The organism is Mycobacterium sp. E3247, from assembly GCF_001667785.1.
In the GTDB taxonomy this organism is placed as follows: Bacteria; Actinomycetota; Actinomycetes; order Mycobacteriales; family Mycobacteriaceae; genus Mycobacterium.
Genome location: NZ_LZJG01000052.1, coordinates 1 through 54,470, shown reverse-complemented (window position 1 = coordinate 54,470; position 54,470 = coordinate 1). Strand labels below are relative to the sequence as shown.

At 67.3% G+C, this 54,470-nt stretch carries 59 protein-coding genes and 3 tRNA genes (1 of these 62 running past the window's edge); 29 read left to right on the top strand and 33 right to left on the bottom strand.

Annotated features, from left to right (window positions below; translation table 11 throughout):
• The 4 genes from A9X04_RS02825 to A9X04_RS02810 all read left to right on the top strand — a co-directional run.
• Nucleotides 1-183, top strand: the final stretch of a protein-coding gene (locus tag A9X04_RS02825; protein WP_067917523.1) for an LLM class F420-dependent oxidoreductase. Its footprint begins 690 nt before the window's first position; the window shows 183 of its 873 coding nt (coding positions 691-873); its start codon lies off the left edge, out of view; its stop codon occupies nt 181-183.
• Nucleotides 183-914, top strand: coding sequence for a hypothetical protein (locus A9X04_RS02820; RefSeq protein WP_067917588.1), 732 nt, complete (start codon nt 183-185; stop codon nt 912-914). Before A9X04_RS02825 ends, A9X04_RS02820 begins: the two co-directional genes overlap by 1 nt.
• A gap of 84 nt (nt 915-998) precedes the next feature.
• On the top strand, nt 999-1,493 hold the full coding sequence (locus tag A9X04_RS02815) for a lipoprotein LpqH (RefSeq protein WP_067917521.1): 495 nt from the start codon (nt 999-1,001) through the stop codon (nt 1,491-1,493).
• Nucleotides 1,494-1,567: 74 nt separating this feature from the next.
• Nucleotides 1,568-2,557 carry an alpha/beta fold hydrolase gene (locus A9X04_RS02810; RefSeq protein WP_067917518.1) on the top strand — a complete coding sequence of 330 codons (990 nt, stop codon included), beginning with the start codon at nt 1,568-1,570 and terminating at the stop codon, nt 2,555-2,557.
• Between the two features lie 256 nt (nt 2,558-2,813).
• Here the strand turns inward: A9X04_RS02810 and A9X04_RS02805 are convergent, their stop codons facing one another.
• Entirely contained in the window at nt 2,814-3,788 is a 975-nt protein-coding gene (locus A9X04_RS02805; RefSeq protein WP_067917516.1) for an LLM class flavin-dependent oxidoreductase, read from the bottom strand.
• Between the two features lie 203 nt (nt 3,789-3,991).
• On the opposite strand from A9X04_RS02805, the gene A9X04_RS02800 reads away from it, so the two are divergent.
• Nucleotides 3,992-5,134, top strand: a complete 1,143-nt coding sequence (locus A9X04_RS02800; RefSeq protein ID WP_369828911.1) for a MalY/PatB family protein — start codon at nt 3,992-3,994, stop codon at nt 5,132-5,134.
• Here A9X04_RS02800 and A9X04_RS02795 read toward each other — a convergent pair.
• Nucleotides 5,131-5,859 (bottom strand): DUF2652 domain-containing protein, encoded by a 729-nt coding sequence (locus A9X04_RS02795; protein WP_067917513.1) that lies wholly within the window; start codon nt 5,857-5,859, stop codon nt 5,131-5,133. The genes A9X04_RS02800 and A9X04_RS02795 overlap by 4 nt on opposite strands.
• Before the next feature lie 123 nt (nt 5,860-5,982).
• Here A9X04_RS02795 and A9X04_RS02790 point away from each other — a divergent pair, with 123 nt between their 5' ends.
• Complete coding sequence (locus tag A9X04_RS02790) at nt 5,983-6,888, top strand: haloalkane dehalogenase (protein WP_067917511.1); 906 nt, start codon at nt 5,983-5,985, stop codon at nt 6,886-6,888.
• A gap of 231 nt (nt 6,889-7,119) precedes the next feature.
• A complete protein-coding gene (locus A9X04_RS02785; RefSeq protein WP_067917586.1) occupies nt 7,120-7,560 on the top strand; it encodes a hypothetical protein in 441 nt (146 codons plus the stop codon).
• 45 nt (nt 7,561-7,605) lie between these two features.
• Here the strand turns inward: A9X04_RS02785 and A9X04_RS02780 are convergent, their stop codons facing one another.
• Both A9X04_RS02780 and A9X04_RS02775 read right to left on the bottom strand, forming a co-directional pair.
• Nucleotides 7,606-8,475, bottom strand: a complete 870-nt coding sequence (locus tag A9X04_RS02780) for an alpha/beta fold hydrolase (RefSeq protein WP_067917509.1) — start codon at nt 8,473-8,475, stop codon at nt 7,606-7,608.
• A 72-nt stretch (nt 8,476-8,547) separates the two neighbouring features.
• Nucleotides 8,548-9,306, bottom strand: a complete 759-nt coding sequence (locus A9X04_RS02775) for a 3'(2'),5'-bisphosphate nucleotidase CysQ (protein ID WP_067917506.1) — start codon at nt 9,304-9,306, stop codon at nt 8,548-8,550.
• Between the two features lie 164 nt (nt 9,307-9,470).
• On the opposite strand from A9X04_RS02775, the gene A9X04_RS02770 reads away from it, so the two are divergent.
• The gene (locus A9X04_RS02770) at nt 9,471-10,025 is read left to right on the top strand and encodes a hypothetical protein (RefSeq protein ID WP_369807512.1); all 555 of its coding nucleotides are present in this window, start codon (nt 9,471-9,473) and stop codon (nt 10,023-10,025) included.
• Between the two features lie 177 nt (nt 10,026-10,202).
• Here A9X04_RS02770 and A9X04_RS02765 read toward each other — a convergent pair whose 3' ends face one another.
• Entirely contained in the window at nt 10,203-11,378 is a 1,176-nt protein-coding gene (locus A9X04_RS02765) for a thiolase family protein (protein WP_067917583.1), read from the bottom strand.
• 157 nt (nt 11,379-11,535) lie between these two features.
• Between A9X04_RS02765 and A9X04_RS02760 the strand changes: the two genes are divergently transcribed.
• The 4 genes from A9X04_RS02760 to A9X04_RS02745 are packed head-to-tail and all read left to right on the top strand — an operon-like array spanning nt 11,536 to nt 14,152.
• The gene (locus A9X04_RS02760) at nt 11,536-12,048 is read left to right on the top strand and encodes a helix-turn-helix domain-containing protein (protein WP_067917504.1); all 513 of its coding nucleotides are present in this window, start codon (nt 11,536-11,538) and stop codon (nt 12,046-12,048) included.
• A gap of 44 nt (nt 12,049-12,092) precedes the next feature.
• Nucleotides 12,093-12,965 (top strand): alpha/beta fold hydrolase, encoded by an 873-nt coding sequence (locus tag A9X04_RS02755; RefSeq protein WP_067917502.1) that lies wholly within the window; start codon nt 12,093-12,095, stop codon nt 12,963-12,965.
• Between the two features lie 3 nt (nt 12,966-12,968).
• Nucleotides 12,969-13,766 carry an HD domain-containing protein gene (locus tag A9X04_RS02750; RefSeq protein ID WP_067917500.1) on the top strand — a complete coding sequence of 266 codons (798 nt, stop codon included), beginning with the start codon at nt 12,969-12,971 and terminating at the stop codon, nt 13,764-13,766.
• Nucleotides 13,763-14,152: a MauE/DoxX family redox-associated membrane protein gene (locus A9X04_RS02745; protein ID WP_067917498.1), complete on the top strand. Its 390-nt coding sequence runs from the start codon at nt 13,763-13,765 to the stop codon at nt 14,150-14,152. Before A9X04_RS02750 ends, A9X04_RS02745 begins: the two co-directional genes overlap by 4 nt.
• Nucleotides 14,153-14,247: 95 nt before the next feature.
• On the opposite strand, the gene A9X04_RS02740 is transcribed toward A9X04_RS02745, so the two are convergent.
• A complete protein-coding gene (locus A9X04_RS02740) occupies nt 14,248-14,820 on the bottom strand; it encodes a TIGR03086 family metal-binding protein (protein ID WP_231985644.1) in 573 nt (190 codons plus the stop codon).
• Between the two features lie 14 nt (nt 14,821-14,834).
• Nucleotides 14,835-15,407: a hypothetical protein gene (locus A9X04_RS02735; protein WP_156764191.1), complete on the bottom strand. Its 573-nt coding sequence runs from the start codon at nt 15,405-15,407 to the stop codon at nt 14,835-14,837.
• Nucleotides 15,408-15,534: 127 nt separating this feature from the next.
• On the opposite strand from A9X04_RS02735, the gene A9X04_RS02730 reads away from it, so the two are divergent.
• Complete coding sequence (locus A9X04_RS02730) at nt 15,535-16,419, top strand: DMT family transporter (protein ID WP_067917581.1); 885 nt, start codon at nt 15,535-15,537, stop codon at nt 16,417-16,419.
• Here A9X04_RS02730 and A9X04_RS02725 read toward each other — a convergent pair.
• Nucleotides 16,411-16,776 carry a VOC family protein gene (locus A9X04_RS02725; RefSeq protein ID WP_082974763.1) on the bottom strand — a complete coding sequence of 122 codons (366 nt, stop codon included), beginning with the start codon at nt 16,774-16,776 and terminating at the stop codon, nt 16,411-16,413. The two genes, A9X04_RS02730 and A9X04_RS02725, sit on opposite strands and share 9 nt — an antisense overlap.
• 155 nt (nt 16,777-16,931) lie before the next feature.
• Here A9X04_RS02725 and A9X04_RS02720 point away from each other — a divergent pair, with 155 nt between their 5' ends.
• The 3 genes from A9X04_RS02720 (at nt 16,932) to A9X04_RS02710 (ending at nt 20,892) form a co-directional block, all read left to right on the top strand.
• Nucleotides 16,932-17,684: a sensor domain-containing protein gene (locus tag A9X04_RS02720; protein ID WP_067917490.1), complete on the top strand. Its 753-nt coding sequence runs from the start codon at nt 16,932-16,934 to the stop codon at nt 17,682-17,684.
• Between the two features lie 257 nt (nt 17,685-17,941).
• Entirely contained in the window at nt 17,942-19,264 is a 1,323-nt protein-coding gene (locus A9X04_RS02715) for a magnesium transporter MgtE N-terminal domain-containing protein (protein WP_102417752.1), read from the top strand.
• A complete protein-coding gene (locus tag A9X04_RS02710; protein WP_067917486.1) occupies nt 19,261-20,892 on the top strand; it encodes an Nramp family divalent metal transporter in 1,632 nt (543 codons plus the stop codon). The genes A9X04_RS02715 and A9X04_RS02710 overlap by 4 nt, the downstream gene beginning before the upstream one ends.
• On the opposite strand, the gene A9X04_RS02705 is transcribed toward A9X04_RS02710, so the two are convergent.
• Nucleotides 20,882-21,907 carry a TIGR03617 family F420-dependent LLM class oxidoreductase gene (locus A9X04_RS02705; protein WP_067917484.1) on the bottom strand — a complete coding sequence of 342 codons (1,026 nt, stop codon included), beginning with the start codon at nt 21,905-21,907 and terminating at the stop codon, nt 20,882-20,884. The genes A9X04_RS02710 and A9X04_RS02705 overlap by 11 nt on opposite strands.
• A 246-nt stretch (nt 21,908-22,153) precedes the next feature.
• On the opposite strand from A9X04_RS02705, the gene A9X04_RS02700 reads away from it, so the two are divergent.
• A complete protein-coding gene (locus tag A9X04_RS02700; protein WP_067917482.1) occupies nt 22,154-22,666 on the top strand; it encodes a hypothetical protein in 513 nt (170 codons plus the stop codon).
• A 20-nt stretch (nt 22,667-22,686) separates the two neighbouring features.
• Here A9X04_RS02700 and A9X04_RS02695 read toward each other — a convergent pair whose 3' ends face one another.
• Complete coding sequence (locus A9X04_RS02695; RefSeq protein WP_067917480.1) at nt 22,687-22,902, bottom strand: hypothetical protein; 216 nt, start codon at nt 22,900-22,902, stop codon at nt 22,687-22,689.
• 103 nt (nt 22,903-23,005) lie between these two features.
• Nucleotides 23,006-24,952 (bottom strand): molecular chaperone HtpG, encoded by a 1,947-nt coding sequence (gene htpG / locus A9X04_RS02690; protein WP_067917478.1) that lies wholly within the window; start codon nt 24,950-24,952, stop codon nt 23,006-23,008.
• Between the two features lie 121 nt (nt 24,953-25,073).
• On the opposite strand from htpG, the gene A9X04_RS02685 reads away from it, so the two are divergent.
• Nucleotides 25,074-25,691, top strand: a complete 618-nt coding sequence (locus A9X04_RS02685; protein WP_067917476.1) for a TIGR03085 family metal-binding protein — start codon at nt 25,074-25,076, stop codon at nt 25,689-25,691.
• A gap of 11 nt (nt 25,692-25,702) precedes the next feature.
• Here the strand turns inward: A9X04_RS02685 and A9X04_RS02680 are convergent, their stop codons facing one another.
• The 3 genes from A9X04_RS02680 to A9X04_RS02670 all read right to left on the bottom strand — a co-directional run bounded on the left by A9X04_RS02680 (nt 25,703) and on the right by A9X04_RS02670 (nt 28,946).
• Complete coding sequence (locus A9X04_RS02680; RefSeq protein WP_067917474.1) at nt 25,703-27,250, bottom strand: class I adenylate-forming enzyme family protein; 1,548 nt, start codon at nt 27,248-27,250, stop codon at nt 25,703-25,705.
• Complete coding sequence (locus A9X04_RS02675) at nt 27,247-28,092, bottom strand: acyl-CoA thioesterase domain-containing protein (RefSeq protein ID WP_067917472.1); 846 nt, start codon at nt 28,090-28,092, stop codon at nt 27,247-27,249. The genes A9X04_RS02680 and A9X04_RS02675 overlap by 4 nt, the downstream gene beginning before the upstream one ends.
• Before the next feature lie 134 nt (nt 28,093-28,226).
• The gene (locus A9X04_RS02670; protein ID WP_067917579.1) at nt 28,227-28,946 is read right to left on the bottom strand and encodes a VIT family protein; all 720 of its coding nucleotides are present in this window, start codon (nt 28,944-28,946) and stop codon (nt 28,227-28,229) included.
• Between the two features lie 348 nt (nt 28,947-29,294).
• Here A9X04_RS02670 and A9X04_RS30775 point away from each other — a divergent pair, with 348 nt between their 5' ends.
• Both A9X04_RS30775 and A9X04_RS02665 read left to right on the top strand, forming a co-directional pair.
• Nucleotides 29,295-29,942, top strand: coding sequence for a chitin-binding protein (locus A9X04_RS30775; RefSeq protein WP_082974762.1), 648 nt, complete (start codon nt 29,295-29,297; stop codon nt 29,940-29,942).
• 247 nt (nt 29,943-30,189) lie between these two features.
• Nucleotides 30,190-30,513 (top strand): hypothetical protein, encoded by a 324-nt coding sequence (locus A9X04_RS02665; protein ID WP_067917470.1) that lies wholly within the window; start codon nt 30,190-30,192, stop codon nt 30,511-30,513.
• A 7-nt stretch (nt 30,514-30,520) separates the two neighbouring features.
• Here the strand turns inward: A9X04_RS02665 and A9X04_RS02660 are convergent, their stop codons facing one another.
• From A9X04_RS02660 to A9X04_RS02650, 3 genes are all read right to left on the bottom strand, one after another.
• Complete coding sequence (locus tag A9X04_RS02660) at nt 30,521-31,156, bottom strand: class I SAM-dependent methyltransferase (RefSeq protein WP_067917468.1); 636 nt, start codon at nt 31,154-31,156, stop codon at nt 30,521-30,523.
• Nucleotides 31,153-32,085, bottom strand: coding sequence for an SAM-dependent methyltransferase (locus tag A9X04_RS02655; protein WP_067917466.1), 933 nt, complete (start codon nt 32,083-32,085; stop codon nt 31,153-31,155). Before A9X04_RS02655 ends, A9X04_RS02660 begins: the two co-directional genes overlap by 4 nt.
• Before the next feature lie 445 nt (nt 32,086-32,530).
• Entirely contained in the window at nt 32,531-32,962 is a 432-nt protein-coding gene (locus A9X04_RS02650; RefSeq protein ID WP_067917464.1) for a nitroreductase family deazaflavin-dependent oxidoreductase, read from the bottom strand.
• A gap of 123 nt (nt 32,963-33,085) precedes the next feature.
• Here A9X04_RS02650 and A9X04_RS02645 point away from each other — a divergent pair, with 123 nt between their 5' ends.
• Nucleotides 33,086-34,102, top strand: coding sequence for a YihY/virulence factor BrkB family protein (locus A9X04_RS02645; protein WP_067917462.1), 1,017 nt, complete (start codon nt 33,086-33,088; stop codon nt 34,100-34,102).
• On the opposite strand, the gene A9X04_RS02640 is transcribed toward A9X04_RS02645, so the two are convergent.
• A complete protein-coding gene (locus A9X04_RS02640) occupies nt 34,103-34,315 on the bottom strand; it encodes a DUF3072 domain-containing protein (RefSeq protein ID WP_067917577.1) in 213 nt (70 codons plus the stop codon).
• 110 nt (nt 34,316-34,425) lie between these two features.
• On the opposite strand from A9X04_RS02640, the gene A9X04_RS02635 reads away from it, so the two are divergent.
• Nucleotides 34,426-34,929: a DUF2505 domain-containing protein gene (locus A9X04_RS02635; RefSeq protein ID WP_067917460.1), complete on the top strand. Its 504-nt coding sequence runs from the start codon at nt 34,426-34,428 to the stop codon at nt 34,927-34,929.
• Between the two features lie 15 nt (nt 34,930-34,944).
• Here A9X04_RS02635 and A9X04_RS02630 read toward each other — a convergent pair whose 3' ends face one another.
• Both A9X04_RS02630 and A9X04_RS02625 read right to left on the bottom strand, forming a co-directional pair.
• Nucleotides 34,945-35,268, bottom strand: coding sequence for an STAS domain-containing protein (locus A9X04_RS02630; protein WP_067917575.1), 324 nt, complete (start codon nt 35,266-35,268; stop codon nt 34,945-34,947).
• Nucleotides 35,268-37,838 carry a SpoIIE family protein phosphatase gene (locus A9X04_RS02625; RefSeq protein WP_067917458.1) on the bottom strand — a complete coding sequence of 857 codons (2,571 nt, stop codon included), beginning with the start codon at nt 37,836-37,838 and terminating at the stop codon, nt 35,268-35,270. Before A9X04_RS02625 ends, A9X04_RS02630 begins: the two co-directional genes overlap by 1 nt.
• A 122-nt stretch (nt 37,839-37,960) precedes the next feature.
• Here A9X04_RS02625 and A9X04_RS02620 point away from each other — a divergent pair, with 122 nt between their 5' ends.
• From A9X04_RS02620 to A9X04_RS29385, 3 genes are all read left to right on the top strand, one after another.
• On the top strand, nt 37,961-38,656 hold the full coding sequence (locus A9X04_RS02620) for a Type 1 glutamine amidotransferase-like domain-containing protein (RefSeq protein WP_067917456.1): 696 nt from the start codon (nt 37,961-37,963) through the stop codon (nt 38,654-38,656).
• A gap of 168 nt (nt 38,657-38,824) precedes the next feature.
• Entirely contained in the window at nt 38,825-39,217 is a 393-nt protein-coding gene (locus A9X04_RS02615) for a heme-binding protein (RefSeq protein ID WP_067917454.1), read from the top strand.
• Nucleotides 39,218-39,304: 87 nt separating this feature from the next.
• A complete protein-coding gene (locus tag A9X04_RS29385; protein ID WP_082974769.1) occupies nt 39,305-39,604 on the top strand; it encodes a hypothetical protein in 300 nt (99 codons plus the stop codon).
• A gap of 20 nt (nt 39,605-39,624) precedes the next feature.
• On the opposite strand, the gene A9X04_RS02610 is transcribed toward A9X04_RS29385, so the two are convergent.
• Nucleotides 39,625-40,530: a YgcG family protein gene (locus tag A9X04_RS02610; RefSeq protein WP_067917452.1), complete on the bottom strand. Its 906-nt coding sequence runs from the start codon at nt 40,528-40,530 to the stop codon at nt 39,625-39,627.
• Nucleotides 40,531-40,645: 115 nt separating this feature from the next.
• Between A9X04_RS02610 and A9X04_RS02605 the strand changes: the two genes are divergently transcribed.
• Nucleotides 40,646-40,719, top strand: a tRNA-Cys gene (locus tag A9X04_RS02605).
• Between the two features lie 33 nt (nt 40,720-40,752).
• On the opposite strand, the gene A9X04_RS02600 is transcribed toward A9X04_RS02605, so the two are convergent.
• The 5 genes from A9X04_RS02600 to A9X04_RS02580 form a co-directional block, all read right to left on the bottom strand.
• Complete coding sequence (locus A9X04_RS02600) at nt 40,753-41,136, bottom strand: YchJ family protein (protein ID WP_067917450.1); 384 nt, start codon at nt 41,134-41,136, stop codon at nt 40,753-40,755.
• Nucleotides 41,137-41,166: 30 nt separating this feature from the next.
• Complete coding sequence (locus A9X04_RS02595) at nt 41,167-41,706, bottom strand: hypothetical protein (RefSeq protein ID WP_067917573.1); 540 nt, start codon at nt 41,704-41,706, stop codon at nt 41,167-41,169.
• A 78-nt stretch (nt 41,707-41,784) separates the two neighbouring features.
• Entirely contained in the window at nt 41,785-42,888 is a 1,104-nt protein-coding gene (locus A9X04_RS02590) for a cytochrome P450 (RefSeq protein WP_156764188.1), read from the bottom strand.
• 167 nt (nt 42,889-43,055) lie between these two features.
• Nucleotides 43,056-43,664: an LGFP repeat-containing protein gene (locus A9X04_RS02585; RefSeq protein WP_067917446.1), complete on the bottom strand. Its 609-nt coding sequence runs from the start codon at nt 43,662-43,664 to the stop codon at nt 43,056-43,058.
• 157 nt (nt 43,665-43,821) lie between these two features.
• Nucleotides 43,822-44,472 (bottom strand): HAD-IA family hydrolase, encoded by a 651-nt coding sequence (locus tag A9X04_RS02580; protein WP_067917444.1) that lies wholly within the window; start codon nt 44,470-44,472, stop codon nt 43,822-43,824.
• A gap of 167 nt (nt 44,473-44,639) precedes the next feature.
• Here A9X04_RS02580 and A9X04_RS02575 point away from each other — a divergent pair, with 167 nt between their 5' ends.
• Nucleotides 44,640-45,887, top strand: coding sequence for a bifunctional 2-polyprenyl-6-hydroxyphenol methylase/3-demethylubiquinol 3-O-methyltransferase UbiG (locus A9X04_RS02575; RefSeq protein WP_197508996.1), 1,248 nt, complete (start codon nt 44,640-44,642; stop codon nt 45,885-45,887).
• A 226-nt stretch (nt 45,888-46,113) separates the two neighbouring features.
• Here the strand turns inward: A9X04_RS02575 and A9X04_RS02570 are convergent, their stop codons facing one another.
• Nucleotides 46,114-47,211 (bottom strand): cytochrome P450, encoded by a 1,098-nt coding sequence (locus tag A9X04_RS02570; RefSeq protein WP_067917440.1) that lies wholly within the window; start codon nt 47,209-47,211, stop codon nt 46,114-46,116.
• A 579-nt stretch (nt 47,212-47,790) separates the two neighbouring features.
• Nucleotides 47,791-48,759 carry a hypothetical protein gene (locus A9X04_RS02565; protein WP_067917438.1) on the bottom strand — a complete coding sequence of 323 codons (969 nt, stop codon included), beginning with the start codon at nt 48,757-48,759 and terminating at the stop codon, nt 47,791-47,793.
• Nucleotides 48,760-48,829: 70 nt separating this feature from the next.
• Between A9X04_RS02565 and A9X04_RS02560 the strand changes: the two genes are divergently transcribed.
• Nucleotides 48,830-48,900 (top strand) — tRNA-OTHER (locus A9X04_RS02560).
• Nucleotides 48,901-49,076: 176 nt separating this feature from the next.
• Here A9X04_RS02560 and A9X04_RS02555 read toward each other — a convergent pair.
• Nucleotides 49,077-49,150 (bottom strand) — tRNA-Ile (locus A9X04_RS02555).
• A gap of 203 nt (nt 49,151-49,353) precedes the next feature.
• Here A9X04_RS02555 and A9X04_RS02550 point away from each other — a divergent pair.
• Complete coding sequence (locus A9X04_RS02550; protein ID WP_067917571.1) at nt 49,354-50,610, top strand: DUF4010 domain-containing protein; 1,257 nt, start codon at nt 49,354-49,356, stop codon at nt 50,608-50,610.
• Between the two features lie 12 nt (nt 50,611-50,622).
• Here the strand turns inward: A9X04_RS02550 and A9X04_RS02545 are convergent, their stop codons facing one another.
• The 4 genes from A9X04_RS02545 to A9X04_RS02530 all read right to left on the bottom strand — a co-directional run bounded on the left by A9X04_RS02545 (nt 50,623) and on the right by A9X04_RS02530 (nt 54,400).
• Nucleotides 50,623-51,012, bottom strand: coding sequence for a DUF732 domain-containing protein (locus A9X04_RS02545; protein ID WP_067917569.1), 390 nt, complete (start codon nt 51,010-51,012; stop codon nt 50,623-50,625).
• 361 nt (nt 51,013-51,373) lie between these two features.
• Entirely contained in the window at nt 51,374-51,796 is a 423-nt protein-coding gene (locus tag A9X04_RS02540) for a DUF732 domain-containing protein (protein ID WP_067917436.1), read from the bottom strand.
• Nucleotides 51,797-52,194: 398 nt separating this feature from the next.
• The gene (locus A9X04_RS02535; RefSeq protein WP_067917432.1) at nt 52,195-53,058 is read right to left on the bottom strand and encodes a carboxymuconolactone decarboxylase family protein; all 864 of its coding nucleotides are present in this window, start codon (nt 53,056-53,058) and stop codon (nt 52,195-52,197) included.
• Nucleotides 53,059-53,098: 40 nt separating this feature from the next.
• Nucleotides 53,099-54,400, bottom strand: coding sequence for a metallopeptidase TldD-related protein (locus tag A9X04_RS02530; protein WP_082974768.1), 1,302 nt, complete (start codon nt 54,398-54,400; stop codon nt 53,099-53,101).
• Nucleotides 54,401-54,470: the final 70 nt, after the last annotated feature.

The following is a 54,470-nucleotide window of genomic DNA, read 5'->3' as shown; positions in this document are numbered from 1 at the left end:
TTGCCACCCCCGGCGCTGCTGGACCCGATCGACGAGCCGGAGCAAACCCGCGATGCCATCGGCCGGGCCGCCGCACACGGAGCCACCATCGTGCCCGCCGTCTTCCGCCACACATCGCTGCAGCACTACCTGGACCAGCTGCAGGCGCTCGCCGAGCTGCAGCCCCCGGGGGGCGCCGCGTGATACGCGTCAGGGCGGGCATATTCAGCCTCACCGCCGCCGCGCCGGCCGACGACGACGGCAGTTACCTGCGCTGGCACCTGCTGGATCACATGCCCGAGCAGTACCAGCTGCCGGGCATTGTGCACGGGCTGCGCTGGATCGCCGACGGCGACTATCCCGCGCACCGCTTGGCGGCCCACGGTGACCTGGGTGAGATCGGCAACGCGGTGCACTACCTCGTCGGCGACCCCGTCGAGGAAACCTTCGACGACTTCGTCACACTGGGTCGCGCGCTGCGCGAGAACGGCCGGTTCCCCGTCGTCCGGCCCTCCTTACAGGTGGCCGGCCTGCGCCTGCTGCAGTGGCAGTCCTCGCCGCGCGCACTCGTTTCCGCCGAGGTGGTGCCGTTTCGGCCGCACCGCGGCGTCGTGCTCATCGTCGAGGAACCCGTCGCCGGGCGCCGCCCGGACGAGTGGCTGCAATGGCTGCACGCCGAGCACCACCCGGCGCTGCTCGCCGCGCCGGGCACCGCCGGCGCGTGGACCTTCGGGTCCAGCGCGCGCTGGAGCCACCTGCCGCGGGGATGGCGCACCGACCACCAGTACATCACCGTCATCTACCTCGACGAAGACCCGCTGACGACCACCGACGCCTTGGCCCCCGTCATCGAACAGCGGTGGCGGTCATCGGCCGTACGGCCGCTGTTTGCCGGGCCGCTACGCAGCATGGTCAGTTGGGAAGCCTGGCGGTAAACCCTGCGGTTGACTGGTCGCCAGAGAAATGAGACCTTCCCGAAACGAAGGGGATCTATAGTCCTCGCTGGCAAAGGAGGTGAGATGAAGATTCCGTACATCTTCGTGGTGGCCGGGCTCGTGCTGGCCGCCGGCCTGTCCGGCTGCTCCGGTAAAGGAAGTCAACCGGCGTCGGCCCCGAGTTCGAGTCCGGATCCCGTGAGCACCACGGTCATGATCGACGGGAACAAGCACACGATGACCGCGGGGGTGGACTGCACCAGTTCGGCGGCCCAACCGGATGCGTCACCACCGGAATCCGGGGACCTCACCACCCACATCAGCGTGCACGACGATACGGCGTCGGTCTCGCTGGCCCTTTCGGACGAGAAACCGCCCATGGTGGACGCATTCGCGATCTCGCTCGCGCTAGGCACCGGCCAGTATCAACTGCCGTACCAGGCGACCAAGTCGGCAACCCAGGTCCAAGCGACCAAGCAGGGCAAGAGCTACACGGTGACCGGAACGGGCCAGGCGACCACACCCGGCCAAAACGGCACGCGCCCGGTGACTTTCGGGGTCCACATCACCTGCCCGTGAACGCGGCGCCCGTGCGGCCGGCTTGCGGTAACGGCATGGTTGTCTATCGCCCTTAGCTCTGCGATGCTGGCAGCTTGGACATCTTCGCGGAGTGGCAAACCGGCGGTACGGAACTACGGTGGCGGTCGACGACCGCCGCCAACGATGCACAGGAAGTCGCGGTCTTCAGTCGCCGCTGCGGAATGCCGGGCGCGCCCGCCTTGGTGCTCGTGCACGGCTTTCCGACGTCGAGCATCGATTATTTCGCCCTGGCCAATGAATTGGGCTCGGAGTTCGACATCTACGCGCTGGACTTTCCAGGGTACGGCCTGTCGGACAAACCGGCTGAACCCTATGTGTATTCGCTCTACGACGACGCGCGGCTGCTGGTCTACGCGATGACCCAGGTGTGGACTCTGACCGAATTCCGCATGCTCACCCACGATCGCGGGAGCAGCGTCGGCATGATCGCGCTGGAGATGCTGGCGGCGCTGGATCCGCCCGTCGCGCCCGTAGACCTGATCGTGACCAACGCCAACATCTACCTGCCGCTGTCCAACCTCACCGCCTTCCAGACCGCACTGCTCGACCCCGACACCGGGCGGCCCACCGCCGCGGCGACCACGCCGGAGATGCTGGCCGCCGGCCTGGGCGCCAGCACCTTCATGCCGCGACGCACACTCGACGACCCCGAGATCGCCGCGTTGGCGAAGTGCTTCGCCCACAACGACGGGATCCGCGTGTTGCCGGACACCATCCAGTACCTCCACGAGCGCGCCGCCGACGAAACGGGTTGGCTGGAAGCGCTTTCCACCAGCCCGGTCAACACCACGGTGGTGTGGGGATTGCACGACAGCGTCGCGCCGCTGCGCGTCCCCAACCACGTCTGGCAGACGTATCTGAAGACCAAGCCCGGCCGCAACCGCTACTGGGTGGTGCCCGGCGCCGACCACTACTTGCAGTGCGACGCCCCCGCGCAACTGGCCCAGATCGTTCGGCTGACGGCCCAGGGAGGGGACATAGCGCTGCAGACGCTGGGCAATCAGCCCGACGGCGCGGTGTTGGTGGACGCAACAGCCAGCTAGCGCTGCCTCTCTTGGACGAGCGTGAAGCTAACTTCACGCTCGGCGGCCAGCGTGAAGCTAACTTCACACTCGGCGGAACGACGCCCACTCACCCCGTCACGACGGGCAGGCGCGCCCACGCGCGCACGCTCGCGGTGTGCGCCCGTTGCGCGTTGGCATAGTCGCCCCCAATAACATTTGCGCCCAACGTCGAGTTGTTGGGCGAAAATAGCCGACTTCCCCGTAACAACTCCACGTTGGGCGGGTGCGTCAGCAGTCACCCGAGCGCCTGAGGAAGCACGAGTTCGCCCACGCGCTTGAGATACGGCCACGCGACGTCCGGTGGCAGCCCGCCACACAGCGGTGACAGGTTGAGCACCTGGCCGGCGCGGACCCGCGAAACCGCCTCGGGCACAGAGATAATCACGTGTGATTTCCCGGTCGCGCGCAGCTCGTCGACGGTGTTCACGTGCGAGAAGCCGGCCGTGGTCTCGTCGCCGGGGTTCCAGGCGGCATAGGTGCGGACGTCGTGCAGCAGATGGTCGCCGATCTCTTTCCAGGCCTGATCCACGTCGTCGGCGACGAACACGACCGAGGGCGTGTCGCGGTCGGGAAAGAAGGTCGGCCCGGGCTCGTGGCCGTGCTCGCGACAGGCGGCTTCGTAGGCCTCCTGAATACCCGGAGCATTCGCGTTGCCCAGCATGCCCAGGCCGTACCTGCCCGCCCGGCGGGCCGCCGCCAATGTTCCGCCGCCCCACATCAATCCCGGACCGCCGGCGGTCAGCGGGCGTGGTGTCACGGCGATCCGCCGACCGTCTTCGACGACGGTTTCACCGGCAAGCAGCCGCTGCAACAGCGCGAGTCTCTCGTCGCAGAGGCGGCCACGGGTCTTGATCGGAACGCCGAAATGCTCGAACTCCTCGGGCCGATAGCCCAGCGCGAGGATGTACGACGCCCGCCCCTTGCTGATGATGTCGAGCACCGCCATGTCCTCGGCGAGGCGCACGGTTTCGTAGAACGGGAGAATCAGGATCAGGCTGAGGGCCAGACGCTGCGTGCGTGCCGCCACGGCCGACGCCAACAAGAACGGGGACGGTAGGTAGCCGTCCTCGGAACCGTGGTGTTCGCAGAAGACGGCGGCCAGGCCGCCGTGATCCTCGGCCCATGCCGACATTTCGGGCGCCGCGGCGTACAGATCGGCTGGAGACGCGGCCCACTCGGGGTCGCGCATGTCGAAGCGCAGTGTGTACACGGCAAACTCCTAGGTGGCCAAACTCTGTGGGGCACGTTACACGTTCGGCCGAAGACGTAAAGCGGCAGAGTCGTCGGGACTAGGATCTCCCGTTGACGATTCCCAAGCACGCGTTCGCCACCTGGTCTGCCCTACAATCTGGCCGGGTGACGTTTAACCCGCTCGAGGAACTCACCCTCCCCCAATTGCGGCTGCGCACCAGCATGAAGTGGCGCGCGTACGCGGACGACGTGTTGCCGCTCTGGGTTGCCGAGATGGACGTCAACCTGGCGCCGACGGTGGCCGCGGCCCTGCGCCGGGCCATCGACATCGGTGACACCGGATACCCTTGCGGCACTGCATTTGCCGAAGCGGTGAGTGAGTTCGCCTCGCGGCGTTGGCAATGGCACGACCTGGAGGTCGGCCGCACGGCGATCGTCCCCGACGTCATGCTCGGCGCCGTGGAGCTGTTGCGTCTGGTCACCGACCGCGGTGACGCCGTCGTCGTCAACCCGCCCGTGTACGCGCCGTTCTACGCGTTCATCTCGCACGACGGCCGCCGCGTGATCGAGGCCCCACTGGACGCCGACGGACGAATCGATTTGAGCAACTTGGAGGGCGCGTTCGCGCGTGCCGGCACTTCGGACGGCAAGGTCGCGTACTTGCTGTGCAACCCGCACAACCCGACCGGCTCGGTGCACACCAGCGAGGAATTGCGCCAGGTCGCCGAGCTCGCCCACCGGTTCGCCGTCCGGGTGGTCTCCGACGAGATCCATGCACCCGTCATCCTGTCCGGGTCGCGGTTCACCCCGTACCTGACCGTCCCCGGTGCGGAGAACGCCTTCGCCCTGACGTCCGCCTCCAAGGCGTGGAACCTGTCCGGCCTGAAGGCGGCTCTGGCCATCGCGGGCCCGGAGGCGGCCGCGGATCTGCGCCGGATGCCGGAGGAGGTCAGTCACGGGCCGAGCCACCTGGGCGTCATCGCGCACGCCGAAGCCTTCCGGACCGGCGGCGAATGGCTTGACGAGCTGCTGCGCGGCCTCGACCGGAACCGCCAGCTACTCGGCGACCTGGTGGCCGAACACCTGCCGAGTGTGAAATATCAATGGCCGCAAGGGACTTACCTCGCATGGCTCGACTGCCGGGAGCTCGGGTTCGTCGAGGACGCCGCCGACGGCCCTGCGGTGGTCGCCGACCTGTCCGGGCCTGCCCGGTGGTTCCGCGACCACGCCCGGGTGGCGCTCAGTTCCGGCCACGTTTTCGGAACCGGCGGGGCGGGGCACGTCCGGCTGAACTTCGCGACCTCGGCGGCCATTCTCACCGAGGCCGTGTCCCGGATGGGCCGGGCGCTCGCCGACAGGGGTTAGGCGGGGATCTCCTCGGCCCCGCGACCCAGGTTGCGGAACCCCTCGGCGGGCTCCTTGAACCCGAGCACGAAGGGCAACGAGCTCAATTCCAGCTTCATCGTCGCCCCGAACCGGCGAAAGAAGCTGGACTGGACCGGAGCGAGGGAAACCTGCGCCGTCGCAAGGTCGATGTAGTGCGTCGACGTCTCCCCGATGTCGTCGAACACGTGCATCAGCGGTTTGCACTGCGAGCGCACGGATTCGTCCAGGCACGCGGCGACGGGATCGGTCATCAACACGTATTCGACCACGGGCACCAGGTTTTTCAGCATTCGATGCACCAGGATCACGTCGAAGCCCGCGAATTCCACGTGGCGCTTCACCCGTTGCTCGGCCACCTCACCCTGGTGGACGACGAACTTCAACGACAGGTTGTCCAGCTGCGCGCAACACGCGCACTCGCAGGCCAGATCCTTCTTGAAGCGCTCGCGCCGCGCGATGAACGCCTCCCGCATCCGGGACAGCCGGTCACACACCAGCACTTTGGCGTCGCCGTCGGGCGCCCAGAAGAAGGCGGCGTCGCCCTCCAGCTTGGCCAGCTTCATGCCTCTGCCGGCGTCGATCACCGACTCCAGCAGCCCTGCCACCGTCAACTGGGCGTGCGCCAGGTGGGTGCGGTTCCACTGCATGTAGTGGGTATAGCCGCTGATGTCGGCAATGAGCAGGACCGCACGCCGAATCGCCATGAACAAGCCAGTTTAATGTCCTGTCAACGCCGGGCCCAATGAAATCTCCCAATCTCCCACTAGACGAACTGGCGTCGCCGCGAGAGGCTAACTCAAGGCGCCCACCCACCGGAGGAGCTGAATATGCATGTGCTACGAACCCCGGATTCCCGATTCGAAAACCTGGAAGGGTATCCGTTCGTAGCGAACTACCTCGACGTGGCGGCGAGCGACACGCAGCCGCTGCGCATGCACTTCCTCGACGAGGGCCCGGCGGATGGGCCGCCGATCGTGCTGCTGCACGGCGAGCCCACCTGGAGCTACCTGTACCGGACGATGATCCAGCCCCTCGCCGACGCCGGGAACCGCGTGCTCGCGCCCGACCTGATCGGCTTTGGTCGCTCCGACAAGCCCGGCCGGATCGGCGATTACACCTATCAGCGGCACGTCGAATGGGTGACCTCCTGGTTCGAGCGGCTCAACCTCAAGGACGCGACGTTGTTCGTGCAGGACTGGGGATCGCTGATCGGGCTGCGCATCGCCGCCGAGCAGGGTGACCGCATCGCGCGACTGGTGGTCGCGAATGGTTTCCTGCCCACCGCGCAGCGGCCCACCCCGCCCGCCTTCTACGCCTGGCGGGCGTTCGCACGCTACTCCCCCGTATTGCCCGCCGGCCGCATCGTCTCGGTTGGGACCGTGCGGCGGGTTCCGGCCCGGGTGCGGGCCGGGTACGACGCACCGTTCCCCGACAAGTCGTATCAGGCCGGGGCCCGGGCCTTCCCTCAGTTGGTGCCGACCTCACCGGACGATCCCGCGATCCCCGCCAACAGAGCCGCATGGAAAGTCCTGGGGCAGTGGGAGAAACCCTGCCTTGCCATCTTCGGCGCCCGCGACCCCATCCTCGGGCGGGCCGACCGTCCCCTGATCCAGCACATCCCCGGCGCCGCGGGCCAACCGCACGCCCGCATCAATGCCGGTCACTTCATCCAGGAAGACTCCGGACCCGAACTGGCCGAACGCATTCTGTCCTGGCAGCAGGCCCTGCGCTGACCGCGCATCAGGGCTCCACTCCGGTAGCGCCCGCCCGCCTCGCCAATCCCGGCTTTTAGCAACGACTCCCGGTAGAACGCCGGCATCGCGTGGTGGTGGGTGTCGATCCGCGACATCGCTGCGCTCCGCTGGGCCGTCGGACACTGGGCCGGCACGATCGTAGGTCCCCGCCGACGGCTCGTCCGCCGGGCTCCGCGTCGGGCGGCCGGTGTCGAATGGAACGATCAGCGCATGGACGGTGCGTTGATGGGTCTCATGGGGATGGTGGTGGGCGCGTCGGCCGCGGGGGCGGCGGGCGTCGCGAGGTCGGTCTCCGACACCGTGCTGCCCAGGATGATGGGCAGTGCCGACCACAAGCACCAGATGATCTTGCAGTTGCACGGGCAACGCTGCGAGACGATTCAGCGATGGCGGGCCGGCTTGGCCGACGCCCGGGATGCCTACCGGCAATGGGCTTGCGGACCCAGGAACGGCGATCCGCCCAATGTCGTGGGCGACGAGTGGTTCGAGGGGTTACGGCCACACCTGCCCGCCACCGGTGAAACGGCGAAGTACCGCACCGGACACGAAATCCACTGCGACAACCCGACCCTCACGCTGCTCTCGCTCGAGATCGGGCGGATCGAGAAGGAGTGGACCGAGGAGGCCAAGGGGCGCAGGCGCCGGCTGTGAACGCGGCTGGACCCACGGTTGCGGCGGCACTCGGGGATCGGGCTGTTAGGCGGCAATCGCCCCGCGGCGTATGAGGTCGGCGAACTCGTCTGGGGATTCGAGCGGTGCGAAGTGGCCGGCGCCATCGACGGTGGTCAGCTGAACGTCCGTGAAGAACTCGTCGAGGCGATCCGACCACACGGGGGGAAACAGCGGATCGCGTAGTGGCCAAAGCACGGACGCGGGCGTACTGATGCGTTGGTCCCGCCGCGGTGGCCGTTCGCCCGGTGCGGTCGCCACCGTTCCGGAACCCGCCCGATACCAGGCAATCGAGGCGCGGAAAGCGCCGGGCGGCGAATAGGCGGCGACGAGATGCTCCAAGTCGGCATCCGCGAGCCCGAACGTCGGGCCGGACCATGCCCCCCAGAAGTGAGACAGGTACCTGCGGACGGCGCGGGGATTTCCGTCGATCAGCTCGTGCGCCAGTGACAGCTGGTGAAACGCTTGGTACCAGAACTGCTCTTGGGCGTCCGGATCGAGCCCGCGGGTTCCGACGCCGGGCAGCGGAGGCGACAGGACCAGGTGCTTGACGAGCCCCGGCCGATCCGTGGCCAGGGTTTGAGCTATGCGGCTTCCGATGTCGTAGCCGGCGACGACAGGTCGCCGCAAGCCGAGTTCATCGATCAGGCCGACGATGCTGGACGCCTGGGCCGCGGCGCCGTATCCGTGGGCTGGGTCGACGGGCTGCTTGTCCGACCGCCCGAACCCGCGCAAGTCAGGAACCACAACGTCGAAATCCTTGTCCAGCAGGGGTACAACGTGGCGGTAATCCGTGTGGTCGCCGGGCCATCCGTGCAGCAGTATCACCGATTGCCCGCCGGTCCCGTGACGTTGGTAGGCCAGCCGAAAGCCATCGCACGGAGAACTCGTCAGCATTCCTCAAACGTAGTCGCGCGCCCTGCCGAGAAAATGAGGCCGCACGTCGGGATTTGGGCGTGCTCGGCGCAACTAGCCGACGTTCGGCCCCGACGTGACCGCGAGCACCGCCTCGGCCAGCTCAGGCCGGCAGACCACCAGATCGGGCAACTTCGGGTCCGACTGGTTGTAAACCAGGGGGGACCCGTCAATGCGCGACGTATGCAGCCCGGCGGCGCGGGCCACGGCCACCGGGGCGGCCGAGTCCCACTCGAACTGGCCGCCGGCGTGCACGTAGACGTCGGACAATCCCTGGACCAGCGACGCGACCTTGGCTCCGGCGGAGCCCATCTCCACCAGCACGCCGTCCAGCGCGTCGCGGACGGTCAGGGCGATGGCGGGCGGCCGGGTGCGTGACACCACGATGCGCGGCTTGCCCGGGGCCGCGGGTGGCGAATCGACCTCGGGGGTGGCCAGGGTGATGCCCTGCGCCGGCAGCGCCACCGCACCGGCAACCAACTCGCCCGCCTCCCACAGCGCGACGTGCACCGCCCAGTCGTCGCGCCCGAGTTCGGAGAATTCCCGCGTGCCGTCCAGGGGATCCACGATCCACACGCGTTCCGAGCGCAGCCGAACCGGGTAGTCGGCCCCCTCCTCGGACAGCACCGCGTCGTCGGGCCGCTCGTCGGCGAGAGCCGCCATCAAGAAATCGTGGGATCGCTTGTCGCCCGCGGCTTTCCGCTCGCTTGCGTCGGCCTCGGCGAACTCTTCGCGCACCGTGAGCAGGAGCCGCCCGGCCTCGGTCGCCAACCGCGCCGCCAGTTCGTGGTCATCCGTCAGTCGCAGGGCCATCACAATCCTTAAGTTGGTAGCGTTGACCAACTTTACCCTGCCTAGGCGAAGGCTGACGGGCACCACCCCGGGCGGAACGGTTCGGTCGTAATCTGTTGAACGTGAGCGGGGGCAACGTTCCTTTGTTGAGCCGACTGGGACGCGTTCCACGGGGGCGCCTGATCGTGATCGGCATCGTCTCGGCGCTCGCGTTGGGCGGCCTACTCGCCTTTGTCGGGTTCAAGGTGACCCAGGGCAGTCAAGCCGCGGCCCCGGCCACATCGCTGCCGCCACCGCCGCAGAGCTTCGCCATCCCTGGTTGCTACAACCTGTCCGCTCCGCCGGTCGAGCGCCCGAAGCGGCTCAACGTGCTGGGCTGCGCGAGCGTCGCCGTTGCGCTGCAAGGCATGTCGTGGAGCGCGTGGGGGCCGCAGGGCGCCGACGGGACCGGCACGGCCGTCTTCAAGGTCTGCGACCCGAATTGTGCGGCGGGCTATCAGCTGACGGAGCCGGTTGTCGTACACGCGTGGAATCCGCAACCGCCACGGCGCGAAGCCATCTGCCAGGCCGGCCTGAACATCTTCGCCGACATGATCCTGGCCTTCCCCAAAGACGTCCCCCCACCAAACGTGCAGAAGATGAACGCCCAGTACAACGGACAGCCGGCCGTGCACTTCGCCAACTACTCGAGCGGCGATACGCGCGGCACCCAGTTCATCGGCTACACGTTCTGCAACTAGGCAGAACCGATGGCGGCGACCCGCTGCTGAACCGGATGGCGGCGATCCGCCGCCAGACCTCGCGATCGCCGCGCCCAATGGCGGCGACCCGCCTCGCCCGGCTTCGCCGCGCTCGCGATCGCCGCGCCCAATGGCGGCGACCCGCCTCGCCCGGCTTCGCCGCGCTCGCGATCGCCGCTAGACCTCGATGACGACGGCACCGCCCTGGCCGCCGCCCGCGCACATGGCCGCGACGCCGATGCCGCCGCCCCTGCGGGCCAGCTCATAGGCCAGCGTGGTCACCATGCGCGCGCCCGACGCCGCGATGGGGTGGCCGAGGCTGCACCCGCTACCGGAGAAGTTCACCTTCTCCTCGTCGAGGCCGTACTCGCGGCACGCGGCGATCGGTACCGAGGCGAACGCCTCGTTGATCTCCCACAGCGCCACGTCGCCGACCGACAGACCGGCCCGCTGCAGCACCTTGCCGATGACCTTGACAGCCCCCAGCCCGGTGTCCCTGGGAGCGACACCCGCGGCGGCCCACGCCCGCACCGTGCCCATCACGTTGAGGTTCTCCGCGGTGGCGTACTCGCGATCGACGAGGGCGACCGCCGCGGCGGCGTCATTGGTGCCACTGCTGTTGCCCGCGGTGATCGAGAACCCCTCGATCTCGGGGTGCAGCACCTTGAGTGCGGCCAGCTTCTCGACGGTGGTGTCCCGGCGGGGATGCTCGTCGACGGAGAAGTCGATCACCGAACCGTCGAGCTGGGTGACCTTCAGCGGGACGATCTCGTCGACGAACTTGCCCGCATCCATGGCAGCGATGGCGCGCTGATGCGAGCGCGCGGCCCAAGCGTCCATTTCCTCGCGGGTGATGCCGACCGCCTGCGCCGTATTCCAGCCGACGGTGATCGACATGTCCCGGGTGGGCGCATCGGGCGTCTCCACGTGCGTCGGCGGCATCCACTGCTCCTGGAACTTCAGCTCAGGACCGGGAATTCGCCAGTTGGTCAGCGGCGTCATCGACAACGACTGCACGCCGCCGGCGATGAGGACGCGTTCCATCCCGGAGCCGATCTGGGCCGCGGCGTTTCCGATGGCGGTCAGGCTGCCCGCGCAGTGCCGGTTCACCGATTGGCCGGGAATGTCCTCCATGCCGGTCGCGGTCGCCGCATAACGCGCCAAATCGCCACCCCCGTAATGGGATTCGGCGAAGATGATGTCGTCGATCGCGGATGGGTCGACGCCGGACCTGCGCACCACCTCCGGAAGCACCGTGGTGATCAGCGTCTCGGGGGGTGTGTTGACGAGGGTGCCCTTGAAGGAACGGCCGATCGCCGTCCGAACCGCTCCGACAATGACGGGTGCGGCCATGTGCTCAACCTCGAAGTGTCTGGCTGCGGTCGGCAGCAACGGGTGGATGGAATCGTATTCAATACCGTATGCGCAATAGTAACGGGCTAGGTTGCGGACCCCGCGGTCTGTGACGGCGCTAACAATCAAGCAACCGCCGGCGGCCTAAACTTGCACCATGCCACTTGGGCGCGACTACACGGGCCAGAGCTGTGCGCTCGCCCGTGCGCTGACGATCCTCGGCGAGCGCTGGACGCTGCTGATCGTCCGCGATGCCTTCCACGGGTTGACCCGCTACGACGAATTCCTTCGCAGCCTCGGGCTGGCGACGAATGTGTTAAGCGCTCGGCTGCAGAAGCTGGTCGATCACGGCGTGCTGGAGCGCAGCGGGTCGCGCGGCTCGTACCACCTGACCCCAAAGGGCCGCGACCTGTTCCCGGTGGTGTTGACGCTGATGGCCTGGGCCGACCGACACGAACCGGGTCCGGACGGCCCCGAGGTCCTGATCCTCCACACCGGCTGCGATCACGAGGCCGGTGGCGCGCTGCGATGCGAGCACTGCGACGAACCCATCGGGCTGCGCGACCTGCGCGTCGTGCCCGCGCCCGGTGCCGTCGGAGCGGATGGCGAGCCGACCACCCTGACACCGCCTCAACTGGCTGCGTGGGAAGGCCGTCCGGCGCGACATTGAGTCGCGCCATTGCCGACCTACTTGCACCATGCAAGTATGCTCTCATGTCGATCAGTGCCGATCTTGGCCAGGAGCGTCGCGTCGTCATCCCGCAAGGCGCGATCAACTACCGCGACCGCGGCGATGGCCCGCCGATCGTGTTCGTGCATGGCGTCGGCGTCAACGGCGATCTGTGGCGAAACATCGTGCCGCGCTTGGCCCGCAGCCATCGATGCATCACGCCAGACCTGCCGTGGGGCTCGCATTCGCTGCCGCTGAAAGCCGATGCAGATCTGTCGCTGCCCGGCATGGCCCGGATCACCGCGGACTTCATCGCCGCCTTGGGCCTCGACGACGTCACGATCGTCGCCAACGACACGGGTGGCGCCGTCGCGCAGGCGCTGGTGGGACGCCACCCCGAACGGATCGCCCGCCTGGTGCTCACCTCGTGCGACGCGTTCGAGAAGTTCCCGCCGACGCCACAGAAGTACCTGGAGGTGATGGCACGCTCGCGGCTACTCACCTGGATCGTCGCCTACACGGCGCAGTTCAAGGCGATCCAGCGCCTGCCCACTGCCTACGGGTTTGTGACCTCACGGCCCATGCCCCCAGACATCATGCGCTCCTTCACCGACCCCGTGCGCCTCAACCCGGGAGTCAGGCGCGACTTCCGGCGCATGCTACGAGCGGTCGACACGAAATACACGTTCGAGGCCGCGGACCGGCTCACCGGCTTCGACAAACCCGCGCTCGTGCTCTGGGCCGACAACGACAAGATCTTTCCCCGCGACCACGGACGGCGGCTGGCAAAGCTATTGCCGCAAGGCCAATTTCAACTCATCGCCGGCAGCCGCACCTTCATCCCCGAAGAGCAGCCCGATCGCCTTGTCACCGCGATCGAGGGCTTCCTTGACGCACACCCGACGAGAGCGGAGTGACCGATGGTCCACACGCCCCCGGTTGGCTCGCTGGAATGGGAAAGACGGGGCGGCCCGCCGCTGTCGGTGCCCCAGCGCCTGGCTCTGCTCGCCGGCACCGGCGCGGTGCTACTCGGTGGCGCCGCTCCCCGACTTCGCTGGGCGCTCCGCCGCTTTCCTATTGCCGCACCCGAGGTTCCCCGAAAAATCGACCTGGCGCAGTGGGCACCGCCGCGCACGGACGCAGTCCGCGCGGCCGCGGAGCGCCTGCGCGCCGTCGCCAGCCCGCAGATCGTCAACCACAGTTACCGCACCTATTACTTCACGGCCATCCGCTACGAGTTGAGCGGTCACCCCGACCCAATCGACCGCGAAGCGCTTTGTGTCGCAGCGCTACTCCACGACGTCGGGCTCTTCGACCCCGGTCGGCGAGGGTGCTTCACCGTCGCCGGCGCCAGACAGGCTCGCGAGATCGCGGCGGCCGCCGGGTGGACGGGCTCACGTCAGGACAGCGTGGCCCTGGCCATCACGACCAACCTCAACCCGTTCGTCCCGGCGCACCGATACGGAGCGATAGCTCACTGGCTCCGTGTGGGCGGATTGGTCGACGTCCTGGCCCAGCAATGGGCGCTGCACCCCGACAACCTCGACGAGATCCTCAACCGCTACTCCCGAGACGGATTCGCCGAAGACACCGCCCGACTCGTCAAGCAGGAAGCACGCCGAAACCCCGGCTGTCGATTCGCGTGCTTTGGACCGATCTTTCCCACGGCGGTCCGCTGGAGCACATTCACCACGGAACAAGACACAATAGGTCGATGACCACCCCCCTCGCTGGATCCGACGCGACCCAGAACACGGCCTACCGCATCGCGGCAATGCTCGTGGGCGTCGGCACCCTGCACTTCCTGGCGCCCAAGCCGTTCGACGACATCGTCCCCGCCGAGCTGCCCGGCGACGCGCGGCTCTACACCTACGCATCGGGAGTCGCCGAGATAGTCATCGGCGCGCTCCTGGTGCCACCGCGCACCCGACGGCAGGCCGCGCTGGCGGCCGCCGCACTCTTCGTCGGCGTGTTCCCGGCCAACGTCAACATGTGCCGGTTGTGGTGGGGCAAGCCCTGGCCGATGCGCATCGCCGCGCTGGCCCGGCTGCCGCTGCAAATCCCGATGATCACCACCGCGCTCAAAATCAGACGCAACAGCTGACGCCCCGGGGGGTCACCCACGGCGCATCCGTCCCTGCCGGCGGCAATGACTCGTGGTGGATTTGTGACTGATGCGGCGCAGGGGCTGAATGCAAATCAGTTGTGCCGCACGGCGCCGGCGTCGACTGAGCGCCCGAGAAAAGCCATGAGTCGAGCAGTCGGTGTCGCATCATCCGGCGCGGCCTGGGCCGGTCCGAAGCCGCCCGGTCGCCGCAACATAGGCTCCGGCAGCGACTCCACCAAACCGCGGCACAGCCCGAGCAGGTCCGCGGGCAGCTCGACCAGCCGCCCTTGCGAGCGGTGGATGTCCCAGGCGTGCATGGCCAGGTCCGAAACCGGAAAAGTCAGCGCCCGGCGCAAAGGGACCTGGCCTTCCGGCGATTTCCGCATCCCGTCGAGGTCGGCACCCGGCAGCGCGTCGTCCAGCCGCGTTGCCAGTCCACGAAGCCGCGCGGCCGGGTCGTCGCAAACCCAGTCCGACGGTTCAGAGGGACGATCCCAGATTTCGCCGTCTTCGACGAGCGTCACCACCTTCGCTGCGCTGCCGGTCACGTGACCCACCAGATCGCGCAGGCTCCAGCCCTCGAGGTTGGACGGGCGGTCCCAGTTCTCCGGCGGAATCCGGTCCACGGCGTCGATGAGCAGGCCGATCGCCTCGGTCGCCAGCACACCGATGTCACTCATCAGCCGCGCTCCCCTGCTGCAACCGCCGGATTGACTTGCGCGCGTTCGCCTTCGGCCGTGCGATGGAGCCAGACGAACTTGTTCTGTCCTGCGGCGCCTGCCAGGAATGGCCGCACGAGCAAGGGATAAGCCTCCATCGCCGCTGCCCGCGGGATTAGCTCGGGGTTTTCCAGCGCATACTGTGCGCCGTTCCAGGTGAGCCTGCAGGTGCGGGCGGCCAGCACGTTGTCCAGCCAGTCAACGTGGGGGTACGCCGCCGCGAGCACGAAACCGTCACCGAGCGGATAAGCGCTGAGCGGCGTCACATAGGTTCGGCCACTTCGCCGCCCGACGTGCTCCAGCGCGCTGAGGTTGAAGTAGAGCATTCCCAGTCGGGTCCCGGCGATCTTGCGCAGGTAAGGATTTCCCCGCTTGGTGAGCTGCCGCGTCCAGTCGCTGATGCGTCGTACCCGCATCAGCGTTCCCCAACCGAGCAAGAGCAGATACAACGCCGCCAGAATGCCGGCGACGGCGGCGGGTGGCCACACCAGCACACGCAACAACCGTCGGTTTGTCATGGTGGCGACCTCCACTGTCTGCTTTCTGCGCGCAACGTGACCCGAGATTCCGCCAGATGCCACCCAACCGTCTAGGGTCGCAAGTCCTTGGATCGGTTGGCAAGGTGAGACGTGCGTTGGGCTGATGGGACAGGAGATCTCGGTGGGCAGAGCAGACATCGCGGCGGTCCTTGCGGTCGCGGCCGCCCTGATGGTGGGCATCGGCGACGTCATCCAGCAGCGATCCGCCCAACAGGTCACCGACGAACCGGTGGGCACCCTCGCCCTGTTTCGCCGGCTGCTGCGCGACCGTCAGTGGTGGACCGGCAGCCTGGTGGCCGGCGCCGGGTTCGGGTTTCAGGCCGCCGCGCTGGGCTTCGGCTCGGTGGTGCTCGTGCAAGCGCTGTTGGTGACGTCGTTGCTGTTCGCGTTGCTCATCAGCGCCCGGGTGAACCACCGCAGAATTACTGCCTGGCAAGCGCTTTGGGCGGTGTTGCTGGCGGCCGCGGTGGCGATCGTGGTGACGGTCGGCGACCCCCAGGAGGGGACCCCCCGCGGGTCGGTGCACATATGGACGATCGTGGCGCTGGTGATGGGTCCGGCGCTCATCCTGTGCGTGATCGGCGCACGCATGTTCCCGGGCGCGGTCGCGGCGCTGTTGCTTGGGCTGATGTCCGGCTCGCTGTGGGGACTGTTCTCGGTCTTGACCAAAGGCGTGGTCGACCAGCTCGACCACGGCATCCCCGCCCTGCTCCGCACACCCGAGTTGTACGTGTGGGTGGTGGTGGCGATCGCGGCCACCGCCTGGGAGCAGTCGGCGTTTCGGGCGGGCCCGCTCACCGCGTCGCTGCCCGCGGTGACCGTCGCCGAGCCCGTCGTCGGATCGGTGCTCGGTGTCACCGTGCTGGGCGAGACGCTCCGGACCAACGATGTCGGCCTGGTGGCGCTGGGCGTCTCGGTCGCGGTCATGGCCGCGGCGACGGTGGCGCTGGCCCACAGCCAGGCCGCCGCCCCGCCGGCCGGCGAAACGCCCGCGGTATCAACTTGATTGGATGCGCGAGCCGACGCGGTGCGCGGTGCCGTCCGGATCGACGTAGGCGAATTCGCGCAGACCATAGTCCGTGTCCTGCGGTGGGATCAGGCGGCCATCGAGGCCTTCCAGCGCCGCCCACTCCGCGTAGAGAGCGTCGGCGTCGCTGACGTAGAGATACACGCCGGCGGCCGTCCGCAGCGGGTCGTGCTCGTCCCATTCGGTGAGGTGGATCGACACCGGTCCGCGGTCGGCGAACCCGTAACGCTCGGGGCCGTCGTATTTGCGTGCGTCGAACCCAAGTCGTCGATAGCGGTCGATCGCGGCATCGAGGTCTCGGACCGGCACGATCGGCGCCACCGAGGTGAAGTTCACTGCGGACACCCGGCGAACATATCGCTTGGTGCGGATTTTCCTCGCGGGAGAAGGCTGCTGTCGTAGGCTTCGTTGGCGAACAACTCGTGAACACCCGACGCGCTGGGGGCGCGCGAAGATGCTCGAGAGGGGACTCGAGCAGGAAGGGCCTCGACATGCGCCAGCTGAAAACCGCAGTCGCCGTTGCCGCCTCCGTCGGAATCCTGCTCTGCGGTTGCGCCCACAAAGAAGGGGGCGGCGCCGCCTCGCCGTCCACCACGACCACCACGGCGGGGCCGAAGGGGCCCCTGACGAAGGACCAGCTGGCCAACCTCATGCTCAGCCCGACCGAGCTGGACACCGCGCTCGGCGTCACGGGTACTTACAGCGACCCGCCGAAAACCGCTCTGGTACTAGACCCGGTCAAGCGCAGTGACTACACGGTTCCCCCCGAATGCGCCTATGCCATCCGCGCGGCCCTGGAAGGCGTTTACGCCGACAGCGGGAACAGCGCGGTCTACGGCTACCACGACGTCGCACCCGCTCCCCCGGGTGCGACCGACATGGAAAGGCCGGACGTCGATCAGTTCGTGGTGTTGTTTCCTTCGCCGGATCAGGCGACCGCATTCTTCACCGCCTCGTCCCAGCGGTGGCCGGCCTGCGCCAACCGCCAGGACACCGTTCCCGCCGAGGGCGGTCAACCGGAACTGCAGTGGAAGGTCGGCGACGTTGCCACCACCAATGGGGTTGTGCGCGCCGCCGTGACGGTGACCGTCACCGCTAGCGCCGGGAACGTCACCATGCCGTGTCAGCGGGCGCTGACCGTCCGCAACAACGTCGTCATCGACGTCGACGCGTGCCGCAAGGACGTCGGAGACCTCGGCGTCAACATCGCCAACCAGATCGCCGCAAAGGTCGACAAGCAATAGGCGGGCAACAGGGTGGCGTACCGGCGTGCGTCCCCCGAAGCCCTCTGGCCGCCCGGCGTTCACCTACCTGCAGTAGCTGCTCGCCGGGACCCCGGCGTACGATCTTGCGGCCGAACCCGGTCAAGCCACAACACTTGCGCCACCACCGATACTGGCGGTAAGCCGTAGCTGCACACGTTGTCGCGGAATCGTTTCGGGCGGTCGCTCGAAGGGTCGGTCGTGGGGTGTCGAAAGGGAACTGAATGAGCGCATCGGAGATGGCGGCCGAAACTGGCGGGGGGCGGCCGGTGATTCACCTCTCACAGTTGCTGCGCGCCCCGGTGCTGGCCCGCGCCGGGGAGACCGTGGGGCGGGTCGAGGACGTGATCGTGCGACTGCGCGGCACCGACGAGTATCCACTGGTGACCGGCATCGTCGCCGGGGTCGGCGGGCGGCGGGTCTTCATCGGCGACAAATCCATCGATGAGTACAACGCCGAGCGAGTTCTGTTGACCAAGAACAAGGTTGACCTCCGCGGCTTCGAGCGCCGCGACGGTGAGGTGCTGTTGCGCGCCGATGTGTTGGGCCACCGGCTGATCGACGTCGCCAACGTGGAGCTGATCCGGGCGTACGACGTGGAGCTGGAAGATACCGGCGCCGGGTGGATGCTGACGCGCGTGGACACCCGACGGCCGCCACGGTTGTTCGGGCTGATCAAGCAGTCCGGTGGGCACGCCGCTCGCGATTGGAAGGCATTCGAACCGCTGATCGGCGACGCTCGCTCGGACGCCGTGCGGCGCTTGTCGGATCGCTTCGGCGAGTTCAAAGCCGCCGAGATCGCCGATCTTCTCGAGGAGGCGGACAAGGCCGAGGGCGGCGAGATCCTCGACCGCGTGCGCAGCGACCCCGAACTCGAAGCGGACGTGTTCGAAGAGCTGGAGCCGGAAAAGGCAAGCCGCCTTCTCGATGGCATGCCCGACAACGAGGTCGCCGGGCTGCTCGGCCGGATGCGCGCAGACGACGCCGCCGACGCGATCGCCGATCTGCGCCAGTCGCGGCGGCGACGGGTACTAGAACTGATGCCCGGCCCCCAGCGCACCAAGGTCATCACCTTGATGGGGTTCAACCCCGAGAGTGCCGGCGGGCTGATGAACGTCGACTTCGTCTCCTGCGCCGCGACCAGCACGGCGGCGGAAGCGTTGAGGTTGCTCGCCACCGCCCACACCATCCAGCCGGAGGCGCTCATCAAAGTGCACGTCCTCGGCGAGGACGGGCGGCTCGACGGTGTGGTCTCGGTGATCACGCTGCTGCAGGCTGCCGCCGGTGAAACCCTTGAGGGACTGATGGATTCGGATCCCGTGCGGGTCACCGCCGACGCCGACCTGACCGACGTCGCGCTGTTGATGGCCGACTTCAATCTCTATTCCATCCCGGTCGTCGACGACCAGGACCGCGTGCTCGGGGTGGTCACCGTCGACGACGTGCTGGAGGCCACCATCCCCGAGGACTGGCGGCGGCGCGAACCCGCGCCGCGTCCCGTCCGCGAGCCCACCCAACCCGGCGACCAGCACACGCGCGCGCCGGGAGGTAACGGGCTGTGACCACGGGTAGCGAGGAGACGGCCCGTAGCGCGGTGCTCGACACCGCGCACCTGGGTGACATCGAGGGCGCGTTCGGACGGATCAGCGTCGGCGAGACCGAGCACCCCCGCACCTGGAAGACGCGGCTGCTGACCCTGCTCGCGATCGTCGGCCCGGGAATCATCGTCATGGTCGGCGACAACGACGCCGGCGGCGTGGCGACCTACGCCCAGGCGGGTCAGAACTACGGCTACTCCCTGCTGTGGGTGCTGCTGCTGCTGGTGCCGGTGCTCATCGTCAATCAGGAAATGGTGGTCCGGCTCGGCGCGGTCACCGGCGTCGGACACGCCCGGCTGATCAACGAACGGTTCGGCCGTGGCTGGGGCTGGTTCTCGGTCGGGGACCTTTTCCTGCTCAACTTCCTCACGATCGTCACCGAGTTCATCGGCATCTCGCTGGCCGCCGAATACATCGGCGTCTCCAAATACGTCGTGGTGCCGATCTCGGCGGTGGCGCTGGTGGCGATCATGGCAAGCGGCAGCTTCCGTCGTTGGGAGCGCGCGATGTTCATCTTCATCGCGATCACCCTGCTGCAGATCCCGATGCTGCTGATGTCCCATCCGCAGTGGGGTCAGGCCGCCAAGTCCTTTGTGATGCCCAGCATCTCGGGCGGGGTGAGTTCGGACGCGGTGCTGCTCATCATCGCCATCGTCGGCACCACCGTGGCCCCCTGGCAGTTGTTCTTCCAGCAGTCCAACGTCGTCGACAAACGCATCACGCCGCGATTCATCGGCTACGAGCGCGCCGACACCGTGCTGGGCGCCTTCGTCGTCGTCATCGGCGCGGCGGCCCTGGTGATGACTGGCGAATGGGCGGCGCGCTCCACCAACACCGTCGGCGGTTTCACCGACGCCGGCGCGACGGCGCACCTGCTCGGCCAACAGCGCGGCGCGCTCGGCTCGATCTTCGCGATCGTCTTGATGGACGCCTCGATCATCGGCGCCGCGGCGGTGACGCTGGCCACCAGCTACGCCTTCGGCGACGTGTTCGGCCTGAAGCACTCGCTGCACCGCGGATTCGCCGACGCCAAACAGTTCTACCTGTCCTACACCGCGATGGTGGCGTTGGCCGCGGCCATCGTGCTCATCCCCGGCGCGCCACTCGGGTTGATCACCACCGCGGTTCAGGCCCTGGCCGGCCTGCTGCTACCGAGCGCCAGCGTCTTCTTGCTGCTGCTGTGCAACGACCCACAAGTGTTGGGGCCGTGGGTCAATCGACCCTGGCTCAACTGGGTCGCCGGGCTGATCGTCGGCACGCTGTTGCTGCTGTCGGGAATCCTGATGGCCACCACGCTGTTTCCCAAACTCGACGTCGTCGCGGTGGCCGGCTACCTGGCTCTGTCCCTGGTCCTTCTCGCCGTTGCCGCCATACCGGTGCTGCGCTTGATGGCCCGACGCCAACCGGCGCTCCCCACCCCCCAGCTGCCAGCGCGCGGCGTGGACCGCAACGCCTGGCGCATGCCACCGTTGACCCTGCTGGAGCCGGTCGTCTGGTCCCCGGGCACCCGGCTCGGGATGATCGCGCTGCGCGGCTACCTGGTGATCGGCGCACTGCTGTTGGTGGTCAAGGCAATCCAGCTCAGCCACTGACCGCGTCGCGTATCCGGCGGGCCACCTCGCCGTACCGCTCGAAGCGCTCCGGGTCGCCCACGGCGTTGTAAAGGACCAGGCGCGTGGCCTTTCCGGCATATTTGTCCGTCAGCGCGCCCGCCAACCCGTCCCACGTCGACTCGGTGGCGAAGGCGGCGATGTGATCGTCGCTGACCTGGGCCGCCATCCCGGCAAAGTCCCCGGCCTTCTGCTTTTCCCGGATCCGGGCCGTCGTGCCCTCGAACCCCGCCTGGTCCCAGATGAACGCGTAGTTGGGTGTGCTGCCGTAGAAGGCCATGCTGGCGCGCACCGCTTCTCGTTGTTTGTCGCGCTCTTCGTCGGTGTCGCCGACGATGGTCATCACCGGCACGATCACTGCGAGGTCCGACGGCGAGCGGCCGGCTTTCGCCGCCCCTTCGGCGATGCTGGGCAGGACGTGGCGGTCGATGTAGCCCGGCTCGCCGATCGGATGCACGTGCACCCCGTCGGCCACTTCGCCGGCCATCCGCAGCATCCACGGGTTGACCGCTGCGATATCGACTTTCGGATCGGGCGTCGCGATCGGGCCCGGGCTCCATTGCGGGGTGATGAAGTCGAGGTCGTAGAAGTCGCCGTGGTGCTCAAGCGTCCCGCTACGAAACGCCGCAAAGCACGCCTTGACGGCGAACAAGTAGTCGCGCAGCCGCGGGCCCGGCCGCTCGAACGCCACTCCGTAGCGCCGGACGACGTGGGTGCGTACCTGGGTGCCCAGGCCCAGCCGGAAGTTCCCGCCGGTCGCTTCCTGAAGCTCCCAGGCCGTGGCGGCAGTGATGAAGGGACTGCGCGGAAAGGCCACGGCCACCCCCGTGGACAGCTCGAGACCCGGCGCGGCCTGGGACGCGACGGCGGCGTTGAGGTAGGCCGTCCGGCCCGTCTCGGTGAACAACAGGCCCGAGAACCCCGCGGATTGCGTTCGCCGGGCCAGGTCGCCGATCTGCTGCAGCGGCTGGGGGACCGTCATCGCGTCGACGTGCATTCCTCGAAGCCTACGTGGGGCCCAGCGGTGCGTTGGCCGCGGCACGACGGCCGCCCCTTGCTGGGCGGCCACTTCACGGTGTTAGCTCGGTAGTCAGCAGCAACCACCGCCGTTTCGTTAACAGGAGGCTCGCGAACATGCTTCGTGGATTGATCATGGCTGGAGCAATCGCAATGGGGATTGCCCTCCCTCCCCTGGTTCAGGCCGCACCGTCGACCACGACGACCCAATAACGTTGGCGCCTCGATGTCTGTGCCAGCCGCGCGATTGATCGCCGTCGTCTCGATGGGATGTGCCGGCCTCCTGGCGTGCGGGGCCCAGCACGCCGCGCCGCCCAGCCCCTCGAGCTCGAGCGTGACCAAACCGGTAGCGTCCAGCAGTTCGAGCGCGCCGCACGGCCCGGCGGAATCCCCCACGGCCACGACCACGCCGACCTGCGTCGGGTTGTCCATCTGTCCGCCACCGCCACCCGACGCCGAGGGGAATCCGGCGTGCTACTACGCCGACGGCTGGCGCGCCGACGACACCGGGTCCGGCATCGAGGTCTGGTATTTCCGCGACCCGAAGAACCCGTCCGGCCCGGAAAAGATCACGGCGCTCGTGCGCAAGAAGGACGGCACCACCGAGTCACAGGACGCCGACATCGACCCCGGCCAACAGGTGCACCGCTTCGGGTTCCCCAACGCCGCGCCGTCCACAGTGCAAGAAGTCCTGTTCAGCAGCGCCACCGGCCGCTGCTTCGTGATCGGGCCCGGCTGAAGCGCGGGCCCGGTAAACGATTAGCGCTTTGGGGGACGGTGGCTCACCGGTGCGGTGAAGCCCTGAGTGTCGTCAAACTGAGCCCACTGGCCGTCGTCGTTGACTTCCATGCGCCAACCCAGCTCGGTACTGCCGCCGATCGAATGGATGAACCATGCGTGCGCGGACTCTGCGCTGGCAAAATCCCTCGTCGCGACGACCCGGCCACGTGGGTCGATAACGCGAAACTCAACCATGGGATGTGATTATCCCTGCCAGCGACTTTTCAATCGGCTAATCGCCGATTTGCGGGCAAAGCCGAACGCGAACGCTCCTACGGCAACTCTGGCAAATCCCGGGCTAGACGGTGCGGGCCAACCGGTCGGCGAGCAGCTCGGCGAACCGCGCCGGGTCCTCGAGCGCGCCACCTTCAGCGAGAAGTGCTGTGCCATAGAGCAATTCGGCCGTCTCGGCGACTTGGGCAAGTTCCGCCTCGCCGGCCGCCTGCTGTTGCGCCGCGCGGAGCCCTGTCACCAGCGGATGGTTCGGATTGAGCTCGAGAATCCGCTTGCCCACCGGGATGTCCTGCCCGGAGGCACGGTACATCCGGGCGAGGGCAGGGGTGATGCCGAAGACGTCGGTGATCAGGCAGGCCGGCGAGTCGGTCAGGCGACTGGAAAGTCGTACCTCCTTGACATGTTCGCTTAACGTCTCCTTCATCCAGTTCAGGAGGTCGGCGAACTCCTTCTGCTGCTCCTCGCGCTCCGCTTCGCTCTCGTCGCCCTCGGAACTGAGGTCCACCTCACCCTTGGCGACCGACTGCAGCGGTTTGCCCTCGAACTCGGTCACCGTTCCCACCCAGACCTCGTCGACCGGGTCGGTGAGCAACAAGACCTCGTAGCCCTTGGCTTTGAACGCCTCCAGGTGGGGCGATTTCAGGATCTGTTGGCGCGTCTCCCCCGTCGCGAAGAAGATCTGCTCCTGACCCTCCTTCATGCGCTGCACGTACTCGGCGAGGGTGGTCGGCTCCTCCTCGCTGTGCGTCGAGGCGAACGACGAGATCTGCAGCAAGGTCTCGCGGTTGTCGAAGTCCGACAGCAACCCCTCTTTGACGACCCGCCCGAACTGGGTCCACAAAGTGCGGTAGTCGTCGGGCCGCTCGGCCTGCAGCTCCTTGATGGTGGAGAGGACCTTCTTGGTGAGCCGCCGGCGGATGGCCTTGATCTGCCGATCCTGCTGCAGGATTTCGCGGGACACGTTGAGCGACATGTCCTGTGCGTCCACGACGCCCTTGACGAAGCGCAGGTATTCGGGCATGAGCTGGTCGCAGTCGCCCATGATGAACACCCGCTTGACGTAGAGCTGGATCCCGGTCTGAGCGTCGCGGTTGAACAGGTCGAACGGGGCGTGGGACGGGATGAACAGCAACGCCTGGTATTCGAAGGTGCCCTCGGCCTTCATCGCGATGATCTCGAGCGGGTCGTCCCAGGCATGCGCGATGTGCTTGTAGAACTCCTTGTACTCCTCCTCGGAGACCTCTTCCTTGGGCCGGGCCCACAGCGCCTTCATCGAGTTGAGGGTCTCGGTTTCGAGCGTGACGGTCTCCTCGCCGCTCTCCCCCTCTTCGTCCGAGGTCGCCGGCGTCCGCCGCTCGACCTCCATCCGGATCGGCCACGCGATGAAGTCGGAGTACTTCTTGACCAGGCCCCGGATCTTCCATTCCGAGGTGTAGTCGTGCAGCTCGTCCTCGGTGTCTTCGGGCTTGAGGTGCAAGGTGACCGACGTCCCCTGCGGAGCGCCGTCGACGGCTTCGATGGTGTAGGTGCCCTCGCCGCTCGATTCCCACCGGGTGGCTTCGCTCTCGCCGGCCTTGCGGGTGAGCAGCTCGACCTTGTCGGCGACCATGAAGCTGGAGTAGAAGCCGATGCCGAACTGGCCGATCAGTTCCTCGGAGGCGGCCTCGTTCTTGGCCTCCCTCAGCTGCTGACGCAGCTCGGCGGTGCCCGACTTGGCCAGCGTGCCGATCAGGTTGATCACCTCGTCACGCGTCATCCCGATGCCGTTGTCGCGGATGGTGAGCGTCCTTGCATCTTTGTCGACCTCGATGTCGATGTGCAGGTCGGAGGTGTCGACGTTGAGGTCCTTGTTTCGGAATGCTTCCAGCCGCAGCTTGTCCAGTGCGTCGGAAGCGTTCGAGATCAGCTCCCGCAGAAACGAATCCTTGTTGGAGTAGACGGAGTGGACCATCAGGTCCAGCAGTTGCCGTGCTTCCGCCTGAAACTCCAGCTGCTCGACACGCGCGTTCATGACATTCCCTACGTCTCTTCCCAGGTCCCCTGCGGGGACGTTGACGAGTCAAATTTACCGAGTTGCGAAGCGCAGGCGCTTGGGGGTTCGCCCTCGTCCTCCCGGCCTCTAGGCTGAGGACATGTCTGTTGCTCAACGCGAACGAGCCGCCCTCGTGCAGACCATGCGCGCCGTGGGACCGAAGGCGCCGACGCTGTGCGAAGGGTGGAAGACGCGCGACCTGGCCGCCCACCTCGTGATCCGGGAGTATCGGCCCGACGCCGCTCCGGGCATCTTGATCCCGTTCTTCGCGTCGCACACCGAGAAGGTGCAGAACCAAGTGGCCGAGCAGGGGTGGGACGAGCTGGTCGACAAGGTGGCGTCCGGTCCGCCGGTCTACTCGCCGTTCAAGCTGCTCGATCCGGTCGCCAATGTTGCCGAGATGTTCATCCACCACGAGGACGTGCGGCGGGCACAGCCGGGCTGGCAGCCGCGCGCCCTCGAACCCGAGCTGAGCGCCAGGCTGCGCCGCACCCTGCCCCTGATGGCGCGGCTCACGCTGGCCAAGCTGCCGGGCCGGGTGGCGTTGCGCACCCCAGAGGGCAAGACCCTACTCACGGCGGGACGCGGCCCCGCCGTCACGGTGACCGGTGCACCCGAGGAGCTGTTGCTGTTCTCGGTGGGGCGAGCCGCGCAAGTGGAATTCGACGGCGACGCTGCGGCGGTCCAGGCCGTCCGCGAAGCGCCAAAGGGGCTATAGCGCCCCTGGCTTCACCCGAAAGCTTGGCGAAGGTCCTTCTTGATGACCTTGCCGAACTGGTTGCGCGGCAGCGCATCGACGATCACCAGGCGCTCGGGATGCTTGTAGCGGCTCAACCCGCTCGAATGACAGTGCCGCACCAGCGATTCCAGTGACACCTCTTCGGTCGCGGGTACCACCACCGCGCATACGCGTTCGCCGGTACGCGGGTCCGGGACGCCGATGACCGCGACGTCGGCGACCGAGGGATGGGTGGCCAGCACATTCTCGACTTCGAGGGCCGAGACGTTCTCCGCGTTGCGAATGATCGCATCCTTGATGCGCCCCGTCACGCGCACATTTCCCTCCTCGTCGACCAGGCCGAGATCGCCTGTGCGAAGCCAGCCGTCGTGGTCGAACGCGTCGACGTCGAGAGCGGGGTCGGCGTAGCCCAGGAAGCACTGGGGTCCCTTGAGCCGCAACTCACCTTCCTGCCCGGTGGTCAGTTCGGTTTCGTCGGCGCCGACCACCCGGACCTTGACCCCGGCCGTCGGCGTGCCGACGGTGTGGTCGAGCGAGTCGGGTGAGGCGGTGAGCGACGGGGAAGCCGCCACGGGGAACTCGGTGAGGCCCCACGCGTTGGCGATGCCGGGCAGGTCGAAGGCTTCTCGGACCTGGCGGCCCAGTTCGGCGGTGATGGGCGCACCGCCGGCCAGGCAGCCGCGGAGGAAGGGGAACAGCGGCCGGTCGCCGTGGGCTCGCTGGGCCGCGAGGAAGCCGACGAAGAACGGCGTGGCCGTGCCCAGAAACGTCGGGTTGTGCGCCGCGATGGAAAACGGTGTGGTCGCGGGGTCGAATACCTCGAACAGTGCCAACCGCATGCCGGTTTGCAGCGCTGCTGCCAGCATCACCGCCCCGCCGATGTGCGCGACCGGAAACGCGATGGGATCAACGTCGCTGTCGGTGATGCCGACCGCGCCGACCAGAGCCATCGCACCGGCGATCACCGATGCGTCGGTATGCCGGATCCCTTTGGGCGCCGCGGTGGTTCCCGACGAGTAGTAGATCCATCGCGGGTCGCCGGCCGAAGCGGGCGGGGACGCGAGCGCATCGGTTCCTGCGCGCGGCAGCCGGAGCTCGGCGCCCACCGGCGGCGTCGCCAAGTCGAGCGTGATCACCTGGAAGCCGCGGGCCGCGGCCAGGTCGCGCGCCAGCGCGCCGTGCCCGAAGCCGCGCCAAACCTCGGGCACCACAAGGTATTCCGACGAAAGCTGCTCGGTGATGAAGCCGACCTCGCGTTCCCGCAATATCGGGATGATCGGGTTTTGCACCGCGCCGAGCCGGGCCAGCGCGGCCATCACGACCATGGTTTCGAGCGTGGTGGGCAGCTGCCACGAGACGACCGTTCCCGCGCCGATCCCGCGTTCGGCGAACGCGGCGGCCGTCGCACAGGCGGCGTCGTGGAACTGACGTGCGGTCAGGCGGCGCCCCTGGTCGTCGGCGAGCAACGGCCGCGGCGATGCCGTCTTCGCCGCGTCGGCGATCAACGTCCAGTAGGTGACGCCGCTTCCGATGCTCATTCGTTCGTCGGATTGACCTGCGTCGGGCGGAATCCGGAGTGCGCTATCGCGACCGACACGCCACTGCCGATGGGACCTGTGCGGTCGACGAGGACGGCCGACCCGGTGGCCACCCCGTCGTGGCTGTTATGGGTCAGGGAGGCCATGCCGATGTGCGGGCCTTCCGGCAGCCGGCTCAGCGTGAGCGTGTAGTCGACGTTGATGAACTGCAAGCCGTTCGTGCCCCAATTGGCAAGGGACGCCGTGATATCGGCCGCCATGGCGGCGCGGGTGAAGGGGGTGAGCGGTTCGCCGTCGATGAGCGAACGTGTCTCGTACAGCCAGGTATATTTCGGGCCCGAGGTGTCGTCCCAGTCGGGGTCGCGATTCTGCAGTTCGGTGCCCCAGCCGTAGGTGCGCATGAAGAGCGTGGGTTGGGCGCCGTCCTCGAGGGGCAGCGGCGGCATCTGCGGTTGCGGCGACCACACCTGCCCCTCCGGCTGGGGGCCGCGGCGCAGGAACAGCGCACTCCCCCGCGCGACCGGGGCGTCACGCTGGGTGACGACGGCCTCGACGAGCCGCAGGCGCCGACGGTCGTGGTGCACGGTGGTGTGCACCTTCATGGGTTCCAGCGCGACCGGTGCGGGAAGGTCGACGGTCAGCCGGGCGGGTTGCAGTTCCGGGTCATCGACCGCGCGTTCGAGCGCCCAGCCCAGCAGGCCACCAACCACATGCCCGCTGAGCGATGGACCCCACCCACCGCGGGCGATCTGATTTGGCACGAAACGGCTTTCGTCGCGCGAGAAGTACGGCGCCTGCGCCGCTGCAGCAACGTCATCCGGCACGACATTGGTCTCGGTCAATGCACGACGCTCCGCCCAGAGATGGATCCCTCGTGTGAGGATGGCAACAGTAGATATTACAGTTTGCTCGCCAGTCTCAACGGGCCGACCTGTTGCGGGTCAATTGTGTAGCCGAGCAACGGCGTTGGCGCGCGTCAGGCGATCGCGGCGCCCACCAGGTGGCCGATCGCGTAGGTGATCGACAGCGCGAGGCCGCCCCCGATGACGTTGCGCAGCACGGCCGGGCCCCTGGGCGCCCCACCCAAACGGGCCGACACCGCCCCGGTCATCACCAGCGCGGCGAGTACGGCCGCGACGGTGACCGGGATTCGCCACGCCGCCGGCGGCGCCAGGATGGCGATCAGCGGCAGCAGGGCGCCGACCGCGAACGACAGCGCCGACGACGACGCCGCCTGCCACGGGTTGGTGAGCTCATCGGGATTGATACCGAGTTCGACTTCGGCGTGGGCGAGCAGCGGATTGTGGTCGGTCAGCTCCTCGGCGACGGTGCGGGCGGTGGCCGCACTCAGGCCTTTCGCCTCGTAGAGGGCGGCGAGCTCGTCCAACTCGGCGGCAGGATCGTCGCGCAGTTCTTGGCGCTCCTTGTGCAACAGCGCCTTCTCGGTGTCACGCTGGGTGCTGACCGACACGTATTCGCCCAGCGCCATCGACACCGCCCCGGCGACCAGTCCGGCGCTGCCGGCGGTCAATACCGGGGCGCGTTCTATCGTCGCGGCGGCAACGCCCACCACGATGCCCGCCGTGGAGACGATTCCGTCATTGGCGCCCAGCACTCCGGCGCGCAACCAGTTCAACTTCGATGAGACCGAGCCCTGATGCGGTTCGGCGGGATGCGGATGCGACGGACTCGACACGGCCGCAACGATATACGCCGCCACGCCGGCGGACTAGCATACGTAGCCTTGCCAAAGCAGTGACGACGTCTCGGCCGCGGCGTTTTGCCCGAAGGTGGCCGCGGCGGGCCGGCGTCGATTCGCGACACATAAACGTCTGCGACGACTCGCCGTCACAAGTCGCCGTGGTTTATCTCTCGCGGTTCCCGGCGCCGTCCGCCCCCCTTTCGCCACGTCAACACGCAGGTCGGCGCGCCCCAGAGGTTCTGCATGGACCACTCACAGCCGTTGCATAGGGAAGCTATCTAGGGTCGGTCGGGTAAGGGGGGATTCTGAGGAGTTCACCAGCCGATAGACAGGTGAAGGACTATGAAACTTAAGCAAATACTCGGGGGGATCACCGTCGCCGGCGCTCTGGGAGCCGCCGCGCTGGGTATGGGTGCCGGTGCGGCCAACGCCGCTCCGGGTGCGCCGCCCGGCCCGGCCGGCAGTCACGGCGGGCCGGCACCCGGAGGTATCCATCCACCGAACGCACCGGGTGATCCGGGCGGCCCCGGCGGTCCCGGTGGTCCGGGCGGACCCGGTGGTCCGGGCGGACCGGGTGGCCCCGGTCACCCCGGCGGCCCCCAGGGCGGACCCGGCGGACCCGGCGGTCCCGATCATCCGGGCGGACCGGGCGGACCCGGTGGACCCGATCACCCGGGCGGGCCTGGGGGTCCCGGTGGACCCGATCACCCGGGCGGGCCTGGGGGTCCCGGCGGACCCGGTGGGCCGGGCGGCCCGTGGCACGGAGACCCGCAGCGTGGCTACTTCCGCGGCGCACCTTGGGGTGACGGGCCGGCACCCTGGGGGCCCGGCGAGCCGCCGCGACCCGATTGGGACAGGCCACTCCCGCCGCCTGGCGGGCAATGGGGATACGGCCCGATCAACTACTGGGGTTACCAGGAGACGCCCATGTGGGATGACGGATTCCACCAGTGGGGGTTCTGGTTCTTCGGAGTCTGGATTCCGCTGTAAACAGCAGTGACCACAGCGCCCGCTTCGCCACTTGGCGAGGCGGGCGCTGTGCTGCCGTCCGATGAACGTGCCAGGCCGCCGGGGCGACGCGTGCGGTGGTTGCTCAGGTGGGACCTTTGGCCTTTGGGCGGGGGCCCTACGCCATGCCATAGATGCCGTATGACCCTCGTTTGACGTGTCTCGATAGCGAAACATCGAGGTCACGGATTGGGCTCAAAGCTGAGCAATTGACCGGACAGGAGGCGCGATGACCTCGCCAGAACTTCGCGTGAGCCCGCTCTACGCGGGCACGGTTGTTGTCGCCGTGGTATCGGGAATCTGCGCATTGGCCGCGCTTGCCGCCGGATCGCCGCTTCAGTTCGGTGTCGCGTTGGCGATATTCGCCGCGGGGTGGATCGCCGCCGACTTCATCGAACGAGCGGCTGCGCCCGGGCAGCAGCGTTTGGCTCGATGTGAAGTCACCGTCGCCCGCCCGCTGCCCGCTTACCGGCCCTCGCGCGTCGTGCACGCCGGTCAGTGCGAGCATTTCTCGCGGCCGGCTCCGCGGGTCGTGAGCAAGTTCGCCGCCTGACGATCGATCAGCTCTTGGTGCCGACCGTAATCAGGTCGGGAATGACCTGCGTCCACATCGGTCGCCGAACGCGATGCTGATCGCTGATTGCAAACCCGGCACCCTCGAACAACGCGCGCATCTCCCCCGGCGACGCATTGTGCTGCGGCTTCCATCTGTTGGCCGAGGGTGCTTGCAGCAGCGGTTGCCGGGCGCTCAAGGCCGCGACGGCCACCAACCCGCCCGGCGCCAGGACGCGGTGGAATTCGCGCAACGCCGCCGGCTGATCGAAGAAGTGGAACGCCGAGGTGGTCACCACCGCGTCGAGCGCGCCGTCGTCGAACGGCAACTGTTCAGCCGGACCGCGCAGCCACCGCACCCGGTCCGTCCTCGCGCGGGCGCGGGCGAGCATGCCGTCGGACATGTCGACACCGAAGATCTCGTCGGGCACGAGCTCTCGGGCGATCCGGTCACTGAGAATGCCGGTGCCGCAGGCGATGTCGGCGATCTTGCGGGCCCGATGAGCGCGCAGCTGCGCAATCACCTCATCGTGAGGCGGGCGGTAAACCCACCGCTGGAGGAACGGCAGATCGTACGCCGGGGCCAGAAAGCTCCACAGCCGCGTGACGGTGTCGTTGAGCCCCCGCCTACTCGGTGCCGTCATTTGCCCAGCACGGAGCTGTAGTAGATGGTGTCGGCGACCGACACCGAGTCGTTGGTTTGCGGAATCGCGGCGAGCCCGCTGCCGGCCAACAGCTCGCTCATCTTGGTGCCGACCGTCCGCCACCCCAGGTTCTTCAGATATTCGGCAACGTCGTTGCGCTCGCCCTCGAAACCCAGCTCCTCCCAATCCAACTCGAAGCCGTGGTCGCGCCACTTGGCGGTGGCCCTGCGCATCATCTCCCGTGCCTTCTCGACGTCCTGTTGTGGCCGGTCCGGGATGGCTTCCACGGCCAGCCTGCTACCCTCGGCGCTCAGCGCGGAGATGTTGTCGAGCAAGCGATCCTGCGCGTCCGGCGGCAAGTACCCGAAAAGGCCTTCCGCGATCCAGGCCGTCGGGCGGCTCTTGTCGAAACCCGCTTCCACCAACGCTTTCGGCCAATCGCGTCGCAGGTCAATCGCGACCGTGCGCAGGTCGGCCTGCGGGGCGGCGCCCAGCTTCGCCAGTGTGGTGGTCTTGAATTCGATCACCTCCGGCTGGTCGATCTCGAACACCGTCATGTCGGCCGGCCACGACAACCGGTAAGCGCGCGCGTCCAGGCCGGACGCCAGGATGACGGCCTGACGGATGCCCGCCTGCGCCGCCTCGCGAAAGAACGCGTCGAAGAACCGGGTACGAGCGGCCATGGCCGCGGGCATGTGCTCGAGTTTCCACCCGGAGTCGTGGTCGTCGACGTCGGCGGCGTCGAGGTCACCGTCGACCCATCGTGTGAAGAAGTCCACGCCGACGGCGCGAACCAGCGGCTCGGCGAACCGGTCCTCGATCAGCGGAGTGTCGGCCTTGGTGGCGATCGCCCGGGCCGCGGCCACCATGGTGGCCGTCGCGCCGACGCTGGTGGCCAAGTCCCACGAGTCGTTGTCTGTGCGTGGCATGCGCCTGTTTCCCCCTCGGAGTGAAGCGATACTTAGCCACTATAACGACCGCGAGGGGCTGTAGGTTCCCGCGTGTTTCGCGGCAGGTCGCCGCGGGCCCGGGGCGTGGTTGTGGGTCCTACCGGGGGCCGGGGCCGCCAGGCCCACCCGGCCCGCCGGGACCACCAGGTCCACCCGGCCCGCCGGGACCACCTGGTCCACCCGGCCCGCCGGGCCCGTTCACGGCGGGGACCGCGGGAACGCATTGATGCAAGTCAACGCTCCACACGAACCCTTCAGCGCAATTCGGGTCGGCGCGGCTGATGGCCGGCGCGGAAATCGCGATTGCCGGCGATGCCGTCAAAGCGAGCGCGAAGGCGCCGAAAGCCCAACCCCGTAACAGGTGCTTCATCGCCGCGATGCTCATGTCGGTCATTTTGCGACAGGCGACCCACTGGCGGTGCTGTTATTCGGTAACCAGTTCGAACACCGGGATGAGCCGGTCGGTGCGCTCCTGGTACTCGCCGAACCCCGGCGCGCGCTCGACGACGATCCGATACACGGAATCGCGCTCGTCGGGCGGCAATTCACGCACGGTCGCCGGCTTGGGGGCCCGCGAGCCGATCTCCACAGTCACCCATGGGTTGGCGCGGATGTTGTGCACCCATGCGGGGTTGTTGTCCCGGCCCGCGGCGGACCCGACGATGTAGATCCTGCCGTCCACGTCGAAGTAGGCGACGGGATTCACTCGCTGCGCACCGCTGCGCGCACCGGTCGAGGTCAACAGCAGCAACGGAAAGCCCTCGAACTGTCCGCCGACCTTGCCGCCGTTGCGGCGGAACTCCTCGATGTTGCGCTCGTTGAATTCGCGCTCGGAGCGCTTCACATCGTCGGCCATCACCCCATCCTCGCAGGGAATCCGGCGGCGAACTGACCCACGGTTGACCGTCGCCGAATTCGGGTATCACCTGGCAATCCCATCGGGGGGGATCCGCTTCCGCTGCGACGAAGTGAGCACGAGATGGTCGGCTGGCTGGACAGGCTGCAGCGACGAAACCGCGCCGCGGGCGTGGTGATCGCCGTCGTTTACAAATACCTCGACGACCAAGGCGGATATCTGGCCGCATTGATCACCTACTACGGCTTCGTGTCGCTGTTCCCCCTGCTCTTGCTGTTGACGACGGGCCTCGGGCTGATCCTCGCCGGGCGCCCGGATCTGCAGCAACAGGTGCTGCACAGCACCTTGAGCCAATTCCCCGTCATCGGCAACCAGTTGCATGAGCCCGCAGGCCTCAGCGGCGGCACCGTCGCCGTGGTCGTCGGCATCGCAGGTGCGCTTTACGGTGGTCTGGGCGTCGGTCAGGCCGTGCAGAATGCGATGGACTCGGTATGGGCCGTACCGAGGAACAAGCGTCCCGACCCGTTGCGCTCCCGCGCGCGCAGCCTGCTTCTCTTATTGGTCCTCGGCTCGGCCGCCCTGGCCGCCACCGCCCTGTCCGCGGCCGGCCAGGCCACCGGGGCGCTGGGCGTATTCGGAAAGATCGGCGTCGCAATGGTCGCCGTAGGAATCAACGCACTGATCTGCCTCGTGGCCTTCCGGGTGACCACCGCCCGGGGGCTCACCTATCGCCAGGTATTGCCCGGAGCGCTTGCGGCAGCTGTGATCTGGCAGGTATTGCAGTGGGGCGGAGCCGGTTACATCCGGCACACGGTGAAGACGGCCAGCGCCACCAACAGCGTCTTCGCTTTGGTGCTGGGATTGTTGGCCTTCCTGTTTCTCATCTCGTCAACACTGGTTTTGTGCGCCGAAATCAATGTCGTTCTGGTGGAACGGCTTTACCCGCGCGCCTTGCTCACGCCGTTCACCGATGACGCGGAACTCACACCGGCCGACCGCAAGACGTACACCAAGAAGGCAAAAGCCGAACAGGTCAAGGGGTTTCAACGCGTCAGCGTCAGGTTCGGCGACCTCGCCCGCAAGGCGGGCCGGCCCGGTACGCCGACGCCGCCGACGATCCGGAGCCGGCCCGCCGGCTAGTCAGTTGCCGCGGCCCGTTTCTTGCTGCAGCTCGTCGATGAGCTCCGACGCCTGGGCCTTGGTCATGTCGTCGGGCACCTCGCGCTTGGCTTCCTGGGCCAGGGTGTGCACGTAGCTCCGCTGGGGACCGGTCATCGGCTCGTCGCCCGTCACCCACTGGGACGGGTCCTTCTCGGGATTTTCGCCGGGCGCCTGTTGCGTGTCGTCAGTCATGTCTTCCACCTCCGCGCAGGGGAATAGCCATCGCACGTACGTTCGAAACATGGCTTGGGTGTGGCAGGCGTCGCAGCCAGGACCCGTCCCATTTTGGAAGAATCGATGCCATGTCGCGTTCCTTCGACATCCTGATCGAGTCGCCGGTGAGCGTGGAGCAGATCCACGCGACGTTCGGCCGCGAGGACTATTGGCTGGCCCGCCTTCGGGTCAGCGATGCTCCCACGACCCTGGATTCACTGGTCGTCGACGCCGACGGCACGGTGGCGGTTCGCGCGACCCAGCACGTGTCTCGCCAGCTACTGCCCACGCTGATCGCCAAAGCCGTCCCCGGCGAGCTCAAGATCGTCCACAGCGAGACGTGGCGACCAAGCGGGGGCGGCGAGGTCCGAGGGCAGATCAGGGTGGTGACCTCAGGCGGCGTGGGATCCGGCCGTGCGGAAGCACGGATGGCGCCGACCGACGACGGCACGCAACTGCGGTTTGCCGTCCAGGTGGCGGTGAAAATCCCGCTGGTGGGCCGCAAGCTCGAGAAGTCGATGGAAGCCGACCTGGCCGAGAGCATTCCGGCGTTGCAGCGCTTCACGACCACCTGGATCGCCGAAAATCCCTGAGACCTGAGAGGCTCGTCAGCCGTCCGCGATGGGCGAGGCGGGCTCGACGGCGACGAGTTCGGTGAGTCCGCTGATGGTGAGGATGGGCATCAGGATCGGGTGGGCGATCAGGTTGATGTGGTTGGCGTGGGCGAACAGGGCGTTGATGGCGGCGCTGTCCAGGTACTCGACGCCGCTGAGGTCGACGGTGAGCGGGCCACCCCCGGCGGCCTGGCCGCTGGCGGCGGTGAGGGCTTGAACGAAGGCGTCGATGTTGCTCAGGTCGATCTCCCCCGCGGCGACCAACATCAGTTCCCCGTCGTTGCGGCGCGCGGTGTCGAGGGTGAGCGACGTGGGCATCATGTGATCCTCGCGGATAGACGGACCGTGGTTCCGGCGGCGTCGGGGTCGATGGTGACGTCGTGCATGAGCCCCCGCATCAGGGCGATACCCCGGCCCCGATATGGATAGCTGGCCGGCTGCGGGGGCTTCCACGTGCCGGTGTCGGTGATCGTCAACTGCACTTGGTCCACCAGTGCGGTCGCGCCGAGGCTGATCGTGCCCTCGGGTTTGTCACGATGACCGTGCTCGATGGCGTTGGCGACGGCCTCGCCGGCGGCGACGAGCACGTTCATCGCCTGCTCTGGGTCCAGCCGGGTCCGAGTCAACCAGTGGCGCAACGCCGTTCGGGCCGGGGCGAGGTGGCTGACGTCGGCGGGGAAGGTCAGCTCCAGCGGCGCGGGATGGCGGTAGAGCAGCAGGACGACGTCGTCCTGATAGCCGCCGCCGGGAGCCAAACCGGACATGATGTTATTCGCCAAGTCGTCGAGGGTGGAGCTCCGTCCGTCCTGCACCAGCGTCGCGGCGCGGGAGATGCCCTGTCCCAGCGCGGTGCGGCGGCGTTCGACCAACCCGTCGGTGTAGAGCAGCAGGGTCGCCCGCGCCGGCAGGATCACCCGACCCTCGGGGCGCGGCCAATCCGCACGCACCCCCAACGCGATGGTGTGACCGTCGTCGAGCATCTGCGTGGTGCCGTCCGCGTGGACCAGGATGGGCGGCGGGTGCCCGGCGCTGGAATACACCAGCTCCCCCGTCTCCGGGTTGAGCACCGCGCAGACGGCGGTGGCGCACTGGGCGCCGGGCAACCGCGCCGCGAAGCGATCCATCCCGGCCAAAGCGGCGCCCGGGCTTGGGTTTTCGAACAGCAGCGCCCGACAGGCGCTGCGCACCTGGCCCATCACGGTGGCGGCGGCCAGGCCGTGCCCGACGCAGTCGCCCACGACCATCGCGATGCGCCCGTCGTCCAGGTCGACGATGTCGTACCAGTCGCCGCCGACCTGTAGGGGCCGGCTGGCGGCCTGGTAGCGCACCGCGAAGCCGTGCGGCAGATCGGCGGGGCCCAGGATCGCGTGCTGCAGCGCCAGCGCGGTTTCGCGCTGCTGGTCGACCTGATGGACCCGCTGCAGGCCCTGGCCCAGGCGGCCCGCGAGGACCGTGAGCAGGGTCTGGTCCTCGAGGGTGAACGCCCGCCGCTCGGCCAGATCGATCCACACCACGAGCACGCCTTCGGGATGCTGCAGCGCGATGCCCGCCGTCCCGGCGTCCCCGGTGCTGGGGGTGAGGAGGTCGCCGTCTCGCAGTGAGCTGAGCGTCTGTTGGGTGGCGGGCGGCAGTTCATCCCACTGCGCGGACTCGCCTACCGATACGACTTGCGGTGTCGCGTAAGCGGTTTCGTTCGAGGAGCCGTGAGTTGGGAAGGTGACCGCCACGACGCGACGGGCCCGCCATAGTCGGCGCAACTCCTCGGCCGCGGCGTTGATCGCCTCGTCGACGGTGTCGGCTTGCGCGAGTTCCTGATTCAGCGCGTGTTCGCGACCCGCCGCCAGCGCCAGGGCGATGGCCGCGTGCCGGGCGAAGTCGCTGACCAGTTCGAGGTAGTCGCTGCCGAACGGGGACTGCTGCGGGTCGCGGGCGACGGCGATGACGCCGAGCACCGCGCCGTCGGCGATCAGCGGCATGACGATCGCGGAGCGTTCGCCGACGTCGGTGAATCCCTCGATCGGGTATTGGAAGGAATCGGTGATCAACGGCAGGCCTCGCCGCGCGACACCGCCGGTGGTGGAGCCGTCCATCGGCACCTGGCGACCGATCACCTCGGAGGAGTACCGCCCGGCCGTCGCGGCGACGACGAGGGTGTTGACCTCTTCGGCGGGCAGGTCGGGCTCCTTGGGAACCAGCAGGATGGCCTGCTCGGCTCCGGCCAACTCCAGCGCCCGGTTCACGATCAGCTGCAACGGCCCGGTCTGTGGGTCGCCGGACAGCAACGCGGTGGTGATCTCGCGGCTGGCCTTCGTCCACTTGGCCGACTCACGTTCCCGCTCGAACAGCCGCGCGTTGTCGATGGCCGCCGCGGCCGCAATCGCCAGCGCCCGCACGGCGGCGGCCTGGGAGTCGGTGAACACCCGGCCGGGGCGATCGTCGACCAGGTAGAGGCTTCCGAAGTCGGCCGCCCGCACCGTGATCGGCAACCCCAGGAGCGCCCGCATCGGCGGATGGTGGGCTTGCAGCTCGCCGGCCTGCGGATGGGCACTCACGTCGTCGAGGCGCAGACCGTCGCCCACCGGCAATTCGCCGAGTTGCCGCGCCGTTTGCTCGTCGATGCCGGCGCGGACGAAAGTGGCCAGGGTGCCGTCGGGAGCGCGGATGCCCAGGGCTGCGTAGCGGGAGCCGGTCAGCTCGATCGCGCCCGTGACGATGCGATGCAGCGTCACATCCAGGTCGAGATCGGAACCGACTTCGCTGATGACCCGCACCAGTTGTTCCATCTGGTCGCGAGCCGCCACCAGCTCGTCGAGTTGTTCGTGTATCTGGCTCACCAGCTCGCGCCGGCCCTGCCAGGTGAACGCCGATCCACCCCCTTCGTTGCCCATGGATACAAACCTAACCGTTCACCTGAGCGATCCCTACGGGCGGCGTTGATCGTCAAGGCCGGACATAGGGGGTTTACTCGGTCTTGACCACGCTTTGAATCGCCCCACCGACGATGGCCGTTATGAGTATTGCCCCACTACATCAGCCGCTTTATCTGCTGGCGGACAGCCAGCTGCTGTTCTGGAGGCGGCGGGGCCGACTGCTCCTCGAAGAAGCCGTCGAGCGGTTGGCCGGGGCCACACCGCCGAGCGCGGCCTACCTTGGCGCCTCCAACGGGGATCGCCCCGAGTTCTACGACATCTTCGAGGCGGCGGTGGAGGCCGTCGGGATCACCGACCGTCGCATGATCGACTCGTCGTTCGACCGCGCAGACCGCGCCTTCCTCGAGGGCGCCCAGCTGATCGTCCTCGCGGGCGGCGACGCGCGTCTCGGCTGGCACACGTTCGAGGAAACCGGCATGAGGGACGTCATCCTGGACCGGTACGCCCGCGGGGCGGTCCTGGTGGGCATCTCGGCCGGCGCCGTCCACCTCGGGCGTTACGGGATGGTCGAGGCACCGCAATCCCCCGAGCCGGGGCTATTCGACGTGTTCGGTCTGGTCCCCCTGGTCGTCGACGCGCACGACGAGCGAGCCGGTTGGGCACGGCTGGCGCGGACCATCGAATCGCTGGGCGGAGCGGCCGCCGGGCTCGGGATCCCCTCGGGCGGCGGAGTCATCGCGCATGCGGACGGCACCATCGAGGCCCTGCGCCGGCCGGCCCACAAACTCGTCTTCGACGGCGTTCGCGTCGTGCGCTCACCCATGAACGCCGATTAGGCAATCTGCTGACGGTTGGCCGTCCTAGTAGTGACTTTCGGCCCGAGTAATGACCCTCGCGGCGTGGCCAGAGTTGACACCATGCCAATTGCAGCTCGACTCAGCTTGAAGCGGGCGGCAACCGACATCGGTCCCGGCCAGGTTCATCGCCGGATAAAGGAGCCAGTCATGTTCCTCGCAGATCTGTTCACGCGCCGGCTACTGGTCGGAGCGATCGGCGCCGGCGCGCTCAGCGGCACCCTGCTATGTGCGACCGCGGGGACCGCCGTGGCCGAGCCGCCGCCCCGGCCCCCCAACTGCACGGCAGCCGACATGGCCGGCGTTGCGGCCGGCGTGGCCGCGGCGCTCTCGACCTACCTCTACACCCATCCGGACCTCAACGGGTTCTACACCGGCCTGCAGGATCAGCCCAAGGATCAGATTCGGGAGGACGTGCAGCAGTACTTCAACGCCAACCCGCAGGAGCAGTCCGATCTCGAGAACATTCGCCAACCGCTGGCCGACATCAGGCAACGCTGCCAGTGGACACCGCTACTCGGGCAGGTCGGCGCGACTCCCTGACCGTCGGGCTGTGCGAGCATGCCCCACAAGCGCCCTCGATTCGCCTCCGGTGCGCGTGAGCGCAGCCGTGATGGGAAGGAGATCCCGATGAACGTGCGGTCTTGGACTGCAGGTGCGCTGGCGGCGTTGGCCTTTGCCGCCATTCCAGAGATCTATGCCGTCGTGCAGCCCGCCGGCGTGGCCAACGCGGACGTCTGCGCAAGCGTCGGCAGGCGTGTTTCCGTGAGCGGGTGCACGAACATCGCCGATACGGTCAACGCCAATGTGACGCCGCCGGAGGCGTATGCGCCGCTGCCGCAAGACTTTCCGCCACCGCCGCCACCGCCGCCCCCGGTCAACGTCTGTGTGGGAGGCGGCCGACGGATTCATGTGAGCGGCTGCTTCTGACGCCGCGGTTGGCGCAACGATCATCGGGCGGATGTGGAGCCCCGACCTCGTGGTGGGCGGTGTGCCGCCAGCACGTCGGCGTTCGCCAGCGTTTGCGCCTGCGCGGCCAGCGTCGAAGCCCGATTGGCGTGGGCGACTGCTTCAGCGGCGTTGATTGCTTCCTTGGCTTGCGCCGCCGCGAAATGTCCTTTCGCCTCGTCGACTCGGGCCAGCGCCCCGGCGCCGACGCTGTCGTGATGCCGGGCGACGTAGTCGGAGATTTGGCGCAATCTGGTGTGCGCGGTGGACAACGCCTGCCCCGCCGAATCGCCCACGCTGATCTGGCCATCGCCGGGGTCGACCCGCCGTGGTGCACGCCGGCGGCGGCGCACCCGATAGAACACGAGAAACAGCACGACGATCAACACCAGGACGCCGAGGCCGATCGCGATCGGCACCCACATCGGCTTTGAGGTGCCCGCCGCCTTGTTCAACCCATCTGCCGCGGCGACCGCAGCACCGCTCCAGTCTTTGACGGCCACCGCGGGTTCAATCTGGTTGCTGCGCAGACGGTTCAGCTCGTCGGGCGTGACGCCCTCCGTATTGGGCGGCACCGAAAACGCGTAGAGCTTCGTGTTGGTGGCTACCGCCAGCAGCGCGTCGTGGTCGCCCAACCCGCTGGCGCCGCGGGTTCGCTCGGCCCAGTTATCGGGTTTGAACCGGGAAAAGTTGTCGACGTAGACCACCCACAGCTGAATATGCCGATGGCTGTAGAGCCGGTCGATCGCCGCATTGACCGCCGCCCGACCGGGATCCGTCAACGCCCCGACGCCGTCGGTGACGTGGTCCATGAGCTTGGACGGTGGTTGCGCGCCGGCGGGGGCGGGCATCAGCAGTCCCGTCATGAGGATCGCCAGGACTGCGCCGATCAGGCGAGCAACGCGCATAGGGGTAATTTAACCGGCGATTCCCGGTGGGGCGCAGACCGCCGCTAGGCCAAATCGATCGGGGTGAGGAAAACGGTAGGCGGCGGGCGCACGCGCTGGAATGCTGATGGTTCATGCGGGTGTGGCTGAGCGGCTAGGCAGCGGCCTGCAAAGCCGTATACACGGGTTCGAGTCCCGTCACTCGCTCCATCAGGCGCCCGGAGCAACCAACCCTTTTCCCGGTCATTCCGCGGCGGCGGCGTCGAGGTAGAACCATCGGCCGGCGCGGCGCTCGAAACGACTGCGCTCGTGCAGGCTTCCCGCGCGACCCGCGGACTCGAACCGGGCGGTGAACTCCACCTCACCGAAATCGTCGTCCGGTCCGCCCTCGCGCAGTTCGATCACGTTCAGGCCGGTCCATCTGATGCGCGGGTCGACCGTCACGTCGGCCGGACGGGTGCGCGGATGCCACGTGCGGAACAGATAGTCGGCGTGACCGTAGGCGAACGCCGAGTAGCGCGATCGCATCAGTTCCTCAGCCGAACCGGCTTGCGACTGGCCATCGTGAAGCGGTCCGCAGCACGCGCGATAGGTGGCACCGCTGCCGCAGGGACACGGTTCGTTCACGCCAACAGCGTCTCAGATACCTATGGGTTGCTAGGTGTGGACTTTCCAGCCCGCCAGCGGGGTGGGCGCCGCCGGAGCGTTGGGGTCGAGGAATTCGACGTAAACGTCGCCCTGGGCGACGCTGGCGTCGTAGGCGATGAATCCGTGCGCGGTCTGGCCGTTGGTGACGCTTCCCGAGCGCAGGGGCGGCGTCTTGTTGATCTTCTGGTAGTCGATCGTGGATGAGGCGCCCTGGATGTCCCGATACGGGTCTTGCCGCCACGGGGACGACGCGACGGTCACTGAGGTCTGGCTGTAGCTGAAGGGTGTGTCGGACTTGCCGACGATGGTGAGCTCGATGACGTTGCAGCCCCCGCCGCTGAGCGAGCAGCCGGACGAGACCCAGTTCGCGTTGTTGAGGGTGACGTCGGCGGTCGCGCCGCTGTACTCCGTCACGTGGATCGTGGTGCCGGCTTTCCCGGTCGGAAACGGCGACTGCTGGGGTGTCGGGTCAGCGGCGACGAGGGGCGCCGTCACGCACGCGGTTACCGCAAGCACTGTCGCGACCGCTGTGCTCGCGGGAGTCGATATGGCCACCCGCAGACGATAGCGCGTCGATCGAATGGACCACTCGGCCGAGGAAGCAGTGGGCACCTGATCCGTGCCTGGTCACGGCTCCGGTCGCCACCTGAGCGGCACCTGACCCGGGAACCAACCCTCGAAGATCTCATTGGGTGCCGGGCTGTAGGGCTTGGGATGCCACGCCTTGGGAACATCGCCACCGTCTGAGTCGAACCGGAAGAACGGGACCTCGGCAAGCCAGACCTCGAAGAACATCCCCAGCAGGTCCCGGGCCAGGTGCGAGGCCGGACACCGGTGCGGGCCTCCGCCGAAGCTCCAATGCCGTTGCGGGCCATCCAGTTTGATGCTGTGGCCGGACATGTCGTCGGCCTCGTCACGATGAACCAGTCCGACACACAGTTGGACCGGGGACCCGGCCGGGATGGTCGTTTCTCCGATCGTCACGCTCCGAGTCGTTCTTCGTGAGACGGTTTTCGCCCCGCCGTCCAGCCGCAGCAGCTCCTCGATGAACCGGCGTTGCCGGTCCGGGTTTTCGCGTAGCTCCCGCTGAAGCATCGGCTTCCGCGCCAGCACCGCCAGCCCGGCCTTGATAGCGAACGACGTGAAAACCAGACCGCGCAGCACCGCGCCGATGATGCCCAGCACTTCTTCGTCGGTGAGCGGTTCGGTGGCGAGGCGGCTGATCACGTCGGGGCCACCGAGCGGTGCTCGGCGGATCGCCCCGACCAGCATGGGGTTGACGGCTTCGATGGGGGTGTCCGTCGGCAGCCCACAGACCGCGACGAATGCCGCGCGCCACACCACCTCGGCGACGCGCGCCCCGTCGCAGCAGTCGAGCTTCGTCGCCACGGCATCGACGCATTTTTCGATGATCCCGCGCACGGGACTCAGCATTTCGCGCGAATTGACCGGATTGAACAACAGGTCGACCATGATTTCCCGGTACGGCCCGAACGGCGGATTGCCGGGCATCAGTTCGCTTTGGCGGCTCGCGAAAAGGTCGCCATCGCGGACGGCGGCGAGGACGTCGTCGCGCCGCCACAGCACGTAGGTGCCGTCGGGCTCCTGCAGCACCCGTCGACCGGCCCGCTGGGCGGCGGCCAGCCACTCTCGATAACCCGCGGCCGCCTCTTCGTCGGACCGCATGGCGTGCTCGACGGCGGAGGCCGCCTCGCCACCGGACCCGGTCACCGCGTACCACCTTTCACATCGCCGCGTCAGCGGCGCCACCTGCGACGTCGAAGGCGTCAGTTTATCGCCGGGGATGCTGGCGGCGCCCCCGCGCGGACCTCAGGTGTTCGCTGTGGAGCAACACGGGCCGGTGGAGTGCGCCCGCCCGCCGCGCGACGAATTCAGGGCTACAGCCCGGACGGTACGACGTTGCCGTTGACCGTCACCTGGAGCTGGTCGGTCGTCGGGTTGTACGCGATTTGGCCGTGCTCGAAGTTGGACACGAGCGCATCGCCGACGGTGTTGGCGTCGCTGGTCGGGAAGCCCAGCGGGCCCGCCGACCCGTTCTCACCGGTGATCGCGGGTACGCCGGATGGGTCGCGTGGCACGTTCCAGGCCTCCCGGATTCTGCCCAGCGTGATGTAGGCGGGCGTACCGGTGTCGCCGTTCTTCGCGGTGATCACGCCGCCTTGAAACTGCTGGAACACCAGCCCGCTCGGCCGGGTGCCCGCGTTGTGGTCACCCGTCAGGGGCTTGCCCAGAGCGTCCTTCTGACTCTGGGTTGCCGACGCGTACTTCGCAGCGATCGGTCCGGTCAGCGTCACCTCGACCCCGCGCTCCCCGGCGAGCTTCACTTCGGTGGGCGGCGCCGGCTGTTGAGGTGCGGAGGTAACGCTGACCCCGCCCCGCTGCGGCGCCGACGGGCTGGCGCTTTTGGTATCGGTGCAGCCCACGGCGATCAGCGCGACGGCGGCCAGTCCAACGACTCCCGCGCGGCGGTATGCGATCGTTCTCATCGGCGTCCTCTCGCGTCATGTCAGTGGCGCAGGCGGCCACGGTCGTTATGGCCGCGGACGAACTTACAGCGCGGGCACGGGCCGCAATCCGTGGGCGGCGCGCACACCGGTTGTGGGGCGAGGCATCCGAGAAGAGGCCGGCAGAGTTCGTACCGCTTCAGTTGATCAGCAGGGCGACACCGGTATCGGTGACCTCGACGTCAACGCAGGAGAGATCGCCGACGACGACGTCGGCGTCTGCCAGTTCGGTCGCGTGGTGAGTGGTGGTGACGGCAAGCACTTGCGCCCCCGCGGCCCGCCCAGCGCCGACGCCCGCGGGCGCATCCTCCACGACCACGCACTCCTGGGCGTCGAGGCCCAGCGCGGCGGCCGCCTTGAGGTAGCCCTGGGGGTTTGGCTTGCCGTCTGCTACATCCTCTGCACCGATCAGCAATTTCGGAGCGGGGAGCTGCGCCGCCGCCAGTCGGGCGGCCATCAACGAGCGCGGACCCGAAGTCACTGCGGCCCAGTGACCATGTGGGAGGGCATCAAGCAGTCGGCGTGCTCCCGGTAGCGCCACGACACCGTCGAGATCGGCCAGCCCTTGCAGAGCGAGTAGCCGGGCTGTCGCAGCGACGCGGTCGTGTGGTGCGACGAATTGCGCGACGGTGTCCTCGGTCCGCCTGCCATGGCACACCTTGAGCACCTCTTGGTAGTCGACGCCGTACTCGTCGGCCCAGGTGCCCCAGGAGCGTTCGACGGTGGCGGTCGAGTCGACCAGGGTGCCATCGATGTCGAACAAGATCCTCTTGCCACGCAGCACCGCCATAGGCTGCACCCTAACGGGGGTGGGCCCCGGCACCGGCGGGATGTGTCTCTGACCACATTCGCCCCATGGAATGCGCTGGCTCACAGGACGCTTCATTGAGCTGCCGCGTCGGCGCCGCGGGCACGCTGACGACGGGAGCGCTACGCGTCCGCGATCGTTTGCCCTCAATGACGCTTTTCGACAGCGTTCGAGGCGCCCGGGTCGAAGCGGTGGGGTGGGGACCGGTGAGAACCGCATGTCACACGGGCTTTCGCTCGGCGGCCGAAGTGGCGAGCCGCGGCCGCGTCATTCAGCTGGCCGTCTTTGCTTTACGCGCGTTGAGCAACGATGTAAAGGCGAACCAGGGAAATTTAACGGCTCTTTCGCCAAATATCTCTATTTGCAATGCACTGATACCATGCTTTCAGTCAATTGCTTTGGCCTCCGCCTGCCGCTACCCAACGATGCCGCGCCAGGCGTTTGAAGCGTGCGTGACGGAAGGATTGTTGGTGCGAACAGCCACCACACGAGCTCAATACGAGTTTATTCACGGGATTTTGCAGCACGAAACCACCGCCCTGAACTTTACTTTGTCGGTACTGGAACACAGTTACAAATCCCATTTTCCCGATTATTCCGACGACGTGCGAGCGACCCTGGAAGACGTATCCAAGTACTTGCTGGCGGCAGATAATGGGCGTGAACTTTACCAAGCGGCCGAAGAGGTGCACACACGATTCTTCACATCCGAGGGAGACGGGTCGTGGTTCAGCGAGGGCTACTCGGCGTATAAGTCACAGCGCAAGCCGGTGCAGGACTTCAAGAATTTCGCGGATGCCATCAGCGGAAGCACGGTGCTCGATTTCGGCAGCGGCCGCGGTCATTTAGCTGCGCTGGTCGCACGTGCCGGCTACGACTGCTACACCACCGACGTCATGGACTACCGCGGCGCCGACGCCGCACATCTGCCGTTTCGGCAGATGGCTTCGCCCGTCGACGTGCCCTATGCGGACGACATGTTCGACAGTGCGATCGTCAAGACCGTCCTGCATCACGTGGACGAACCCGACTTGATTCCGTTGCTGAAAAATTTGCGACGCGTCGCGCGGCGGTTGATCATCGAGGAAGACACCTATGCCGTCCCCGCGGCTCCGCCCGGGGTTGCGGCGGGGCAAATCGAGCTAACCGAATTCACCAAGCTCGACGAAAGCGATCAATTTCGCGCGCTAGTGCTTATCGATTTCTTTGGCAACGCCGTCGCCCAGGGTCTGGTCGACATGAATTTTGGTTGCCAATTCAAGCGCGTCGACGAATGGCACTCGATATTCAAGGGCCTGGGTCTTCGAGTCGTCGATACCGACGTCGTGGGCTTCCGCCCGGGCAATATCCACAAAGCCTGTCAGGTTCGCTTCGTTGTCGATCGCGAGGAGTTTTAAGCCGGTCGTTCAAGCCCAGGTTGATCGGGAAATGTGGACGTGGTGCACCCGGCGGAATCGACCCCGGCGCCGCAGGATCGGCACGACCTGATCGATGAACGTCGTAAGCTCTTGCGGCAGCGTCGATCCCAGGACGGTGAGCCCGTCGACTGCACCTGCGCCCTGCCTACGCGACCCCATGATCGGCCAGCTTCTCCGGCATACGGCTCAATGCGTCCTTCGCTTCTCACGTCGGCCACTGCAAGGGCATGGCGGTCGGGCCGAGTCGGGTGCTGTCATCGCCGACGTTCAACTCGACGTGGCCCGGCGCCACGGTGAATCCGGGGATACGACGCACGAACTCGGCGACGAGGACGCTCAGCTGCATTCGGGCAACGTGCATTCCGAGACATCGCCGCGACCCGGATCCGAATGAGTAGTACGGGCGACCGTGGACTTTGTCGTCGCTGTACGTTATGAGGTAACCGCCGTCCAAATTCAACGTGCGCAATGAGAGTTCCAGTTCGGTTAGCGGCGGCACCTTCACCCCACCGATGGTGATCTCCTCCAGGGTGACCCGCGGGCAATAGCCGATCGGAGAGTAAAGGCGCAGCACCTCGTTGATAAACGTTGCGATTTGATCGGGGTGGCGGATGAGGAGTGCCCGCAACTGCGGGTCGGTGGCCAGCTCGAACAGGGCAAAACCGATTCCCGCGGTCGTCGTCTCGATTGCCGCACCGAACAGGAGCAAGACAAAGCTCAGTATTTCCACTTCCTCGAAGTCACCGCGGAGCGCGGCAATGATCCCCGGCGGCCTGGCGGTGGAAATTGCTTGGCTGACGTATTCGATCAGGTCGGCATGGAAGGGCGCGCTCCTGGGGAATTCCGCTTGCCGCGCCAGTAAATGCAGCAGCCTCTCAAGGCTGCCTGCCGGCAATCCGAGCAGCGTCAGCAATGTTTGGGCCGCCAGCCGGCGGCCGATCTCGCCGACGGCCTCGCACTGGCCCTTCGCGGCCACCCCGTCGACGAGCGCCACGGCGTGTTCCTGGATGGATGGCATGAGCCACGCCAAAGCTCGTGGCCTGAAGAGCGGGTCCAGGAGCGCCCGGTACCTGGCGTGTTGGGCGGGTGTCGCGCCGGTGGGTACCCAGGGGTGAGCGTCGTCGTGGCCCCGCATCGGATGGGTGAGTCTGGTCGTGTCGTGCAGAAGCGCCACGATCTCCTCGGGTCGCGTCGGGCAGATCGTGCCGCGGCGGGAAACGACCAGCGGGCCGGTTAGCCGCGCCTCGATCTGCTCGACGCGCTCATGAGCCCGGCTCAACTGCCAGATGAGCCGTGTGGTCATGTCGCGTCTCCATTGCGCCGCAACGCAGTTCGGTTGCAAGCTCTCGCCGAGCGCGTCGCCCGCTGCGCGACCTTAGCCTTCGCGTGCGCCGCAGCGCGGACCCGATGAGACGATAGAAATCCTCCGGACATGTCGCCGTCGACCTCTCGGCGGTTGTCGGACCTTCGGGTAGAGGCCCGGAACTTTCAAGCTTAACGGCTGGTGAACCGCCCGGTGGGTCCGGAGACTTCGGACATGCTGGAGCGATCAGCCACGCTCAACTCCCTCATCTGCGGAGCGTCAAGGATCAACCGAAGTAACTGTCAGGCATCACCTGAAACACCGTGAGGCGTCAGCCGAGACGCGGTATGGCAGCCATCAGCCGACGTCCCGGGAACAAGAGTGGGGCGGGCGGGGCTCGAACCCGCGACCGACGGATTATGAGTCCCCAGCCAGCGTGTCGACGACCAAGCCCAGGCTGATCCCCACCGGGCGCACCGGAACGACGACTTGCACGCGGCGACCCGCCACTTGCGTGTTAGCTCATCGAACGCTGTTCTCCAGCGCGGGCGATGTTCGCCAAGGCGGCCCGCAGCTTGCTTAGGGAACACGCAAAAGTATCGGCGTCCAAGGGTGTTCACCGACCTCAGCGATTCCTTGCCTGTCCACTGTGATGCCGCGAAACGACCGGTGGCCTAGCATCCAGCGCCGCTGGCGAATCTTGGCGAGCGACCGGCGGCGCCACCGCGCACCGTTCCAGTCAGGCGGCTGCTCACCGCCAGGCTTCTTGATCCAATCCGGAGTCAAGAACACTTCTTCGCCATAGACCATCAACTCAGCCACGTGCGCATCGTATTCGATGCGCTCAGACTTCATCTTCTCATCGATTTCTCGCCAGAACCACTGATAGAACTCGCGAACCGACTTGGAGTACCGGCCAATGATCGGGATCAGGTCGATCGTATTACCATGCGTCTCAAGATATTTGCGCACCTCCCCGTTCAAGCCGTCCCATTTCAGCAGCGGCTCAACATGCAACCTAAATTGAAATTCCGCCATCGGCATCGTCTGCGAGAACCCCCATGCCGGATTCAAGTAGGGAAGAAACTTGTGTTGAGAGTAGTTACGAAGCTCCACGAGCAACTTGGCCTCGTCCGCCTCGAAAACCTCAAGCCGCTTGGCGGTGTACTCCCCTTGCTCGAACTCGGACAGCTGCTTGCCGACGTTCGGCCATATATCGCGCAAGATTGAGCGCTGGCCGGAGATGAGCGACTTCACCGAGCACAGCAGATTTGCAAATAGGCGAGCCAGCTCGGTCGCAAACGGGTCGCCGACGTCTGGGTTGAACGGCTGGCTCTGGCCAATCTCGGGGTAGCGCGCAACGTGGGCCTGTAGGTCTTCGGCGTTCTTGCTGAAGGCGTATGAGGTCAGGTTCAGGTCGCGGAGCATCGCGATGACCTCAAACGGGCGCATTGCCGTCAGCATCGCCTGGCGCCGCTTGTACTCGGCGATCCACGGGTTGATCCAGGATGTGACGGTCTCCTGGTCCTCGGTCTGGTCGTTCTCCACGTGTCAATCGTCCCATCGGCGTCCGACACGGTTCGTGTACGACGACTGACCTGCGCGGTTTACCGTGTATGGGCCGATAGCTCAGTTGGTAGAGCGCCGGGTTGATACCCGGAAGCGCGGGTTCAAGTCCCGTTCGGTCGGCTGCGTCGAGTATGACCTATCGCGCCCGCTATCTCTTCGGCCGCCAAGCCGCCGTACGCCGCCGGATTTTAGCTAGCGCCGCCCCCACCGCGCCGCACGCCGGGGCGAGGCCGGGGTAAACCGGCTTCCGGATTGCCAGACGCCGGCCAATAGTCGCTCTATTAGGCACTTTACAGTGGGGCGGGCGGGGCTCGAACCCGCGACCAACGGATTATGAGTCCGCGGCTCTAACCAACTGAGCTACCGCCCCTTTTACCAACCAGCTGCGGATGCGTTCTCCACCGTAACGGAACCCGCCGCGGTGTACCGCAGCCTTGCCCGGCCGGCCGCTGTCGCGCTTACCAGAAGCCTCTGTCGACTGTGACATTAGCGCCCGCATCACGAGCGATGCGGTGGTCTGCGGGCTAAGTTGTCGACGGGTGACGAGGACGGGTCTGCTGAATAGGAGTCGTGGTGAGCTGGCAGCAAATCCAGCCGTTCCTGGTGGCGCTGGCCGTCGGGTTGCTGCTCGGGCTGGAGCGAGAACGCAGTCACGGCCGCAAGCTTCCCGCCGGGTCGCGTTCGTTCGCGCTCCTGTCACTGGTCGGGGCCATCGCCGCGAGCTTCAATCAGTGGATCGTGCTGGGCGGTCTCGTCGGTGTCGGGGCGCTACTGGGGCTCGCCTACTTTCGCACCAGCACCAAAGACCCTGGAACCACCACACTGTTCGCCGCGCTCGTCGCCTACCTGCTCGGTGCGGTCGCCTACACCCGCCCGACGGTTGCCGTAGCCCTCGCCGTGGTCGTGGCGGGGCTGCTGGTGTCGAAGACCCGCCTCCATCGGTTCGCCCGCGAAATCATCAGCGACGTCGAACTAGAGGACGCCATCAAGTTTTTCGTCGTGGCGTTCGTGATCCTGCCGCTGCTGCCCAATCGCCCGCTCGGACCTTTCGGCGTGCTGAATCCGGAGAAGGTGTGGCTGCTGGTGGTGCTGCTGACCGGTATCGGCTGGTTGGGCTATATCGGCGTTCGAGCGCTCGGGCCGGAACGCGGCCTGCTGGTCACCGGTTTGGCGGGCGGGTTCGTCTCGGCCACCGCGACGACCGCGTCGATGGGCAGGCTCAGCCGGACCGCCCCAAACTTGCGTGCGCCGCTGGCCAGCGCCCTGCTCGCCAGCCTCGCTACCTTCGTGCAGCTGCTCATCGTGATCGGGCTCGTCGATGTCGACGTGCTGCGCCGCCTCTGGCCTCCCGTGGTCGCCGCGCCGGCCGTCCTCGTCGGCGTCGCCGCGTTCGTCTACCGCGGCGGCACCCGGGCCCAGCAACAGAAGCCGGAGCAGGGCGACACCCCCGCAGCGACCAAGGAAACCCGGCCTTTCACCTTGCGGCCCGCCCTCATCCTGGCCGCGGTACTGACCTTCGCCCTGCTCGTCGGCCGGTGGGGCGCCGCCGCGCTCGGCCCGCAGGGGCTGGTGCTTGCCACGTTCGCCGCCGGTCTCGCCGACGCCCACGCCGGGGCGGTGGCCGCCGCCAGCCTGGCGGCCAAGGGTGACGTCACCGTCGACACGGCCCTGGTCGCCATCGCCGCCGCGCTCGGCTCCAATCTGCTCGTCAAGACGGTGCTGGCCTTCACCGCGGGCGGCCGCCGCTTCGGGCTCGGGTTTCTCGCGGCCACGGCCGCGGCCGCCCTGGTATTCGGCGTCGCGTTGACCGTGGCCGTGACCGCGGTATGAGCCGAGCGGCCCCTATGCGGGCGCGGGTTGCCCGGGCGCCTGCCGCGCAGCCTCATCCTTCATCTTGGGAATGACTTCCGGTGCGTAGACGTAGACCGCCGACTCGACCTCCCACTCGGCCTGGGCTTGGCTCATCGGAGTGGTTCTGGTGATCATGTTGATCAGCTCCTGACCCTCCCCGAACGGATTCGGGTTGGACCGGACCTGACTGGCGAACCAACGCCCCTCGGCGGCCTCGCTGCAGTCGTTGAAGTCCGCGTTGTGGACCATCTTGTTCTGCGCCAGCAGCTTGATGTATTGGTCGTCGGCCGGGCTCATTGCGCACGACGCCGATGCGTGCGGCGCCGACACCACGGCACCACCGAACATCGCGGCTCCCAGCACGACACCGGCCGCCCCCACGGCCAGCACTTGTGCGCGCGATCGGGTAGTTGTCACTTCTCCGAACCCCCTTGTCGTGGAATTAGCTACGTGTCGTTTCGCGCTGAACAGCGGGTACCACCAACGCAGCGCGGGGCAAACGCGTGCTCTTCAAACAATGAATGAACAACCGGTGCCAAATCCACGGTGAGAGTTGGAAATACGACAGCAAGCCGAACTCCGGCGACGCGGCTCGTTGCAGGACAAGCGAACGCGCTTCGGACCCATCACCCGCGCCCGCAGGCGCGGGTGTCCTGCCCTCAAGTTAGCTGGGTAGGCAGCGAAATCCCCGCAAGCCCGTCACATTCCTGCGCGGACGTCCAAGCGGGTGAGCAGCCCTTCCCTACTCGGACGGCCAGTTGAAGTGCGCGGCCTGATCCTTGATCTTCGGGATCATGTCCGGCGCGTAAACGTAGATCGCCGACTCGACCTCCCACTCGGCCTGCTTCTGGTCCATCGACGTGGTGTTGGTGATCATGTTGACCAGCTCCTGGGCCTCCCCGAACGGATTGGGGTGGTTCCGTACCTGGTCGGCGAACCAACGCCCCTCGGCGGCCTCGGTGCAGTCGCTGAAATCGGCGTTGTGCACCATCTTGTTCTGCGCGAGCAGATTGATGTACTGGTCGTCCTTCGGGCTCAGAGTGCAATTCGCCGAAGCCTGCGGCGCCGACAGCACGGCGCCGCCGAGCATCGAGGCCCCCAGCGCAACGCCGGCAGCCCAGACCGATGACACTCGCATGCGCGAGCGCGAACGGGTGGTTGTCATCCCCGAACCTCCCTCTGCGCGGGGTGCTCCCCAACGCTAGCCAAGCTTTGTGTGGCGACAATTAGCCGAGACAGCGAATCAGCCCACGGCTAACAGTCGCGCGGTCGACTGTCGTTAACTCAGGCGGCGCTGCCATCTGAGGATCACCGTCACGCATCAGTTTCGGTGCCGAGAGATAAATTTAGCCAGTGCCGGCGGCCTGAGCGACGAACTTTTGTTTGCGGAACCGTGTACGGAGGGTTAACATTTCCTACTTCGTCCCAGGGCGAACAATCATCGACGCGTCCGTGTCGCGCAGGGTGGCCGAGGCCGAGACGACGAGCGGATCCCGGGCATAACCAGCGGATACTCGTTCTGCGCCAGGCGTCGGGCAGCAGCCCTCCACGTCGACGTAGCAGTCAGCTGAATACGGTCTGGCCGTCGGCACCCAGCAGATACCGCTCGGTACCCTGCTCGACGCGGGGGGCATCAGCGCCGAGCGCAACCGCGACCTTGTTGCTTGCGTTCCGCATGATGTCAAAGGTGAGCTCCACGGCCTCGGCGTCCGAGAACCGGGAGCGCACCTCGGCGACATCGTCGGCGGCGAGGTGCGCAGGGGTCCAAATTAACGCATCGACGTAGCGCAGCGCTGCTTTGACGCGGTCATCGAGCAAACGCGAGGCTTCGAAGCGGCCGATCTCGTCATATAGCGTCTCCGAACCGCCGGCATCGAGCGCTGTGGCCTCGCGCAGCGACTTGCACAACCGGCAGTTGTGCTGAGCCGCCCCGCGCAACCGGACCAGCTCGGAGGTGACCGGGTCGAGCGCGCGCATCCGGGCCACCGCGGGCAAGAAGTCGTTGAACACCAGGTTCGCCGGGTTCGTCGTGTGATCCCACGCGACGCCGTTCACCCAGCCCATGTACTCCGAACCGACGCCGAGTGCCTCCAGCCCGGCGCGCACTCGCGGGACGAAGTCGGCGACATACATCGAGACCACCACGCCGAAGGCGCCATCGCCCAGCTGCTTGACCAGCCCGGCCCGCTGGTCGCCGGTGATCGCGGAGACGTCGGCGCTGAACTGCTCGGCGAAGTCGGCGACGACGGCTTCGGCCTCCGATTCGGGCGCGCCGACCTCGACGGGGCTCGGCAGCGGTGGCAGCGACAGCGTCTCGGCGCACACCCGCCGAACCAGGGCCGCGACCCGGGCGTCCGCCGGGGACCCCGGAGACAGGGCCACCAACCGCGTCAGCTGATCTTCTCGAACCGAAACCGGAGCCGCCATTCGTCACACGCTAGAACGCGGCCCGCCCAGCGGCAATCGCCTATTGCGCCTGGCTGACCGACGACATGTAGAAGTCCGGTATCCGCAGCGACGGCATGGCCGCGCGGGTGGCCCAGTCGGACCACTCGCGGGGCAGGGTCTGCTCACTCACCCCGGCCTCGGTGGCCCGCCGCAGCAGGTCCAGCGGGCTCTCGTTGAAGCGGAAGTTGTTGACCGCGGCCGTCACCTCACCGTCCTCGATGAGGTAGACGCCGTCGCGGGTCAGCCCGGTGAGCAACAGCGTGGTCGGGTCGACCTCACGGATGTACCACAGGGTGGTCAGCAGCAGGCCGCGTTCGGTGGCCGCGATCATGTCCGCAAGCTCGGCCGACCCGCCGGTCATCACCAGGTTGTCGGCGGCGACGGCGACCTCCGCATCGAATTTGGCGGCCGTCGCACGCGGGTAGGCCAGCGCGTTGATCACCCCGTTGCGGATCCAGTCCACCTGGCCGATCTCCATGCCGTTGTCGAACACCGACATCGTCTCCGACGAGCTGCTCACCGCGACGAACGGCGTGCACGTCAGGCCCGGCGCCATCGGGTCGGAAAACAGGGTCAGCGGCAGCTCGGTGAGCCGCTCCCCCACCCGCGTCCCGCCGCCGGGGGCCGAGAAGGCGGTGCGGCCCTCCCGCGCGCCCCGGCCGGCCATCGACCAGGCCAGGTACAGCATCATGTCGGCGACCGTGGAGGGCGGCATGATCGTCTCGTAGCGTCCCGCGGGCAGCCCCACGCTGCGCTCGGCCCACCCGAGCCGCATCGCCAACTCCTCGAGCAACGAATCCATTGGCACGTCGACGAAGTCGGGTGTGCCGATACCCGCCCAGGCGCTCGCGTCGCCGCGCTTGCCGTTGATCTCCACCGCCCCAGCGGGCTGCGTGTAGCGTCGGCGCAGCCCCGTCGACGACGCCAGGAACGTCGTCGAAACGCTATGGTGCGCAAAGCCGTACAGGCGGTCGGTGCCGCGGAAGCCGCGGCTCAGGGAGTCGGCGACGTCGGCGAACACCAGGGGGCCGGTGCCGGGCGCCGGCGCGTCCCAGTCAACGGGCATCCCGGTGTCGGCCAGCAGCGGCGCGGCGTCACCGGCCTCGGGCGCCGAGCGGGCCGCCTCCTGGGACGCCGCCACCAGCTCGGGAATCACCCGCGGGTCGACCTCGGCCGAGACCATGGTGCCGATCCGCGCGCTGGATCCTTGGCGGACGACGGAGATCACCGTGATGCTGCGATTGACCGAAACACCGTTGGTGGTCATCGAATTGCCGGCCCAGCGCAGCGTCGCCTCGACCTTGTCGGTGACGAGCACCATGGTCTCGGCCGAGGTCGACCCGCGGGTGATTCCCGAGCTGGTGGCGGCGTCCCAGGAGGCGGCCCGCTCG

Excerpts from the sequence above, each read along its gene's own strand:
- A9X04_RS02695 (WP_067917480.1), bottom strand. The coding sequence starts at position 22,902 with ATGGTTGAGTTTCGCGTTATCGACCCACGTGGCCGGGTCGTCGCGACG.
- A9X04_RS02815 (WP_067917521.1), top strand. The coding sequence starts at position 999 with ATGAAGATTCCGTACATCTTCGTGGTGGCCGGGCTCGTGCTGGCCGCC.
- A9X04_RS02765 (WP_067917583.1), bottom strand. The coding sequence starts at position 11,378 with ATGGCCGCACCCGTCATTGTCGGAGCGGTTCGGACGGCGATCGGCCGT.
- A9X04_RS02630 (WP_067917575.1), bottom strand. The coding sequence starts at position 35,268 with ATGCCCACGTCGCTCACCCTCGACACCGCGCGCCGCAACGACGGGGAA.
- A9X04_RS02535 (WP_067917432.1), bottom strand. The coding sequence starts at position 53,058 with ATGGCGGCTCCGGTTTCGGTTCGAGAAGATCAGCTGACGCGGTTGGTG.
- A9X04_RS02715 (WP_102417752.1), top strand. The coding sequence starts at position 17,942 with ATGGCGGCCGAAACTGGCGGGGGGCGGCCGGTGATTCACCTCTCACAG.
- A9X04_RS02645 (WP_067917462.1), top strand. The coding sequence starts at position 33,086 with ATGGTCGGCTGGCTGGACAGGCTGCAGCGACGAAACCGCGCCGCGGGC.
- A9X04_RS02610 (WP_067917452.1), bottom strand. The coding sequence starts at position 40,530 with ATGCGCGTTGCTCGCCTGATCGGCGCAGTCCTGGCGATCCTCATGACG.
- A9X04_RS02635 (WP_067917460.1), top strand. The coding sequence starts at position 34,426 with ATGTCGCGTTCCTTCGACATCCTGATCGAGTCGCCGGTGAGCGTGGAG.
- A9X04_RS02575 (WP_197508996.1), top strand. The coding sequence starts at position 44,640 with ATGACGCTTTTCGACAGCGTTCGAGGCGCCCGGGTCGAAGCGGTGGGG.
- A9X04_RS02685 (WP_067917476.1), top strand. The coding sequence starts at position 25,074 with ATGTCTGTTGCTCAACGCGAACGAGCCGCCCTCGTGCAGACCATGCGC.
- A9X04_RS02795 (WP_067917513.1), bottom strand. The coding sequence starts at position 5,859 with ATGGCGATTCGGCGTGCGGTCCTGCTCATTGCCGACATCAGCGGCTAT.
- A9X04_RS02640 (WP_067917577.1), bottom strand. The coding sequence starts at position 34,315 with ATGACTGACGACACGCAACAGGCGCCCGGCGAAAATCCCGAGAAGGAC.
- A9X04_RS02620 (WP_067917456.1), top strand. The coding sequence starts at position 37,961 with ATGAGTATTGCCCCACTACATCAGCCGCTTTATCTGCTGGCGGACAGC.
- A9X04_RS02800 (WP_369828911.1), top strand. The coding sequence starts at position 3,992 with ATGAAGTGGCGCGCGTACGCGGACGACGTGTTGCCGCTCTGGGTTGCC.
- A9X04_RS02760 (WP_067917504.1), top strand. The coding sequence starts at position 11,536 with ATGCCACTTGGGCGCGACTACACGGGCCAGAGCTGTGCGCTCGCCCGT.
- A9X04_RS02705 (WP_067917484.1), bottom strand. The coding sequence starts at position 21,907 with ATGCACGTCGACGCGATGACGGTCCCCCAGCCGCTGCAGCAGATCGGC.
- A9X04_RS02785 (WP_067917586.1), top strand. The coding sequence starts at position 7,120 with ATGGACGGTGCGTTGATGGGTCTCATGGGGATGGTGGTGGGCGCGTCG.
- A9X04_RS02700 (WP_067917482.1), top strand. The coding sequence starts at position 22,154 with ATGTCTGTGCCAGCCGCGCGATTGATCGCCGTCGTCTCGATGGGATGT.
- A9X04_RS02660 (WP_067917468.1), bottom strand. The coding sequence starts at position 31,156 with ATGACGGCACCGAGTAGGCGGGGGCTCAACGACACCGTCACGCGGCTG.
- A9X04_RS02755 (WP_067917502.1), top strand. The coding sequence starts at position 12,093 with ATGTCGATCAGTGCCGATCTTGGCCAGGAGCGTCGCGTCGTCATCCCG.
- A9X04_RS02585 (WP_067917446.1), bottom strand. The coding sequence starts at position 43,664 with ATGAGAACGATCGCATACCGCCGCGCGGGAGTCGTTGGACTGGCCGCC.
- htpG (WP_067917478.1), bottom strand. The coding sequence starts at position 24,952 with ATGAACGCGCGTGTCGAGCAGCTGGAGTTTCAGGCGGAAGCACGGCAA.
- A9X04_RS02790 (WP_067917511.1), top strand. The coding sequence starts at position 5,983 with ATGCATGTGCTACGAACCCCGGATTCCCGATTCGAAAACCTGGAAGGG.
- A9X04_RS02775 (WP_067917506.1), bottom strand. The coding sequence starts at position 9,306 with ATGGCCCTGCGACTGACGGATGACCACGAACTGGCGGCGCGGTTGGCG.
- A9X04_RS02625 (WP_067917458.1), bottom strand. The coding sequence starts at position 37,838 with ATGGGCAACGAAGGGGGTGGATCGGCGTTCACCTGGCAGGGCCGGCGC.
- A9X04_RS02745 (WP_067917498.1), top strand. The coding sequence starts at position 13,763 with ATGACCACCCCCCTCGCTGGATCCGACGCGACCCAGAACACGGCCTAC.
- A9X04_RS02680 (WP_067917474.1), bottom strand. The coding sequence starts at position 27,250 with ATGAGCATCGGAAGCGGCGTCACCTACTGGACGTTGATCGCCGACGCG.
- A9X04_RS02540 (WP_067917436.1), bottom strand. The coding sequence starts at position 51,796 with ATGACAACCACCCGTTCGCGCTCGCGCATGCGAGTGTCATCGGTCTGG.
- A9X04_RS02570 (WP_067917440.1), bottom strand. The coding sequence starts at position 47,211 with ATGACCACACGGCTCATCTGGCAGTTGAGCCGGGCTCATGAGCGCGTC.
- A9X04_RS02780 (WP_067917509.1), bottom strand. The coding sequence starts at position 8,475 with ATGCTGACGAGTTCTCCGTGCGATGGCTTTCGGCTGGCCTACCAACGT.
- A9X04_RS29385 (WP_082974769.1), top strand. The coding sequence starts at position 39,305 with ATGAACGTGCGGTCTTGGACTGCAGGTGCGCTGGCGGCGTTGGCCTTT.
- A9X04_RS02665 (WP_067917470.1), top strand. The coding sequence starts at position 30,190 with ATGACCTCGCCAGAACTTCGCGTGAGCCCGCTCTACGCGGGCACGGTT.
- A9X04_RS02720 (WP_067917490.1), top strand. The coding sequence starts at position 16,932 with ATGCGCCAGCTGAAAACCGCAGTCGCCGTTGCCGCCTCCGTCGGAATC.
- A9X04_RS02750 (WP_067917500.1), top strand. The coding sequence starts at position 12,969 with ATGGTCCACACGCCCCCGGTTGGCTCGCTGGAATGGGAAAGACGGGGC.
- A9X04_RS02615 (WP_067917454.1), top strand. The coding sequence starts at position 38,825 with ATGTTCCTCGCAGATCTGTTCACGCGCCGGCTACTGGTCGGAGCGATC.
- A9X04_RS02650 (WP_067917464.1), bottom strand. The coding sequence starts at position 32,962 with ATGGCCGACGATGTGAAGCGCTCCGAGCGCGAATTCAACGAGCGCAAC.
- A9X04_RS30775 (WP_082974762.1), top strand. The coding sequence starts at position 29,295 with ATGAAACTTAAGCAAATACTCGGGGGGATCACCGTCGCCGGCGCTCTG.
- A9X04_RS02580 (WP_067917444.1), bottom strand. The coding sequence starts at position 44,472 with ATGGCGGTGCTGCGTGGCAAGAGGATCTTGTTCGACATCGATGGCACC.
- A9X04_RS02655 (WP_067917466.1), bottom strand. The coding sequence starts at position 32,085 with ATGCCACGCACAGACAACGACTCGTGGGACTTGGCCACCAGCGTCGGC.
- A9X04_RS02530 (WP_082974768.1), bottom strand. The coding sequence starts at position 54,400 with ATGGTGCTCGTCACCGACAAGGTCGAGGCGACGCTGCGCTGGGCCGGC.